Raw genomic sequence first — 54,527 nt, 5'->3', positions numbered from 1 at the left:
TGCCCACCTCGCCGCCGCCCTGGGCCTGCCGTACGCCTTCGCCAGCCACTTCGCCCCGCAGGCGCTGGAGGCCGCCGTCGCCACCTACCGGCGGGAGTTCAAGCCGTCGGAGCAGCTGGCCGAGCCTTACGTGATCGCCGGCGTGAACGTCGTCGCCGCCGACACGGAGGAGGTCGCGCAGCAGAACCTGACCGCGGTGCGGCGCAACCTCGCGATCGGGCTGTTCGGCCGCGGCCGGCCGCTCTCCGACGAGGAGGCGGACGTGCTGCTCGAGGAGGGCGCTGGCCACCACGTGAGCTCGATGCTCACCCACACCGCCGTCGGCACCCCGGCCCAGGTCGGGGACTTCCTCGACCGGTTCGTGAAGCAGGCCGACGCCGACGAGCTGATCGTCGCCCACCAGTCGCCCACCACCGAGGGCCGGCTGCGGTCGGTCGAGCTGACTGCCGAGGCCGTCGCGGACTGATGCTCAGGCGCTGGGGCGGACGCCGCCGATGAAGCCGCCCCAGCGCATCGAGGTGACCCGGATGACCGAGCCGCTCTGCGGGGCCTCGAGGATCTGGCCGCCGCCCAGGTAGATCGCCACGTGGTGGATGGTCGCCGGGTTGCCGGTGTCGGTCGCCCAGAAGACCAGGTCGCCGCGCTGCAGGTCCTCGCGCGAGACCTTGGGCAGCGCCGAGTACTGGGCCCGGCTGTTGCGCGGGATGCTGACGCCGGCCCGGGCGTAGGCGTAGCGGGTGAGCCCGGAGCAGTCGAAGCCGACGACGCCGGCGTCCACGCCCCAGCCGACGCTCGGGCCGGACAGCGAACCGCCGCCCCAGGAGTAGATGGTGCCCAAGTAGCGCTCCGCGGCGTCGATCGCGGTCTCCACGGCCGAGGTCGACCCGGCGCCGGCCGGGGGGCCGGACGACGCCCCAGCGGCCGGGCCGGAGGTGAGCTGCTGGCGCACCGGCGAGCTCTGCGCCCGGCTCTGGGCGGCCGCTGCCTGCTCGCGCTGTGCCTGCTCCGCGGCGGCCCGTGCGCCCTGCAGCCCGGACAGGGCCTGCTGGGCGGCGTCCAGCTGTGCCTGCAACCGGCTCTGCTGCGTCGCGAAGTCGGCGGCCTGCTGGCGGGCGCCGGCCTCGATCCGCTCGGCCCGGGCGAGCGCGTCGGCCGCTTCCTGCCGCAGCGCCTCCGCCTGAGCCAGAGCCTGGCGCGCGGCGGCGTCGGCGGCGGTGGCCTGCTGCTCGGCCACCGTGACGTCGGCGAGCACGTCGGTGCGGTGCACCCCCACCGCGTCCAGCAGCGCGGCGCGCTCCAGCACCTCCGCCGGGCCGCCGGCGTCCAGCAGCGCGGCCAGGCCGGGGGAGGTGCTGCCCTGCTGGTAGCTGCTGCGGGCGAAGGCGGCCACTGCCGCGCGGGCGGCGGCGAGCTCCTCGGCGGCCTGCCGGGCCGCGGCGGCGGCTGCCTCGGCGGCGGCCTGCGCCGTCTCGTACTCGGCCTGCTTGCCCTGGAAGGTGTCCAGCGCGATCGCCGACTGCGCCTGCGCGGCGGCGAGCTCGGCCTGCGCACCGGCGAGCTGGGCGGCGACCGCACCGACCTGCCCGGCGGCGTCGGCCTTCGCCCGTTCGGCGTCCTGCAGCTGGGCGTCACTGGGGTCGACCGGCGTCGCGGCGGCGATCCCCGGCGCGACCACCAGGGCGACGGAGACGGCGACGACGACGCCCGCCGCGCGGTGCGCCAGCCGTGCTCCGACCCGACGTCCGGCCGACACCTGCGTGCTCACGATCGCGCTCCTCAGCTGGTCCGCTCACCCGTTCGGGTGACCTGACCACCTGATCGGCGCGGTGCCGGAGGTGCTTGAGGGGCGGGAGTGGACGGAGTTGCCGGAAGCAACCCTCGTCGGCTCAGCCCAGGTGTGCCTGCTTCGGCGCCAGGCCGCGGGCCGCCTCGGCGGCGACTGCCTCCCGGGCGCCACCGCCGGCCGCCACCACCGCCGCGCCGACGAGCCCCTCGACCAGCGGGCCGGGGGAGAGCACCACCCGTTCGCGCAGCTCGTCGTCGACCAGCTCCAGCGCCGTCTCCGCCGAGAGCACCGCGCTGCCCAGGTCCATCAGCACCACGACGCCGTCACCGCGGTCCGCCGCGGTCAGCGCCTCGGAGATGGCGACCGCGTCGGTGCCCAGGCCGCCGTCGTCCAGCCCGGCCGCCACCTCGATCGGGACGTCCTGGGCGGTGAGCATCTGCCGGGCCAGCGTCACCGCCGCCTCGGCCAGCGGCCGGCTGTGCGAGACGACGACGAGCCCCACCTGCGCCATCGCCGGTCAGCCCAGCTCGGCGGCCGCGGCCTCGACCAGCAGCGTGGTCGAGGTGGCCCCGGGGTCCGGGTGGCCGGCGCTGCGCTCACCGAGGTAGCTGGCCCGGCCCTTGCGGGCGGTCATCGCAGTGGTCGAGTCGCGCCCCTCCCGGGCGGCGGCCGCGGCCGCCGCCAGCGCCTCGCGGAGCGGCCGGCCGCCGGCCAGCGCGGCGTCCAGCGCATCGCAGGCCGGGATGAGCGCGTCGAGCATCGTCTTGTCCCCGGCCTCCGCCTTGCCGCGCGCGACGACCCCGTCCAGCCCCGCGCGCATGGCCTTGGCGAAGGTCGCCGCGTCCCACGGCTCGGTCCCACCGGCACCGGCCAGGCGCAGGAAGAACGTGCCGTACAGCGGGCCGCTGGCGCCGCCGACCTTGCTCACCAGGGTGGCGCCCACCCGCTTGAACAACGCGGCGGCGTCGGCGGGCGGTCCGTCGTCCAACGCGGCCACCACCGCGGACATGCCGCGGTCCATGTTCGTGCCGTGGTCGCCGTCGCCGATCGCCTGGTCCAGCCGCGTCAGCTCGTCGCGGTGCTCGGCGACGGCGTCGGCAAAGGCCCGCACCCAGGCCTGGAGGGCGTCGAGGGAGAGCTCGTCGTCGGCCACTCTCACACCCCCCACCGCAGCGCCGGGGTGCGCACCGGGGCGTCCCACAGGCGGAGCAGGTCGTCGTCCATCCGCAGCAGGGTCACCGAGCACCCGGCCATCTCCAGGCTGGTCATGTAGGAGCCCACCAGCGAGCGGGCCACCGGCACGCCGGCCTTCTCCAGCACCTGCACCACCTCGCCGAACATCAGGTACAGCTCGATCAGCGGGGTGCCGCCCATGCCGTTGAGGAACACCAGGACGCCGTCCCCGCCGGTGAAGTCCAGGTCGCCGAGCACCGGCTCGAGCAGCATCTCGGCGACCTCCCGGGCCGGCGCGACCGGCACCCGCCGGCGTCCCGGCTCCCCGTGGATGCCGATGCCGACCTCCATCTCGCCCTCGGGCAGGTCGAAGGTGGGGGTGCCGGCGCTGGGCACCGTGCAGGAGGTCAGCGCCACGCCCATGCTCCGGCTGCGGGCGTTCACGGTGCGGGCGACCTCGGCCACCTCGGCCAGCGACCGGCCCTGCTCGGCGGCCGCTCCCGCGGTCTTCTCGGCCAGCACGGTGGCGCCCACGCCCCGCCGGCCGGCGGTGTAGAGGCTGTCCTGCACCGCGACGTCGTCGTCGACCACCACCGAGACCACCTCGGTGCCGGACTCCGCGGCGACCAGCTCGGCGGCCATCTCGAAGTTCATGACGTCACCGGTGTAGTTCTTCACCAGGTGCAGCACACCGGCCCCGCCGTCGACGCCGGTGGTGGCGGCGACCATCTGGTCAGGCACGGGGGAGGTGAACACCTCCCCGGCGCAGGCGGCGTCGAGCATCCCGGCCCCGACGAGACCGCCGTGCATCGGCTCGTGCCCGGAGCCGCCACCGGAGACGATGCCGACCTTGCCCCGCACGGGGGCGTCACCGCGGAAGACGACCCGGTTGGGGTGGTCGACCCGCAGCTCGGGATGGGCGATCGCCAGGCCGCGCAGCGACTCCGCGACGACGTCGGCGGGGGAGTTGATCAGCTTCTTCACGGCGCTCCTCGAGTGTCGGGCTCCGTCGGCGGTGGCGTTGCCGTCCTGGCCGCCCGGGCCGCCGCCCACCAGAGTGGTCGGTGAACAGCCTGGGGTGGTGCAGCCCACGGCGCAAGCGAGTGCCGTGCGGCGTCCGCGATCGGTGCCCGCGACCGGTCCGGCGCGACGCGAGCGGTGCCGCACCGGCCCAGGAGGAGCACGATCGGGCCGTGGCCCGCCGGTCCGGTGCACGGAACCGGCCGGCGGGTGGCACCGGAGCACGGTCCCCGAGCAGAAGGAGCCAGAAGATGGCCGGCAACAGAGGCGTTGCGTACATCGAACCGGGGAAGGTCGAGGTCCACGACATCGACTACCCCAAGCTGGAGCTGCAGGACGGTCCCGGGGTCAACCCGGCGAACGTCGGCCGCCAGCTGCAGCACGGCGTCATCCTGAAGGTGGTCACCACGAACATCTGCGGCAGCGACCAGCACATGGTCCGCGGCCGGACGACGGCGCCGCCGAACCTGGTGCTCGGCCACGAGATCCTCGGTGAGGTCGTGGAGAAGGGCCGCGACGTCGAGTTCATCGAGGTCGGGGACCTCTGCTCGGTGCCGTTCAACATCGCCTGCGGGCGGTGCCGCAACTGCAAGGAGGGCAAGACCGGGATCTGCCTGAACGTGAACCCGGCCCGCCCGGGTGCGGCCTACGGGTACGTGGACATGGGCGGCTGGGTCGGCGGGCAGGCCGAGTACGTGACGGTGCCCTACGCGGACTGGAACCTGCTGAAGTTCCCCGACCGGGACCGGGCCATGGAGAAGGTCCTGGACCTGACGATGCTCTCGGACATCTTCCCGACCGGGTACCACGGCGCCTACACCGCCGGGGTCACGACGGGGTCGACGGTCTACATCGCCGGAGCCGGGCCGGTCGGGCTGGCCGCCGCCGTCTCCGCGCAGCTGCTGGGCGCCTCGGTGGTGATCGTCGGGGACCTCAACGAGGACCGGCTCGCGCAGGCCCGTTCCTTCGGCTGCGAGACCGTCGACGTCAGCAAGGGCGACCCGAAGGACCAGGTCGAGCAGCTGCTCGGCGAACCGGAGGTCGACGCCGCGGTGGACGCCGTCGGCTTCGAGGCCCGCGGGCACGGCGAAGGGGCGCAGGAGGAGGCGCCGGCGACGGTGCTCAACTCGCTGATGGAGGTCACCGCCGCCGGTGGCGCCATCGGCATCCCGGGCCTCTACGTCACCGGCGACCCCGGCGGCGTCGACGAGGCGGCGAAGGTCGGGGCACTGTCGCTGAGCCTGGGCACCGGCTGAGCGAAGTCGCTGTCGTTCACCACCGGGCAGTGCCCGGTGATGCGCTACAACCGCGGGCTGATGAAGGCGATCCTCGCCGACGAGGTACAGATCGCGAAGGCCGTCAACGCCACGGTGATCAGCCTCGACGACGCCCCGCGCGGGTACCAGGAGTTCGACTCCGGTGCCTCCCGCAAGTACGTCATCGACCCGCACGGGATGACCGGCAAGGCCGCCTGACCCGGTCCGGCCGCGGCGGCCCGGCACCGCTGCCGGGCCGGCGTTGCCGGCCTGCGGGGACGGGGGAGGATGGGGTGGTGAACGTCTTCACCGACTACGCCGAGACCCACTGGGTCCCGATCAACGGCGACATGGTCACGGTGCAGACCGTGGACGCCGCCGGCACGCGGGAGACCCACGTCCTCTCCGTTCCCGAGGCGCTGGCGCAGTTCAAGGTCAAGTACCCGTTCATCGATGACGGGATGGCCGCCGAGCTCTTCGCCCGCGGCGGCTAGCCGGCATTCCCGGCGCGGGCGAGCGGCAGCTCACGCAACACCCGCCGGTGGTGGGCCGTTGCACCTGGTGTGACGCTCCGCTTCCTCGTCCTCGGTGACTCCCTGGCCTTCGGCACCGGCGCCGCCTCCCCGGAGGACACCCTCGGCGCCCGGCTCACCCGCGAGCTCGAGGCGGTGGGCCTCTCGGTGCGCGTCGACGTGGTCGCCGTCCCCGGGGCGACCTCGCTCGACCTCGACGCCCAGGTCCGCCGGGCGCCGCGGGACGCCGACGTCGCCCTGCTGGTGGTCGGGGCCAACGACCTGACCCGCCGGGTTCCCCCGGCACAGGGCGCGGCGGCCCTCGGTGCCGCGGTGGCCGAGCTGCGCCGGCGGGGCACCGCGGTGCTCGTCGTCCCCACCCCGGACCTGTCCGCGGTGGCCTGGGTGCCGCCGGCGTTCCGCGCCGTGGTGGCGGCCGTCTGCGACCAGGCGCGCACCCGGCAGACCGCTGCCGCCGAGGCGGCCGGCGGGGTCGTCGCACCGGTGGGCCCGGCGCTGGCCGCGCGGTTCGCCGCGGAGCCGGCGCTGTTCTCCGCCGACCGGTTCCACCCGTCCTCGGCCGGCTACGCGCTGGTCGCCGAGGCGCTGGCCCCGCACCTGCTGGCCCTGGTCGAGCGCCGCGCCGCGGCCTGAGCCGGCCACCGAGATCCGCGGTCTCGTGGTCTCCCGGCTCGGGTGACCACGAGACCGCAAATCTCGGCCGGCAGTGGAGCTGGGAGGACGACGACGGCGGCCGCCCCTCGAGGGACGGCCGCCTTCATCAGTGCCCCGGGTGGGGGGCGGTGTTCAGCTGGCCGGCACGGCGCCGGCGCGGAGCGCGCCGAGCAGGTCGTGGTTCAGCCGGGAGATGGTCTCCATCGAGATGCCCTTCGGGCAGACCGCCGAGCACTCACCGATGTTGCTGCAGCCGCCGAAGTCCTCGGCGTCCTGCTGGGCCACCATCTTGAGCACCCGGGTGTCCCGCTCCGGCTGCCCCTGGGGGAGGAGGCCGAGGTGGGCCACCTTGGCGGCGGTGAACAGCATCGCCGAGCCGTTGGGGCAGGCCGCCACGCAGGCGCCGCAGCCGATGCAGGTCGCGGCGTCGAAGGCGGCGTCGGAGTCCTTCTTCGGCACCGGGACGGCGTGCGCGTCGGGAGCGGTACCGGTGGGGACGCTGATGAACCCGCCGGCGGAGATGATCCGGTCGAACGCGGAGCGGTCGACCGCGAGGTCCTTGACCACCGGGAACCCACCGGAGCGCCACGGCTCGATGTCCAGCACGTCGCCGTCGTTGAACGAGCGCATGTGCAACTGGCAGACGGTCGCCTGCTCCGGGCCGTGCGCGATGCCGTTGATCATCAGACCGCAGGAGCCGCAGATGCCCTCGCGGCAGTCGTGGTCGAAGGCCACCGGGTCGTCGCCGTCGAGGATCAGCTTCTCGTTGAGCACGTCGAGCATCTCGAGGAAGGACATGTCGGGCGAGACGTCGGTGACGTGGTAGGTCACCATCTTGCCCTTCTGCGTCCGGTCGCGCTGGCGCCAGATGCGCAGGGTCAGGCTCATCATCCGTTGCTCTGTGCTGGTCACTTGTAGCTCCGCTGTGCGAGGTGGACGACTTCGTACTCGAGGGCCTCGCGGTGCAGCACCGGCGGGACGCCCTCCGGGGTGTACTCCCACGCGGCGACGTAGGCGAAGTTCTCGTCGTCGCGCAGCGCCTCACCCTCAGGCGTCTGGCTCTCGGCCCGGAAGTGCCCGCCGCAGCTCTCGTTGCGGTGCAGCGCGTCGACGCACATGAGCTCGGCGAGCTCGATGAAGTCGGCGACCCGGCCGGCGTGCTCGAGGTTCTGGTTGAAGATGCCCTGCTCGCCGGAGACCTTGACGTTGGTCCAGAACTCCTGGCGGATCTCCGGGATCCGGTCGAGCGCCTTGCGCAGGCTCTCCTCCGACCGCTCCATGCCGCACAGGTCCCACATGAGCTTGCCCAGCTCCCGGTGGAACGAGGCGACCGTGCGGGTGCCGTTGATCGACAGCAGCTTCTCGGTCTGGGCGCGGACGCCCTGCTCGGCCTCGACGACCGCCGGGTGGGTGGTGTCGACCTTCGGGAAGGGGCCGTCGGCCAGGTAGTCGTTGATCGTGTTCGGCAGCACGAAGTAGCCGTCGGCCAGACCCTGCATGAGGGCGCTGGCACCCAGCCGGTTCGCGCCGTGGTCGGAGAAGTTGGCCTCACCGATCACGAACAGGCCCGGGATCGTGGACTGCAGGTCGTAGTCGACCCACAGCCCGCCCATCGTGTAGTGGACCGCCGGGTAGATGCGCATGCCGGTCTCGTACGCGTCCTCCCCGGTGATCCGGTTGTACATGTCGAAGAGGTTGCCGTACTTGGCCTCGATCGCCTTGCGGCCGACCCGCTGGATGGCGTCGGAGAAGTCCAGGTAGACGCCCAGCCCGTTCGGGCCCACGCCGCGGCCCTCGTCGCAGACGTTCTTCGCCTGGCGCGAGGCGATGTCGCGGGGCACCAGGTTGCCGAACGCCGGGTAGATGCGCTCGAGGTAGTAGTCGCGCTCGTCCTCGGGGATCTCCCGCGGGTCGCGGGTGTCGCCCCGCTCCTTGGGCACCCACACGCGCCCGTCGTTGCGCAGCGACTCGCTCATCAGCGTCAGCTTCGACTGGTAGTCGCCGCTGACCGGGATGCAGGTCGGGTGGATCTGGGTGTAGCAGGGGTTGGCGAACAGCGCGCCCCGCTTGTGCGCCCGCCAGGCCGCCGTGACGTTGGAGCCCTTGGCGTTCGTGGACAGGTAGAAGACGTTGCTGTAGCCGCCGGAGGCCAGCACGACGACGTCGGCCATGTGCGAGGTGATCTCGCCGGTGATCAGGTGCCGGACGACGATGCCCCGGGCGCGACCGTCGACGACGATCAGGTCGAGCATCTCGGTGCGCGGGTGCTGCTCGACGTTGCCCAGCCCGATCTGCCGCTCCAGCGCCTGGTAGGCGCCGTACAGCAACTGCTGGCCCGTCTGGCCGCGGGCGTAGAAGGTGCGCGACACCTGTGCGCCACCGAAGGAGCGGTTGTCCAGCAGGCCGCCGTACTCGCGGGCGAAGGGCACGCCCTGGGCGACGCACTGGTCGATGATGTTGGTGCTCACCTCGGCGAGGCGGTGCACGTTGTCCTCGCGGGAGCGGAAGTCGCCGCCCTTGACCGTGTCGTAGAACAGCCGGTGCACGCTGTCACCGTCGTTGCGGTAGTTCTTCGCGGCGTTGATCCCGCCCTGCGCGGCCACGGAGTGGGCGCGGCGGGGGCTGTCCTGGAACCAGAAGTTCTTGACCCGGTACCCGGCCTCGGCGAGCGTCGCCGCCGCCGAGCCACCGGCCAGGCCGGTGCCGACCACGATGACCGACAGGCGCCGGCGGTTGGCCGGGTTGACCAGCCGGGCACGGAACTTGCGCTCCTCCCACCGCTGGGCGATGGGGACGTCGCGGGGGGCCTTGGTGTCGGCGATCGGCTCGCCGACGGTGAAGAGCTCGAGAGGCATGGCTGGGGTTCCCGTCAGTCGATCAGGCCGAAGGCGATGGACAGCGGCACGAGCAGGAAGCCCACGGTGAGCACGGTGGCGACGACGTAGGCCAGCGCGTTCACGGCGCGCTCGCGCTTCTTGTTGGTCTGCCCGAGGGTCTGCGTGGCGGCGAAGATGCCGTGCCGCAGGTGCAGGCCCAGCAGCAGCATCGAGACGACGTAGAAGGCCGTGATCGGGATGTTCGAGAAGCTCGCGACCAGGCGCTCGTACGGCGTGGTGTCGTGCCCGGCCGGGTTCACGGCGCCCAGCGTCAGGTCGAGGATGTGCCAGATGATGAACAGCGCGAGGATGACGCCGCCCCAGCGGACGGTGCGCGAGGCGAAGCTCTGCTGCACCCGCTTCTTCGTCGCGTAGGGCACCGGACGGGCGCGCTTGGCCTGGCGCCACAGCGAGACGGCGGCCCAGAAGTGCGCCACCACCGACACCAGCAGCACGATCCGGATGATCCAGAGCACCGTCTGGGTCGGGACGGCCGGCTCGCCGATGCTGCGGATCCACCCCGAGTAGTGGTTGAAGGACTCGGCACCCTCGAAGGCGTGCAGGTTGCCGATCATGTGGGCGATCAAGTACAGGATCATGATGATCCCGCTGACGGCCATGACCGTCTTCTTGACGACCGAGTTGCTGAACCGGCCGGTCTTCGGGGCTCTCCGTGGAGCCTGCTGCGTCGTCATCGTCGCCACGACGCCCAAGGTATTCCCTGTGCCCACGTGACACCCAGGTGAACCCGCCGTGACACGGCTCATGTAAGGCGACCCTCACCTGCGGGTCCGCCCGTCGCGGCCGGTACCCGGGGGAGGCGCTGGCCCCCGGGAAGGAGGATGATCTCCGTCGTTCGGCCCCGCACCCGCCCGTCAGGGCCGGTCAGAGAGGAACTTCGGACGTGCCCGGACCCACTCGCGGCTTCCTCGGCCGCCGTCGCGGCCCCAGCGACCCGCGGCTCCCACCCGGCCAGTACGACGTCGGCGGCGACTGGCCGGTGCTCACCGCCGAGCCCACGCCCCGGATCGCCCCCGAGACGTGGACGATCACCGTCGACGGCGAGGTCGAGAACCCGACGACCTGGACCTGGGACGAGGCGCACGCGCTGCCGGCGTCGGCCTACAGCGGCGACATCCACTGCGTCACCACCTGGTCGAAGTTCGACACCCACTTCGCCGGCATCAGCGTCGACTCGCTGCTGGAGGTCGCCAGGCCGACCGCCGAGGGGCGGTTCGTGATGGCGACGTCGAAGACCGGTTACACCACCAACCTGCCGATCGAGGACGTCACCGGCGGCAAGGCGTGGCTGGTGTGGGAGTACGAGGGGCAGCCGCTGCCGATCGAGCACGGTGGCCCGGTGCGCATGCTGGTGCCGCACCTCTACTTCTGGAAGAGCGCCAAGTGGATCAGCAAGATCACTCTGCTCAAGCGCGACCAGCAGGGCTTCTGGGAGCAGAACGGCTACCACGACCGTGGCGACCCGTGGAAGCAGCAGCGGTACCAGGGCGATTGAGGTGGCAGGGTGACTGACGCGCTCCCGGACCCCGCCACCGCGCCCGGCGCCGAGCCGCAGCCGGTCGAGCCGCCGGCCCTGGCCACGACGTCCGCGCCGGCGGGCGGGTGGGCCACCGCGACCGTCGCCGGGCTGCGCCGGCCGATCGCCCGTTCGGTCGAGCTGCGGCTCGACGTCCACGACCGGGTCGACCACCTGCCCGGCCAGCACTACGTCGTCCGGCTGACGGCCGAGGACGGCTACACCGCGCAGCGGTCCTACTCCGTCGCCTCCGCGCCGGGCGACCCGCTGGTCGAGCTGTTCGTCGAGCGGCTGGATGACGGTGAGGTGAGCACCTACCTGGCCGACGTCGTCGAACCCGGCGACGAGCTGGAGGTGCGCGGGCCGATCGGTGGCTGGTTCGTCTGGGACGGGCGGACCCCGGCGCTGCTGGTGGGCGGCGGGACCGGTGTCGTCCCGCTGGTGGCGATGGTGCGGCACGCCCGGGACATCGGCCGGCTGGACCTGCTCCGGGTGGCGGTGTCGGCGCGGACGGTGGCCGAGCTGCCGTACGCCGAGGAGCTCGCCGCGGCCGGCGCGCTGATCGCGACCACCCGGGAGGCGCACGGCATCCGCCCGGCCGCCCGGATGACCGCGATGGACCTGCTGCCCCTCTGGGAGGAGGGGCAGACCGCGTACGTGTGCGGGTCGGCGGCGTTCGCCGAGGCCGCCAGCCAGCTGCTGGTCGGGCTGGGCCTGGCGCCGTCGGCGATCCGGGTCGAGCGGTTCGGCCCCTCGGCGCTGGAGCAGCCGGAGCGCTGAGAGGGGGTGACTTCCCAGGCTGACCAAGGCAAGGCTAACCTCTGCTCGCCTGCCGTTGATCTTGAGGAGCCCGCCGTGCCCCGCCGTCCCGTCCGCCGCGCCGCCGTCCTGGTCGCCGGCCTCACCGCCGTCCTCGGGCTGGCCGCCTGCGCCGGCTCCGAGGAGGCGGACACCGCGGCCACCACCGGGTCGTCGGCGTCGTCGTCGGGGGCCTTCCCGGTCACCATCGAGCACAAGTTCGGCACGGCCGAGATCCCCGAGGAGCCCGAGCGGGTGGTCACGGTCGGCTTCAACGACCAGGACTTCGTGCTCGCCCTGGGTGTGACGCCGGTCGGCGTCCGGGAGAACCTCGGCGACTACGACGCCACGCAGCGTCCCTGGGCCCAGGAGCAGCTCGACGGGGCGGAGCTGCCGACCGTCGGCGGCGCGGAGATCGACGTCGAGGCCGTCGCCGCGCTGGACCCGGACCTGATCGTCGGCGTGTACTCCTACCTGGACCAGGCGGTCTACGACCAGCTGTCCGGCATCGCCCCGACCCTCGCGCAGACCGACGAGTACCCCGACGGTGCCACCCCCTGGCAGCAGCAGACCCTGCTCACCGGCCAGGCGCTCGGCCGCGAGGAGCAGGCGCAGGAGCTGGTCGAGGAGGTCGAGGGCCGGTTCGAGCAGGCGATCAGCGACAACCCCGGTTTCGCCGGCACGTCGATCGCGGTCGACCTGACCGGCGTCGGATCAGGCCACTACCTGCTCGGCCAGGACGACCTGCGCACCCAGTTCTTCAGCGACCTCGGCTTCGCCGTCCCCGAGACGAGCACCGACGTCAGCCAGGAGCGCCTGGACCTGCTCGACGCCGAGGTCCTGGTGCTCAACGGGTACACGCCGGAGGACACCGCTGCCGAGCCGCTGCTGGCCGCGCTGAGCGTGGTGACCGAGGACCGCGCCGTCCACCTGGGCCCCTACAGCGGCGAGCTGAGCGCGGCGCTCGGCTACGGCAGCCCGCTGTCGCTGCCCTGGCTGCTGGAGCGGGTCGAGCCGGCGCTCGCCGCCGCCGCCGACGGCGACCCGGCCACCGAGGTGCCCGCCCTGAACTGAGCCGCGTGTCCGCACGGGGGGACGGGGCCGGGGTGCCTCGCCGGGCGCGGTGGCTGGCGGGCAGGACCCTCGTCGTCCCGGCGCCGTCGGGGGTGCTGTCGCTGTTCGGTGACGTCGCCACGTCGCTGGCGCAGGCGCTGCCGGTGCTGCGGGTCGCCGGGGTGCCCTTCCTGGCCGACGGTCCCGGCTGGGCGGTGGGCCTGGCCGTCACCGCCGCCTGGGCCGGCGGCAGCTGGCTGCTCGCCGCGGTGCTGCTGGTCCGCCGCGACGTCTAGCGGGTGTGCGCGGTGCCCCAGCGGGTAGTGCGCGGCCGGACCGTGGCGCACCTCGCCCGGCCATCAGGGCAGGAGGGGAACGCCGTGGACATCCGCGAGGAGGACGCCCGGGAGGAGCTCGGCGAGACGCCGGGGCCGACCGAGGACGAACTGCAGCAGGCGTTCGACGCGATCGTCAGCGACGGCGCGCAGCGCCTGCACCGCAGTTGGCGGGAGGTCCTCACCACCGGCTTCGCCGGCGGCCTGGAGGTGGCGACCGGAATCCTGCTGCTGCTCGCGGTCTACGCCGAGACCGGCAGCCACCTGCTGGCCGGTCTCGCCTTCTCCGTGGGGTTCATCGCCCTCCTGCTGGCCCGCAGCGAGCTGTTCACCGAGGGCTTCCTGGTCCCGGTCACCGCGGTCGCGGCCGGCCGGGCCGGCTTCGCGCAGCTGGGCAAGCTGTGGAGCGGGACCCTGCTGATGAACCTGCTGGGCGGCTGGCTGGTGGCCTGGCTGGTCGCCCACGCCTTCCCCGAGCTGGGCGCCACGGCCATCGAGAGCGCCGCGCACTTCGTGGAGGCACCGCTGGACCTGCAGTCGGCCTCGCTGGCGATCCTGGCGGGGATCGCCATCACGCTGATGACCCGGATGCAGCACGGCACCGAGTCCGACGGGGTCAAGGTCGTCGCCGCCGTCGCGGGCGGCTTCCTGCTCGCCGGGCTGCAGCTGTTCCACTCGATCCTGGACTCGCTGCTCATCTTCGTCGCGCTGCACGCCGGTGCGCCGTTCGGCTACGGCGACTGGCTGGCCTGGTTCTGGTACGCCACGCTGCTCAACATGGTCGGTGGTCTGTTCGTGGTCACCCTGCTGCGGCTGGTCCGCAGCAAGGACATGATCAAGGACGAGCGGGCCGCGGCCGAGGGCTGAACGGTCAGCCCCGGGCCGAGCGGCGCATCGCCGTCACGTAGCGGTCCAGGGCCAGGGACTGCACCCGGCTGCTGACCGGGGCGCCCAGGCGGGCGAGCGGGGTGGCCAGCCGGGAGAAGGCGCGCAGCTCGTAGTGCACCTCGCCGTCGGGCGCCCGCGTGACGACGAAGCTCTCCTCGCCGCTCTCCGGGTGGCCGGGGAGCGTGCCGTAGCCGAACCCGCGGCGGTCCGGCTCGTCGACCACCCAGACGACCCGGCACGGGATGTCCAGGCCCAGTCGGCGCAGCCCGGCGGTCATCAGGACGACGGTGCCGACCGTGCTGGCCGGGCCGCTGGCCTGGATCCGCAGGCCGGCGGCGCGCTGGGCCGCCCAGCGGAACACCGCGGCGGCGGCGCGGTCGAACTCCGTCGCGCCCGAGCCGATCCGCTCGCGGCGGTCCACGTGGTCGTAGCCGGCCGGCAGCTCGGCGTCCCGGGTGGCGCCCACCTCGGGGTAGGTGAACGGTGCGTCGGCCAGCTGGGTGAGCGTCGTACGGCGGAGGAATCCCACCCGGCCAGTGTGCCCGGCCGGTCAGGACCGGGCGCTGTGCGCCCTCAGGCGGTGCTCCAGCTGCGTGACCAGCGCCGGCACCTCGGCCGCGGGGACCGCCCCACCCAGCCAGAAGCCCTGGATCTCGTCGCAGCCCAGGGCGCGGAGGTCCCGCGAGGTCGCGGCGCTCTCCACGCCCTCGGCAACCACCCGCAGCCCGAGGTCGTGCGCCAGTCCGATGAGCGCCCGCACGATCGTCCGCGAGCCGGCATCGGTCAGCATGCCCATCACGAACGACCGGTCGATCTTCAGCGTCTGCACCGGCAGCTGGGTGAGGTAGGCCAGCGAGGCGTGCCCGGTGCCGAAGTCGTCCACCGACAGACCGACGCCGAGCACCCGCAGCTGGCGCAGCACCTCCAGCGCCCGCGTCGGGTCGTCCATCACGGCGGTCTCGGTGATCTCCAGCTCCAGCGCCCCCGGGGTCACACCGGCATCGCGCAGCAGCGCGGCGATGCGCCCGGGCAGCGCCAGGTCGCCGAGGCTGCGCGCGGAGAGGTTGACGGCGACCCGCAGTGGGCGGCCGGCGTCGGTCCAGCTGCGGCTGTCGGCGAGCGCCTGCACCAGGACGGCGTCGGTGAGCTCGCGGATCAACCCGGTGTGCTCGGCCAGGTCGATGAACGACCCGGGCAGCAGGAGGCCCCGGCGCGGGTGCTCCCAGCGCAGCAGGCCCTCCACCCCGATCACCCGGCCCGTGCGCAGGCACGCCTGCGGTTGGTAGTGCAGCCGCAGCTCCCCGGCGGCGACGGCCCCGCGCAGCTCGCCGTGCAGCACCAGCCGGTCGGCGTCGAAGGTGTCGATCGCGGGGGAGTAGACGACCAGCCCCGTCCGGTGGGCCCGGGCGTCGGAGAAGGCGACGTCGGCCCGGCGCAACAGCTCGGTCGGCTCGGTCGCGGGGCCGGCCGCCAGCCCCGCGGACGCCGAGACGTCCAGCACCAGGCTGCCCAGCCGCACCGGTTGCTGCAGCGCGGCGAGCAGGCGCGCGGACGAGGTGTGCGGGTCTGCGGCGGACGGTCCGCGGAGCAGCACGCCGAACTCGTCGCCACCCAGGCGCGCCACCAGGGCGCCGGGCGGTGCGTCGTCGGTCAGCCGGGCCGCGACCGCGCACAGGAGGTCGTTGGCGGTGTCGTGGCCGAGGGTGGCGTTCACGTCGCCGAAGCCGTCGAGGTCGATGAGGAGCAGGGCGGGCGGAGGACCGGCGTCGCCGGCGAGCGCGGTGGCCAGACCGGAGAAGAAGGACTCGCGGTTGGCCAGCCCGGTGAGCAGGTCGTGGCTGGCCCGGTAGGAGAGGTCGGACTCGGCGCACGCCCGGCGGCGGTGCTCGCGCTTGAGCTGGGCGCCGCGCCGGGCGCCGAAGCCGATCATGAACAGGTGGCTGCCGGCCAGCAGCACGACCAGGTGGTCGACCGGCACCGGCCCCCGGGACCAGCGGCCCAGGACGGCCGGCAGGTCCCAGGCCGCGCTGGCCACGCCGAGGGCGACGGTGAGGAGCACGACCACGCCGAACTCCGCCAGCACCGTGCGGCGCAGCTCGGTCGTGTTCTGCCCCGTGCCCTCCATGTCGCCTCCTGGCGCTGGTGGCGCCGGCCGTCCGTGACCGAGTGCCCGATCCGGACATGGTGGTGCACAACCGACCGGCGGGGGAGGCTGCGGCGGGCCGGTCATCCGTTCGGGGGGCCGGACCCCGGACCAGGGGCGGTACGTTGTGACCACTGTGCTGCCCGCCGTCACCGCCACCCGCTACGTCACCCCGTTGCGCGAGGGCGGCTCGCTGCCCGGCCTCATGGAGGCCGACGACCTGGGCACCTACGTGGTCAAGTGGCGGGCGGCCGGGCAGGGCGTGAAGGTGCTCGCCGCCGAGGTGGTCTGCGGTGAGCTGGCCCGCCGGCTGTCGCTGCCGGTGCCGGCGCTGGTCACCGTCGACGTCGCGCCCGAGCTCGCGGTGGGGGAGCCGGACTTCGAGGTGCAGGAGCTGCTGCGCAACTCGGCCGGGGTGAACCTGGGCATGGACTACCTGCCCGGCGCGCTGGACTTCGAGGCCGGCGCCGCCCAGGTGTCGCCGGAGCTGGCCGGGCGGGTGCTCTGGTTCGACGCGCTGATCGGCAACGTCGACCGGTCCTGGCGCAACCCGAACATGCTGTTCTGGCACGGCCGGCTGCACCTGATCGACCACGGTGCCTCGCTCACCTTCCACCACAACTGGGCCGGGGCCGCCGCCGCAGTCACCCGCCCCTACGACGCCGCCCAGCACGCGCTGGTCGAGTGCGAGCCCGACGTGCCGGGCGCCGACGCGGCGCTGGCCTCCCGGGTCACCCGGGAGCTGCTGACCGAGGTGCTCGCGCTGGTGCCCGACGCGTGGCTGGAAGGGCCCACGCCCGACGAGGGGCCGGCGACGGTGCGCGCCCGCTACGTCGACCAGCTGCTGGCCCGCCTCGCCGCCCGCGACGCCTGGCTGCCCGGCCTGGTCGCCAGCGCCCGGGCCGGCGGTGCCGGACGGCGGTCGGCGCCCCGCGGGCAGAACCGGCCGTCCTGGCTGGGGCCGCCGCCGCCCGAGGGGATGACGCAGCGGTGAGGCAGACCTTCGAGTACGCCGTGCTGCGGGTGGTGCCGCGGGTGGAGCGGGGGGAGTGCCTCAACGCGGGGGTGCTGGTCTACTGCCGGCAGCTGGACTACCTGGGCGCCCGGCTGCACCTGGACGTCGACCGGCTGCGCGCTCTCGATCCGACCGCCGACCCAGCCGCCATCGGCGCCGCGCTGCAGGCGGCCGGCGACGTCTGTGCGGCCGAGCCCGCCGCGGGGGCGGCCGGCCGGGAGGTGCTGGGCTCGCGGTTCCGCTGGCTCACCGCGCCGCGGAGCACCGTCGTCCAGCCGGGCCCGGTGCACACCGGCCTGACCGCCGACCCGGACGCCGAGGCCGACCGCCTGCTGAGGTTGCTGGTCCTCCCCGTCGAGGGCTGAGGGGGACGGCGCCGGCTGGTCACGGCAGCCGGGAGCCGGGGAACTGTCGAGCGATGAGGTCGTAGGCCGCCCGAAGCCCAGGGCTGGCGGCCGGACTCCAGGTCGAGCTCGCTGCCCCCGTGGCGCACGCCGACGCGGAGGCGGGAGGCCCGCCACTGGAACTCCACATCGGGTCGGTCGCCCGTCTCCTCCTCGAGTTCCGCTGCCAGGGCGGCCAGGTCGTCGACGACGTCTCCGACGGACAGCAGCCCGACCCGGCGAACGGTCCGCCAGCTGCCGGTCGTGTCGCCTGACCACGCCGGCAGGCCGGGGAGCGCTGCGGTCAGCTGACCGGGGGAGAGGACGGTTCGGGTGGCCATGCCGGCAGCCTGCCGGTGAGCACCGACAGGACCGTTCTGTCCGACCCGGCCGGTAGACCCCCGGCATGGAGATCACCGCGGTGGGCGTCGCCGCCACCGACCTGCGCCGGGCCGTCGCCTTCTACGAGCTGCTCGGGTTCCGCTTCCCGCCGTTCGACGACGGCGAGGAGCACGTGGAGGCCACGCCGGGCACCGGGGCGCGGCTCATGATCGACACGATCGCGATGCTGACCGAGCTGCTCGGGGAGGCGCCCCGGCCGGGCACCGGCGCGGCGTTCGCGAGCCGCCTCGGCAGCCCGGCAGAGGTCGACGAGGTGGTCGCCCGGGTGGCCGCGGCCGGGCACACGGTGGTGCTGGCGCCGTGGGACGCCCCGTGGGGGCAGCGCTACGCCACGGTCGCCGACCCCGACGGGTACCGGGTCGACCTCTACGCGTCCCTGCCCGGCTGACGATCCGGTGCCAGCAGGCTGTCGACCTGCGCGGCGAGCTCCGGGTCGGTGTCGGTGAACGGGGTGAGGGCGTCGTCGGTGCGGCGGGCGTACTCGACGTCCAGCTCCGTCACGCCGCCGGCGGAGTGCGTCGTCAGGAAGACCCGCAGCGTGCGCCAGCGGACGTCTACGTCGGGGTGGTGGTCCAACTCGTCGGCGGCGAGGGCCAGGTCGGCCATCACCTCGGCCGCGTCGGCGAAGTCGATCCCCTGCACCGTCCGCTCGATGCCGGAGGTGTCCCCCGACCACTCGGGCAGCTCGGCGAGCGCGGCGGTGAGCTGGTCGGGCGTCAGCAGGGTGCGGTGGGCCATGCCCCGATCCTGCCGCTCAGACGTGCAGGCCGCACTCGACCTTGTTCTTGCCGGCCCAGCGGCCGGCGCGCGGGTCCTCGCCCGGGGCGACGGGGCGGGTGCACGGCGCGCAGCCGATGGAGGCGTAGCCGATCTCCTGCAGCGGGTTCACCGGCACCTGGTGCTCGGCGATGTAGGCGTCGACGTGCTCCTGCGTCCAGGCCGCCAGCGGGTTCACCTTCACCATGCCCCGCTTGGCGTCCCAGTCGACGACCTTGGTGCCCGCCCGGGTGACCGCCTCGTCGCGGCGCACGCCCGAGCCCCAGGCGACGAACCCGGCCAGCGCCTGCGCCAGCGGCTGCACCTTGCGCAACGAGCAGCACAGGTCCGGGTCGCGCTCGTACAGCTTGGCGCCGTGCGCCGCGTCCTGCTCGGCCACCGACAGCGGCGGCTGGACGTTGTGCAGCGTGATCGGCAGCACGCCGGTGATCCAGTCGCGGGTGCCGATGGTCTCGGCGAAGTGGTACCCGGTGTCGAGGAACACGACGTTCACCCCGGGGACGGCGCGGCTGGCCAGGTGCGCCAGCAGCCCGTCGGCCATGCTCGAGGTGATCGCGAACCCGTCGCCGAAGGTCTCCCCGGCCCAGGTCAGCACGGCGAGGGCCTGCTCGACCGGGTCGGCGATGCCCGCGAAGCGTGCGTCGGCCTCGGCGGCCAGCTCCGGTGTCGGCTGGACGACGGCGGTGGTCACGATCGGTTCACCCCAGTTCCGGTCAGGTGCACGGTGAAGGTCCGCAGGCAGGCGGTGCAGTGCCAGCCCTCGCCTTCGGGGACGAGGTCCTCGTCGCCGCAGTACGGGCAGTGGAACACCGGGAGCTCCCGGGTCCTTCCCGGCCGCGCCGGCTCGGTCGGCTCGGTCACGTCAGACCAGCCACTCCATCGGCGCACAGCGGTGCCAGGTCCGCCGAGGCGTGCGACGCGGCCATCAGACCAGCCACTCTTCCTCCGCGCGGGAGACGTACGCGGCGAACCGCTCGCCGGGCTCGCGGCGCTCGAGGTAGCCGCGGAGCACCCGCTCGCAGTAGTCCGCGGTCTCCTCCTTGGTGATCTTGTGGCCGCGGAACTTGCGACCGAAGGAGGCCTCGACCCCGAGGTGCCCGCCCAGGTGCACCTGGAAGCCCTCGACGCTCTCGCCGGCGGCGTTGCGGACGATCATGCCCTTGAAGCCGATGTCGGCCGTCTGGAAGCGGGCGCAGCTGTTCGGGCAGCCGTTGACGTTGATCCCGATGGGCTCGTCGAACTCCGGCAGCCGCCGCTCCAGCTCGGCGTACAGCTCCTGGGCGTGGTGCTTGGTCTCGACGATCGCCAGCTTGCAGAACTCCAGGCCGGTGCAGGCCATGGTGCCGCGGCGGAAGGCGCTGGGCCGCACCAGCAGATCGTGCTCGGCCAGAGCGTCGACCAGGTCCTCGACCCGCTCGTCCGGGACGTCGAGGATGACCAGCTTCTGCTGGGTCGTGGTCCGGATGCGCCCGCCCTGGGTGCCGTACTCCTCGGCGAGGTCGGCGATCCGGGTCAGCAGCGTGCCGCTGAGCCGGCCGGTGCGCAGCGCGAAGCCGAGCGCGTTGAGGCCGTCCTTCTGCTTGCTGACGCCGACGTGGTCGCGCTGGTCGTGCTTGGCCGGCGCCGGGGCGGGGCCGTCGGGGAGCTGCTCGTGCAGGTACTCGTCCTGCAGCACCTGGCGGAACTTCTCCGGGCCCCAGTCGGCCATCAGGAACTTGATCCGGGCGTGGTTGCGCGACCGGCGGTAGCCGTAGTCGCGGAAGATCGCGGTGCACGCCGCCCAGACGTCGGTCACCTGGTCGGGGCGGACGAACACCCCGATCCGCTTGGCGAACATCGGGTTGGTCGACAGGCCGCCACCGACCCACAGGTCGTAGCCGGCCTCGCCGTCGGCGTTCACCACGCCCACGAAGGAGACGTCGTCGATCTCGGGCTCGGTGCAGTGGTCGACGCACCCGGACATCGACGTCTTCCACTTGCGCGGCAGGTTGCTGAACTGCGGGTCGCCCAGGTACTTCTCGACGGTCTGGGCCAGCACCTCGGAGGCGTCGATGACCTCGTCCTCGAGCACACCGGCCAGCGGGCAGTTCAGCATCACCCGGGGGACGTCACCGCACGCCTCGGTGGTGGAGAGCCCGATGGACTCCAGCCGCCGCCAGATCTCCGGCACGTCCTCGATCCGGATCCAGTGCAGCTGCACGTTCTGCCGGTCGGTCACGTCGGCGACGTCCCGGCCGAACTCCGTGCTGATGCCGCCGATGACCCGCAGCTGCTCGGTGCTCAGCTGCCCGCCGTCGATGCGCACCCGCAGCATGAAGTACTCGTCCTCGAGCTCCTCGGGCTCCAGCACGGCGGTCTTGCCGCCGGGGATGCCCTGGGCCCGCTGGGTGTAGAGCCCCATCCAGCGCATCCGGCCGCGCAGGTCGCCGGGGTCGATGCCGCCGAACCCGGTGTGCGCGTAGATGTCGAGGATCCGCTGGCGGACGTCCAGCCCGTCGGAGTCCTTCTTCATCCGCTCGTTCGGGTTCAGCGGCTCGCGGTAGCCCAGCGCCCACTGCCCCTGTCCGCGGACGGGGCGGTTGCTGCTGCGAGTGGGGGTCGACACGTCAGTCGTTCTCCTCTGCGCCGGCACGGGAGCGTGCGCGACGCGGCCGGGTGTGGGTGCAGCAGGGAGGCTGCGGGGGAGCGGGGCCGGGGTCAGCGCTCGGCGCGACAGGCGGCGCTGGAGACCCGCGCCAGGTCGACGTGCAGGCGCGCCACGAGCAGGGCGCCGCAGTCCGTCACGCTTCGATGGTGCCACACCGGCTCGACGGTGGCGCTCGGTCGTGGCGCTCAGTCGGCCGCGGGGACGCCGAAGGAGCGCCAGGCACTCTCGAGCTCGATGAGCTCGGCGACCTGCGGCGGCATCGTGCCGGTGACGACGTCGGCCAGGGTCACGTTCTCCAGCACCCGCCGGTAGCCCTCCCGGGCGGCCACCCACACGTTGGCCAGCGATGCGGCGGGCCCCGGGTACTCGACGTCCTCGGGCCGCTGGCCGTGCACCTCGGCGAGGAACCCCTGCTCCACCCGCATGACCCGGGCGATGGAGACCTCCGACGGGGGCAGGGCGAGGCGGTAGCCGCCCTCCCGGCCGCGCTGGCTGGTGACCAGCCGGGCGTGCTGCAGGTCGCCGAGGATCGCCTGCAGGAACCGGGCCGGGATGCCCTGGGCCTGGGCGATCCGCTCCGACGTCAGCGACTCGGGCGCCACGGAGGCCAGCTCGACGGCCGCCCGCACCGCGTAGTCGACCCGGGCTGAGATGCGCACGGCGCTCATCCTGCCGTGTCTGGTTGGCTGACCCGCGTGTTCCAGCTGAGGTTCACCACGTTGGTGGAGGCGCCGCTCACCGTGGCCTTCGACGTGGCGCGGTCCCTCGGCCGGCCGTGGTCGCAGCCGCTGCGGGAGGTCGTCTCCGACCGGCCGTGGTCCGACGTCTACGCGGCGGAGCCCCGCCGGGGCCTGCGCCGGCTGGTGCACACGCGGCACTTCTCGGCCACCGCCGCCGGCACCCTGGTCGAGGAGCAGGTCGACTGGGAGACGTCGCTGCCCGGCGTGCTCGGCGGGCTGGTCGACCAGACGCTGCTGCGCGGCCGCGTCGTCCGCGCGATGCAGGCCCACCTGGACGCCTTCGCCGCGGCGGCCGCCGAGCGGGCCCTGGCGGTGACCCAGGTGGTCGGTGCCGCGCTGGTCGACGACCGGCGGCGGGTGCTCGTCGCGCAGCGCGGGTCGGGGCCGCTGGCCGGGCTGTGGGAGTTCCCCGGGGGCAAGGTCGAGCCAGGGGAGGCCGACCTCGACGCGCTGGTCCGGGAGTGCCGCGAGGAACTCGGCGTCGTGATCGCCCCGCAGTCGTTCCTGGGGGAGGTGCCGCTGGATGGCGTCGTCGCCGGGGGCGCGCCCGGGGCGTCGACCCTGCGGGTGTGGTGGGGGCGGGTGACCGGCGGCGAGCTGGTGGCCCACGAGCACACCGAACTGCGCTGGGTGGCCGACGAGGAGCTCGAGGAGCTCGACTGGATCTCCGCCGACCGCCCGCTGCTCCCCGCCGTCCGCGCCCTCCTCGCCCGTCTCTGACCGCTTTCGCGCGGGGAAGCACGCGCACTTTCGCGCGGGGAAGCACGCGCACTTTCGCGCGGGGAAGCACGCGCGCTTTCGCGCGGGGAAGCACGCGCGCTTTCGCGCGGGGAAGCACGCGCGCTTTCGCGCGGGGAAGCACGCGCACTTTCGCGCGGAGAAGCACGCGCACTTTCGCGCGGAGAAGCGCGCGAACTTTCGCGCGGGGAAACGCGGCCTGTGGATGGCGGGAGCGCGGCCGGGGCTGGGTGCGCGACCCTGCTGCGGTGATGACGTCCCGCCGCCTCCTGGGCGGGCTCTTCGTCGGTTCCCATGCCGTGGCCGAAGGCGTACTCACCAGGCGTCAACTGCAGTCCGGGCTGTACCGCCGAGTGCTCCAGAACGTCTATGCCGATGCCGGACTCGTCCACGACCACCGATTGAAGGCTCGTGCTGCGGCACTGCTCATGCCTGCAGCGGCGGCGATCGGCGGACGATCGGCGGCGACGTGGTTCGGTGCACCGTTCAGCGCGGCCGCCGATCCGGTGCTGGTCGTCGTCCCCGCTGAGTGCCGGTGGACCGGGCCACGTGGTGTCCGGGTGCACCGGACCGACGTGCGGCCGCACGAGATGTGGGTCGACGACGACGGCGTCCGCCTCACGAGTGCTGCCCGGACGGCGTGGGAGGTGGGGACCCTGGAGGCGAGGGCGACTGCGGTCGCCCTGCTCGACGGGATGCTCCGGGACGGGAGGGGGCGGACGGACGGTCTCACCGAGTCGGTGCTCGCTGCGCAGTTCCTCCGGCGGCAGGGTCGGTGGGGCAGTCGCCGGGCGAGCGCGCTGCTGCCGCTCGTCGACGGCCGGGCCATGAGCCCACCGGAGTCCAAGGTGCGAGTTGCCTGTCACCTCGCGGGCCTCCCGCACCCTGTTCCGCAGTTCGAGGTGTTCGAGCACGGCGTCTTCCTGGGACAGGTCGATCTCGCATGGCCGGAGGCCAGAGTGGTGGTCGAGTACGAGGGCGCACACCACTTCGACGGCGTCCAGATCGACAGGGACGACGCCAGGTACGAGCGGCTCATCGCCGCCGGCTGGCGGGTCATCCGGCTCAGTTCGATCGACCTGCAGGACCTCGACGCGGTCGTCGCCCGGATCCGGACCGCACTGTCCTCAGCCGCCGCGGGCTGACCGTCCCGGGCTTCCCCACGGAAGTACGTGCCCTCTCCCAGGGGAGCGCGTGCTTTCCCGCGCGAAAGCACCCGCACTTTCCCGCGCGGAAGCACCCGCACTTTCCCGCGCGGAAGCACCCGCGCTCTCCCGCGCTCTCGGACCAGCGGCTCACGTGACGGTGTCCTCGACCGTCACATCCGGCCTGCTCGAGGTTGCCGGAGGCCTGGTCGGTCCGGCCTCCGGCCAGCAGGTCCCAGTGGTCGGTCGCCTCGCTGACGACCTCCTTGCCGCGGCCGCCGAGCTCCTGGGCCTCGTGGTTCACTTCGTCCATCGCGCTCACGGGCTCTTCCTCCGTCGGTCGTCCCTGGCACGGAGCACCCGGCGTCGATGGCGCGAACACAGGCGGTGGCATCGGCGTGTCCGGGTGTGTCCCGCCCCACACGCAAGATCGTTCGTCGCACCGCGCTCCCACCCGGAAATCCCGAGGCGGGCGGCGCCGGTGTTGCACTGATGTTTCGGGTCGTGGGCAGCGGTCCTGAGCAGAGGTCACAAGTTGGTGACGGTCGTGGACGGCCCCTCCGGGGCTGCTTACTGTCCTCCCCGTCCGCTCTGCACGACCGGGTGTCTGTCAGATGCGTACGAACTCGTCACCGACCGGCCACCTCGCCGTCACCGGCAGGTCCCGGTTCCCGACCGCCTCCCGTGCCAGTCGCGGGTCGAGGAGGAAATCGAACGTGAAGTTGAGCAAGCGCAGCGCGATGCTCATCGCTGCCGGGGTCTCCGGCACGATGGTGCTGTCCGCGTGCGGCGGCAGCAGTGACAGCGGTGGCGGCGGGAGCGAGTCCGGCGGCGGGCGTGTCGTGTACGGGGAGTCCACCGACTTCCCGGAGAACCTCTTCCCGAACATCGCCGCCGGGAACGCGGTGTCGACCGCCAACATCATCCACGGGGTCCTGCCCGGCGCCTTCAACGCGCTGCCGGACTTCAGCGTCGTCTACAACGAGGACCTGCTGACCGAGGAGCCGACCCTCGAAGAGGTCGACGGGCAGCAGGTGAACACCTACGAGATCAGCCCCGACGCGGTGTGGAGCGACGGCACTCCGATCACCGCCGACGACTTCGAGTTCACCTGGCGGAGCAGCCGCTCCGGTGACCCGGCGGACGGCGGCTGCCCGGCGAACCTGTCGACCACCGGCTACGAGCAGATCTCTTCGGTCGAGGGCTCGGGGGACGACAACAAGACCGTCACGGTCACCTACGAGACCCCGTTCTCCGACTGGCAGTCGCTGTTCAGCGGTGACTTCGGTGGGGGAATCCTGCCCGCGCACCTGATGGACAACGACGACCCGGTGGCGCTCTGCGAGACCCTGACCGCCGGCTGGCCGATCGCCCAGGGCCTGCCCGAGGACATCTCCGGCGGTCCGTGGCAGGTCAAGGCGGAGAACATCGACGTCGGCAACCAGGTCGTCGTCCTGACGCCGAACCCCGAGTGGTGGGGCGACGGGCCGAACCTCGACCAGCTGGTCATCCAGAACATCGGCAACGACCCGACGACCGCCGTCCAGGGTCTGCAGTCCGGTGAGCTGGGCGTCATCTACCCCCAGCCGCAACTGGACCTGGTCGACCAGATCGAGGGGCTGGCGCCGAACGTCGAGAGCGACATCACCTTCGGTCTGTCCTTCGAGCACCTGGACTTCAACGCCACCGGCCCGATCCTGAGCTCGCTGGCCGTTCGCCAGGCCTTCACCATGGCCCTGGACCGCCAGGAGATCGTCGACCAGACCGTGGGCCAGTTCTCCAGCGACGCCGAGGTGCTGCAGAACCGGATCTACTTCAACAACCAGCCGCAGTACGAGGACACCGCTCCCGAGCAGTACAAGGAGCAGAACGTCGAGCAGGCCCGCGCCCTGCTGGAGAGTGACGGCTGGGTCGCCGGCTCCGACGGCATCTACGTCAAGGACGGGCAGCGCCTGTCGGTCCAGATCGACACCACGACCAACAACCCGCTGCGGCAGACCACCATCGAGGTCATGATCCCGCAGCTGGCCGAGGCGGGCATCGAGGCGACGTTCAATGCGAACCCGGACATCTTCGAGAGCGCCGAGTCGCCCACCTCGCTCGAGGGTGGCGGCTTCCAGGCGGCCGTCTTCGCCTGGGTGGGGTCGCCGTTCCGCGGCGCGACGCAGTCGATCTACACCCAGCCGCAGGGTGACAACATCCAGCAGAACTACTCGCGGCAGGGCACCCCGGAGATCGACGCCCTGTTCGCCGAGTTCGTGAGCGAGCCCGACCCCGAGGCGCAGGCCGAGCTGGGCAACCAGATCGACGCCCTGCTCTGGGAGCAGGTCGCCACGGTTCCGCTGTACCAGAAGCCGACCTTCATCGCGTACCAGAGCTCGATCAACGGCGTCGAGGACAACTCGACCCAGGCTGGTCCGCTGTGGAACTCGGCGACCTGGACCGTCGACAACTGACCTCAGGCCCGAGCACGCACCAGCGGCTCCGAGCGTCACCAGCACTGAGCACCACCAGCACTGAGCACCACCCGAGCCCGGCGCCGCCGTCCTGACGGCGCCGGGCGCTGGATCCGCGGCCCCCTGGGACCTCCCTCCTGGGGGGCCGTGGCTCGTCCGGGGGCCGGGGCGCGGCCATCGCGTCCACCGCCCCCGGAGTGGCCAGCGGTGGTCCCCCTCACCGTCGGCCGGCGGGTACCGAGAGCCGGCCGAGGGTGAGGCACCCGGACGCTCCGCACACCTCGTCGTCCCGCACCGGACGGCTTTCGCTCCCGGCGTAAGGTCACCGCATGTTCTTCTTCACGATCCGGCGTCTGCTCGCGTCGGTCCTCGTGTTGCTGGTCAGTTCGTTCCTGGTCTTCGCGCTGTGTGCGGCCAGCTTCGATCCACTGGCGAGGTACTACGGCCAGAACCCCCGGCCGCCTGAGTCGTTCTTCATCAACCTCCGCGAGACCCTGGGCCTGAACGACAACTTCTTCGTCCGCTACTGGCGATGGCTCTCCGGGGTGCTCACCGGCGACTTCGGCGAGACCATCAACGGCACCCCGGTCGCCGACCAGCTCTGGCCGCGGCTGATGGTGACCGGCCGGATGATCGTGGGCGCGGTCGTGATCGCCATCCTGCTGGCGATCATCGTGGGCGTCATCGGTGCTGTGCGGCAGTACAAGGCGTCCGACTACACCCTCACGTTCATCGCCTACATCCTCATCGCGCTGCCGACCTTCTGGTTCGCCGCGCTGCTGAAGGAGTACGTCGCCGGCGGGGTGAACGACCTGTTCGGGCAGCAACTGCTCTACACGATCGGTGAGGAGACCCCGGGGCTCGCGCTCTACGCCTCCGGCTGGGAACTCTGGTCCGACCGGCTCGGGCACCTCGTGCTGCCCACGATCAGCCTGGCCGCGCTGTCCTTCGCCGCCTGGAGCCGGTTCCAGCGCGCAGCGATGCTCGACGTGCTCGGATCCGACTACATCCGGCTGGCCCGGGCCAAGGGGCTCACCTACCGCCGCACCGTGCTCCGGCACGGGCTGCGCAACGCGCTGATCCCGCTGACCACGGTGGTCGCGCTCGGCGTGGGCACGCTGCTCGGCGGCGCGGTCATCACCGAGACGGTCTTCGTCTGGCACGGCATGGGCGAGTACCTGCTGCGCAACGGCATCCAGCAGGACGACATCAACGTCGTGCTGGGGTGGCTGCTGGTCAGCGCCGTGTTCGTCGTCATCTTCAACCTGGTCGCCGACATCCTCTACGCGGTCCTCGACCCGCGCATCCGGCTGTCCTGACCCGGCATCGCGAGAAGGAACGAGCTCATGGCCTCCACCCAGACCACGACCGGCCCCACCGGGCCGGTGGTGCCCGCGACTCCGGGCGCTCCCGAGGGCACCGGAATCGACCGGGAGTTCGGCGTCAAGGCGCGCAGTCAGCGTCAGCAGATCCTCGGCCGCTTCCTGCGCAGCAGGATCGGGATGACCGGAGCGGTCATCTTCGTCCTGCTGCTGGCCTTCGGCTTCCTCGGCCCGCTGGTGACCGGCGTCGACTACGCCCAGCAGAACAGCAACTTCCAGTCCGTGCCGCCGGGCACCTCCGGCTACGTCATGGGCAGCGACGCGATCGGCCGTGACCTCATGGCCGGGATCATGACCGGCGTCCAGCGCTCGCTGTTCATCGTGCTGCTCTTCGTCGTCATCGCGTTCCCGCTCGGATTGCTGGTCGGCGCGCTGGCCGGCTACTTCGGCCGGTGGGTCGACAGCGTGCTCATGCGGCTGGTCGACCTGATCCTCACCGTGCCGCTGCTGGTCGTGCTGATCGTCGTCGCCAGCAACTTCCCCGGCTCCCGGACGCCGCTGGGCGTCGGCGTCATCCTCGGCCTGTTCGGCTGGCTGGACCTGGCCCGGATCGTGCGCAGCCAGTTCCTCTCCCTGCGGGAGAAGGAGTACGTCGAGGCCGCGCACGCGATGGGCGCCTCCAACCGGCGGATCATCTTCCGGCACCTGATCCCCAACGCCCTGGGCTCGCTGATCGTCTGGACGACGCTGGCCGCGGCCACCGCGATCACCCTCGAGGCCGCGCTGACCTACCTGGGCTTCGGCGTCAACGGCGCCAACGAGACCTCGCTCGGCCGCCTGGTCTCCGACGGCGTCCAGGCGGCGAGCACCCGCCCCTGGCTCTTCTACTTCCCCGGCCTCGCACTGCTGATCATCGTGCTGTCGATCAACCTGATCGGCGACGGCATTCGCGACGCCTTCGACCCGAGCAACCGCCGCGTGCGGGCCTGACAGTCCTGATGACGGAGAGCTCCTTGTCCACTTCTCCCGGGTCCACCGCTGCCGGGTCCACCCTCGCCGGCGCGACCTCGCTGGGCAGCCTCAGCGACGCCCGCGCCACCGGCGGCCGCGACGGCGCCGACCCGAACGCCCCCCTGCTGGAGGTCACCGACCTCAACGTCCGGTTCCCCACCGAGGACGGTCTGGTGCACGCCGTCCGCGGCGTCGACTACACGCTGCGCTCCGGCGAGGTGCTCGGCATCGTCGGCGAGTCCGGCTCGGGCAAGTCGGTCACCTCGCTGGCGGTGATGGGCCTGCTGCCGGGATCCGCGCGGGTGACCGGCTCGGTGAAGTACCGCGGTCAGGAGCTGCTGGGGCAGAGCGACCGCAGCATGTCGCGCGTGCGCGGCAAGGGCGTGTCGATGATCTTCCAGGACCCGATGACGTCGCTGGACCCGGTCTACAAGGTCGGGGCGCAGATCGAGGAGACGCTGCGCATCCACGACAAGTCGCTGTCGTCGAAGGCCTCCGAGGCCCGCGCCGTCGAGCTGCTGGAGCTCGTCGGCATCCCCAACGCCCAGGAGCGGGTGCGCTCCTACCCGCACGAGTTCTCCGGCGGCATGCGGCAGCGCGTGGTCATCGCCATCGCGATGGCCAACCAGCCCGAGGTGATCATCGCCGACGAGCCCACGACGGCGCTGGACGTCACCGTGCAGGCGCAGATCCTCGAGGTGCTGCAGACGGCGCTGCAGGAGACCGGCGCCGCGATGGTGATGATCACCCACGACCTGGGCGTCGTCGCCGGGATCGCCGACCGCGTGCTGGTCATGTACGCCGGCCGGCCGGTGGAGGTCGGCAGCGTCGAGGAGATCTACTACGAGCCGCGGATGCCCTACACCCTGGGGCTGCTCGGCTCCCTGCCCAGGCTGGACTCCAGCACCCGCGAGCGGCTGACCCCGATCGTCGGGGCCCCGCCGTCCCTGGTGAGCCTGCCCCCGGGGTGCCCGTTCGCGCCGCGCTGCCCGCTGCACGTCGCCGAGTGCGACGAGGCCGAGCCGCCCCTGCTGCAGGTGTCCCCGGGGCACAACGCGGCGTGCATCCGCACCGAGCAGGTCGCCGCGGCCCACGGTCACGCCGCCGACGTGTTCAGTGCTACTGCCCAGGACCGCACGCTGGCCGCCGGGGCACTGCCGGCCGACGTGGCCGGCACCGAGGTCGACCGGGACGCGGCCACCCCGGCGACCCCGCCGGACGACCAGACCGAGCCCGGTGCCGCGCGCACCGGCAGCGACACCGGCAGCGTGGTCAGCGACCGCGGTGCCAGCAACGGAGGACGGGCATGAGCGCCCCCACGACCGAGCGTCCCGGCGGTGGCGCAGCCACCCGGGAGCCGATCCTGACGGTCCGCGGGCTGGAGAAGCACTTCCCGATCAAGGGCGGCGGGCTGATCAAGCGCACCGTCGGCGCGGTCCGCGCCGTCGACGGCGTCGACCTCGACCTCTACCCGGGCGAGGTGCTCGGGCTGGTCGGCGAGTCCGGCTGCGGCAAGTCGACCACCGGGCGGGCCATCCTCAACCTCCAGCCGGCCACCGCCGGCTCGGTGGTGTTCCAGGGCCGGGAGCTCGTCGGCCTGGGCCGCAAGGAGATGCGGCCGCTGCGCCGGGACATCCAGCTGGTGTTCCAGGACCCCTACGCGTCGCTGAACCCGCGGCTGCCGGTGTTCGACATCGTCGCCGAGCCGCTGATCATCCACGGGCTCACCCAGGACGACTCCGAGCTGCGCGCCCGGGTGCGCGAGCTGGTGGAGACCGTCGGGCTCAACCCCGAGCACACCAACCGGTACCCGGCGGAGTTCTCCGGCGGGCAGCGGCAGCGCATCGGGATCGCCCGGGCCCTGGCGCTGCAGCCCAAGGTGCTCGTGCTCGACGAGCCGGTGTCCGCGCTGGACGTCTCCATCCAGGCCGGCGTCATCAACCTGCTCGAGGACCTGAAGGACGAGCTGGGCCTGAGCTACCTGTTCATCGCCCACGACCTGTCCGTGGTGCGGCACATCTCCGACCGGGTCGCCGTCATGTACCTCGGGCGGATCATCGAGGTCGCCGACCAGGAGGAGCTGTTCACCCGGCCGGCGCACCCCTACACCCAGGCGCTGCTGTCGGCGATCCCGCTGCCCGACCCCCGCCGTGAGCGGCAGCGCCAGCGGATCATCATCAGCGGCGACGTGCCCAGCCCCGCGAACCCGCCGTCGGGCTGCCGGTTCCGCACCCGCTGCTGGAAGTTCGCCAACGTCCTCACCGACACCCAGCGTCAGCAGTGCATCGACGTCGACCCGCCCCTGGAGGAGCGCGGCACCGGGCACCTCAACGCCTGCCACTACGCCGAGGTCAAGTCGGTGCTGTGACATTGCGACGCTTCCGCGTCGCACCGCGGCCAATGGCCGTACCCGGCCTGCGTTGAGCCGTTGCGTCGGGGTCAGGCGGGAGTCCTCCGGACCCCGCGCCTGACCCCGACAGCTCGCTCCGCTCGCGTTGTCCCTCCGCGCCGCGCCCTCGCGCGGGGTGCTTTCTCGGGCGCCACGCGCGCCCGGGAAGATGTCCCGGTGACCGCTGATCGTCGCCTGCTGCTCGTGCACGCCCACCCCGACGACGAGACGATCAACAACGGGGCCACCATGGCCCGCTACGCCGCAGCGGGCGTGCAGGTCACGCTGCTCACCTGCACGCTCGGCGAGGAGGGTGAGGTGCTGGTCCCCGAGTTGGCCCAGCTCGCCCCCGACCAGGCCGACCAGCTGGGCGGCTACCGGATCGGTGAGCTGGCCGCCGCGATGCGCGCCCTGGGGGTCACCGACCGGCGCTTCCTCGGCGGCGCGGGCCGCTACCGAGACTCCGGGATGATGGGCACCCCTGCCAACGAGGCGCCGCGGGCCTTCTGGCGGGCCGACCGCGCCGAGGCCGTGGACGCCGCCGTCGCCGTCGTCCGCGAGGTCCGCCCGCAGGTGCTGGTCACCTACGACGAGAACGGCGGCTACGGCCACCCCGACCACATCCAGGCCCACCGCGTCGCGATGGCGGCCGTCGACGCCGCCGCTGACGCCGCCCACCGGCCCGACCTCGGCCCGGCCTGGGCGGTGCCGAAGGTCTACTGGAACGCGATGCCCCGCTCGGTGGTGCAGCAGGGCATCGAGGCGCTGGCCGCGCTGGGCGAGGCCGCACCGTTCCAGACGCTCGGCGACCTGGACGAGGTGCCGTTCGCGGTGCCGGACGACGTCGTCACCACCGTCGTCGACGCCCCCGAGCAGGCGGCGCGCAAGGAGGCCGCGATGCGTGCCCACCGCACCCAGATCACCGTGGACGGGCCGTTCTTCGCGCTGTCGAACGGCCTGGGGCAGCAGCTGCTGGCCACCGAGCACTACCGCCTGGTCCGCGGCGTCCGGGGCCCGGCCGGCCCCGGCCCGCAGGGCTGGGAGGACGACCTGTTCGCCGGGCTGCCCGGGTGACCGCGCTCCGGCTGCTGGGCTGGGCGGTGGCCGCCGTCGTCGTCTCCGGCTGGCTGGCGGTGGTCGAGGTCTTCTGGCTGCCCTGGCGGCCGGCCGGCATCCCGGTGCCCATCGCGATCGTCGCCGCGGTGGTCGGCAACGTGCTGCTGGCGTGGGCGGCCCGGGAGCTGTCCGGCTCCCGTCTGGTGGGCGTGCTGCCGCCGCTGGTCTGGCTGGTCGTCGCGGTGGCCGCGATGAACCCCCGCCCGGAGGGCGACCTGCTGCTGCCCGGTGGTGACGCGGTCACCACCACGGTCAACCTGGCCTTCCTGCTGCTCGGGGTGGTCTCCGCCGCCTTCGCCGTGGGGCAGACCCTCGGAGGCCCGCGCCGTCCGGCGCTCAGCCCGGGAGCCGCCGGTAGTGGTAGCGGTGGTGCTCGATGAAGCCCGCCCGGCGGTAGAGCGCCCGCGCCGGGGCGTTACTGGTCGCGACCTGCAGGTAGACCAAGTGGCCGCCCCGTTCGGCGGCCCAGCGCTGCAGCGCGCCCATCACCGCGGTGGCCAGGCCCTGCCGCCGGTGCTCCTCGGCCACGGTCACCGCGCTGACACCGAGCCACCCGTCGGTGAGCACGCCGCGGCCCACCGCCGCCAGCGGGGCTGGCTCGGGGTCCAGCCGCACCGAGGCGAAGGCGACCTGCTCGGCGTTGACCAGCACCTCCCGCGCGGTCGGCGGCAGGGCCCGCCCGCGGTGCCGGTAGCCGGCCAGCCAGGCGTCGTCCGGGGTGGGGGAGAGGTCGACCGGCACGTCCGGCGCCGCCGGTGCGGTCAGCGGGGCGGTCAGCACGTGCACGTCCTCGTCGCGGGACCAGCCCGCGGCGGCGAACGCCGCGTCCGCGGCCCGCGCCTGCACCCCGGGCAGCTGCGCGCACGGCGTGATGCCCCGCTCGGCGTACCAGCGGCCGACGGCGCCGACCGCCTCCGGCAGCGGCAGGCCCGGGTCGCCGGCGACGAGCACGGAGTTGGCGCGGCCGGTGAACCCGCCGCCGGCGCGCAGCAGCCAGTCGCCCAGCGGCTCCTCCTCCAGGGCCCGCCAACCGCGGGCGGCGACCCGCTCCAGGTCGACGACGCCGAGCGGTGAGCGTCTCTGTCCCATGCCCCGATCCTGCGTGGTGGCCCTCCCGCGCACGTCGCCGGGTCACCCGCGAGAGGGCGGGTCGACCACCCGTCGCGCTGACCGCGGGGGTGCCGGGTGATACTTGACGGCGTACCGCTGCGGCCCTGGTCAGTCCCGGGGTCGTCGCCCCTGCACGTCCCGGAGGAGACCCGTGACCTACGTCATCACCCAGGCCTGTGTCGACGTCCTCGACAAGGCGTGCATCGACGAGTGTCCGGTGGACTGCATCTACGAGGGCGAGCGGATGCTCTACATCCACCCCGACGAGTGCGTCGACTGCGGCGCCTGCGAGCCGGTCTGCCCGGTGGAGGCCATCTACTACGAGGACGACGTCCCGGACAAGTGGAAGGACTTCTACAACGCCAACGTGGAGTTCTTCTCCGACCTGGGCAGCCCCGGTGGCGCCGCCAAGACCGGCAAGATCGCCAAGGACCACCCGCTGGTCGCCGCCCTGCCGCCGCAGGGTGAGGGTTCCTGAGCACCACCGGGCCCGCCGGCCGCCCGCAGCTGCCGGACTTCCCGTGGGACTCGCTGGCCGCGGCCCGCGCCCGCGCCGCTGAGCACGCCGGGGGCGTCGTCGACCTGTCCATCGGGACGCCGGTCGACGACACCCCCGCCGTCCTCACGCAGGTGCTGGCCGCGGCCGGCAACGCGCCCGGCTACCCGACGGCGCTGGGCACGGCCGAGCTGCGCCGCGCCGCGGCCGGCTGGCTCGCCCGCCGGCTGGGCGTGGAGCTGGCCGACCCGCTGGGCGCCGACCCGTCGGTGATCCCGACCATCGGCTCGAAGGAGCTGGTGGCGCTGCTGCCGACGATGCTCGGCCTGCACGCCGGCACGGTGCTGGTCCCGGAGGTCGCCTATCCGACCTACGAGGTGGGCGGGGTGGTGGCCGGGCTGGACGTCGTCCGCACCGACGCCCCGCCGGCCCAGCCGGGGGACGCGGTGCTGGTCTGGCTGAACTCGCCGGGCAACCCGCACGGCCGGGTGCTCGGCGACGACGAGCTGCGCGCCTGGGTCGCGTGGGGCCGCGAGCACGGCGTGCCCGTGGTGGCCGACGAGTGCTACATCGAGCTGGGCTGGGACGTCGCCCCGCGGTCGGTGCTGCACCCGGCGGTGTCCGGTGGCGACCACTCCGGCCTGCTGGCGGTGCACTCGCTGTCCAAGCAGTCGACCGCGGCCGGCTACCGGGGCGGGCTGCTCTCCGGTGACCCGGCGCTGGTCCGCCGGGTGTGGGAGGTCCGCCGCCACCTCGGCCTGCTGGTGCCCGCTCCCGTGCAGGCGGCGATGGCCGCCGCGCTGGCCGACGACGCGCACGTGGAGGCCCAGCGGGAGCGCTACCGGTCACGGCGGGAGCGGCTCGTGGCCGCGGTCCGGGCGATCGGTGCCCGGATCGACCACTCCGAGGCCGGCCTCTACCTGTGGGTCACCCGCGACGAGGACTGCTGGACGACGATCGACTGGCTGGCCGGCCTCGGCATCGTCGCCGCACCCGGCTCGTTCTACGGCCCCGCCGGTGCCCGCCACGTGCGGATGGCGCTCACCGCCACCGACGAGCGCATCGACGCAGCCGCCTCACGCCTGGCCGGCTGACCGCGCGCGGAGTCGGACCGTGGAGCTGCTGCCCGGGGTGACCGCGCTCGGCGCCGGTCTGGTCGGCGGCGCCTTCGTGGTCTTCAGCCTCATGGTGATGCCGGCGCTGGCGGCGCTGCCGCCGGACCAGGGCGTTGCGGCGATGCAATCGGTGAACCGGCGGGCACTGCGCCCGGCCTTCCTCACGCTGCTGTTCGGCACCGCCGCGCTGTGCCTGGTCACCGCGGTGCGCGAGCTGGCCGGCGACGGTCGGCCGGCGGTGCTCGCCGGCACGGCGGTCTACCTGGTCGGCGTCGTCGGGGTGACTGTCGCCGGCAACGTCCCGCTCAACGAGGCGCTGGCCCGGCTGGACGCCGGGTCACCCGCGGCGGGGGAGCGGTGGCCGGGCTGGGTGCGCCGGTGGACCGGCTGGAACACCGTCCGGGCGCTGGCCGCGACGGCCGCCGCGGCGCTGCTGGCGGTCGGGGCGGCCGGCTGACGTCAGGTCGCCAGCTTCAGGCGCAGCGGCCGCCCGCCGGTCCCCGGCGCCTCGGCCCAGCCGCCGTCCAGCGTCCACCGCCAGCCGTCCAGCGACACCCGGGCCAGCTGCAACCGGTCGGCCGAGGCCACCGCCCAGTGCGCCGCGGGCCAGCCCTCCCCGGGCACGGTCAGGCCGCCGCCGACGCCGATCTCGGCCGGACCCGCCTCCCGGCGGACGGCGTCGGCCACGGCAGCGACGCGCTGGTCGACCGGGGTGTCGGTGGCGGTCGGGGCGTAGCTGCACGACAGCGTCCCCGGCCCGTCGGCGAGGAGCGCACCACCCAGCGCCTGCCCCAGTGGCTCCCACTGCTGGTAGGCCTCCGGGAAGCCGCTGCGCTGCACCGCCTGGGCCACCTCGGTGAGCCGGCCGGCCTCCCAGCCGGGCACCTCGACCAGGCCGTCGAAGAACTTCCCGGCGGCGTACACCGGGTCCTGCACCTGCTCGGGGCTGCCCCAGCCCTGGGACGGGCGTTGCTGGAAGAGGCCGAGGGAGTCACGGTCGCCGTGGTCGAGGTTGCGCAGCCGCGACTCCTGCTGCGCGGTGGCCAGGGCGATCACCGTGGCCCGCACCGGCAGCCCGCGGGACCGGGCGACGGCGGCGATCGTGGCGGCGTTGGCCGCCTGCTCGGTGGTCACGGTGACGTCGGACCCGGTCACCGTGCACGTACCGCTGGCCACCGGCGCAGCCTCGTCGCCGGTCCGCCAGACCGCCAGCCCACCGAGCAGCAGCAACGCCAGGACCAGCAGCACCGGTCCGGCAGGCCGTCGCTGGCGACGCTTCCGCGCCCCCGGCCGGCGGGAACCGCGCGGCACCGGCCGGGTCGGGGGACGCCCCGACCGGGCCGGGGGCCGCCGCGTCGACGCCGGGGAGCTCGCCATCGTCGCCGATGCTAGGCAGCCAGGCTGTGCCTTCCCTGGCAGGACGACGCGGCGAGCCCCCGGTCAGCGCGAGACGTGCGGCTCAGTCGTCGGCGTGCTCAGTCGTTCGCGTGCAGGGCGGCGTTCAGCGAGCCCCAGTCGCCGTCCCGCGGCGTGGCCTCCAGCGCCCCGGTGACCGAGTTGCGGCGGAACAGCAGCCCGTCGCGGCCGGAGAGCTCCGCGGCCTTCACCGTCGAGCCGTCGGGCAGGGTGATCTTGGCGCCGGCGGTGACGTAGCAGCCGGCCTCGACCACGCAGCGGTCGCCGAGGGAGATGCCGATGCCGGCGTTGGCGCCCAGCAGACAGCCTTCGCCGATCGAGATGACCTGCTTCCCGCCGCCGGACAGCGTGCCCATGATCGAGGCGCCGCCGCCGACGTCGGAGTCGCGGCCCACGACGACGCCCGCGCTGATCCGGCCCTCGACCATCGAGGGCCCCAGAGTGCCGGCGTTGAAGTTGACGAAGCCCTCGTGCATCACCGTGGTGCCCTCGGCCAGGTGGGCGCCCAGCCGCACCCGGTCGGCGTCGGCGATCCGCACCCCGGAGGGGACGACGTAGTCGACCATCCGGGGGAACTTGTCGACCCCGAAGACGGTCAGCTGGCCGTGCGCGGAGCGCATCCGGGCCCGCACGGTGTCCAGGTCGGTGGCGAGCACCGGCCCGGCGCTGGTCCAGGCCACGTTGGCCAGCAGGCCGAAGACGCCGTCCAGGTTCGCGCCGTGCGGCCGCACGAGCCGGTGGGAGAGCAGGTGCAGCCGGAGCCACGCGTCGTAGGCGTCGGCCGGGGGCTCGGTGAGGTCGGCGATGGTGGTCGCGACGGCGACCGACGTGACCCCGCGCACCTCGTCGGAGTGGACCAGGCCGGAGTAGTCGGGGCCGAGCAGGCCCTCCAGCTCCAGGACGCCCAGCTGCTGGGTGCCGCTCCCGCCCTGGTCGGCGGAGCTCAGCGAGGGGGCCGGGAACCAGACGTCGAGGACGGTGCCGTCGGCGCTGAGGGTGGCGATGCCGACGCCGTTCGCGCCGGTGGTCTCTGCAGGGGTCGTCACGGTCGACCACGCTACCCAGCCCCGTGATCGACGCCGCAGCCGATCGGAGCCGGCGGCCCCGGGCTGTTGGTGATCACGACGCCCGCCGTTGGCCGGGTCGGCACCTGTCTCGGCCAGGGTCCTCCCGCGGCGGACGGTCCGCCCGGAACTCCCAGGAGGCGAGCGGTGCAGGTACAGGACGGCCGGTCGGCGGTCGGTCAGGGCGTCAACAGGCGGAACTTCCTCAAGGTCGGCGCGGCGGGCTCGGCCCTGCTGCTGGCGCCGGCGGCGCTGTTCCGCCCGGCGGCGGCGCTGGCGGCCCCGGTCGCGGCGACGCCGGGCGGGGGCACGGGCACGCTGGCCGCCTTCGTCGACTCGTACACGACCAACGTCACGGCGAACTCCACGCCGGAGACCAACGCCGCGGTGCGGATCTTGTCCGGGATGCAGGAGCTGTGGCGGACCGGCCCGGCCTGGGACACCGGGCTGGCGGTCGACCCGCTGCTGCGGCAGAACATGGCCTACGTCGTCGCGACGACCCGGGCGCGCACCGACGCCGAAGGTCGGGCGGCGTTCGTGTACGACCGGCAGCACCAGAGCTACGCGGTCATCGGTGGCTCGGTCCGCTGGCCGATCTCTACCGCACCGGAGCCCAGGCGGTCACCAGCATCACCGCCGCGCCCGACGGCGTCCCCCCGACCAAGATCAGTGACGCCGTCCCGGCCGGTGCCCCCGCCGGGTCGGCCGTCGGCGCGGGCTCCACCAGCTCCGAGCTCGGCGCCGTCGCCACCCTGGTCAACACGGTGCGCGGGCCGTTCGCCTCGAGCAACCCGTCCAAGTACACGTACCAGTACCCGCGGCCGTGGCGGATGACGACCGCCAACACCGTGGTGGACACCGGCGCCACCGACGAGCTGGGCTATCCCGTCTACCGGACGGACGTCGTCGTGGTGCCGCAGCTGCTGCGCCAGCGCAGCACCGACCCCGAGGAGGACGGCGGCTACCCCAGCGGCCACGCCAACGCCTTCTGGCTGGCCGCCCTGGCGCTGGCGTACGCCGTTCCGGAGCGGTTCCAGGAGCTGGTCGTCCGGGCCAGCGAGCTCAGCCACACCCGGATCGTCGCCGGCATGCACTCCCCGGTCGACGTCATCGGCGGCCGCGTCCTGGCCACCGCGCTCGCCGCGGCCGCGCTGCACGACCCGGCGAACGCCGCGGTCAAGGTGGCCGCCCGCGAGCAGGCGCTGGCCTGGTTCACCGCCCGGACCGGCACGACGCCGGACACGTTGTTCGACGCCGCGCACACCGGGGCCGACCCCTACGCCGACCGGGCGGCCAACCGCCGCACCGTGCTGCACCAGCTGACCTACGACCTGCCCCGCCGGGGCGCGCAGACGCCGATGGTCGTGCCCAAGGGCGCGGAGGTGCTGCTGGAGACCCGGCTGCCCTACCTGACCGCCGAGCAGCGGCGGGAGGTGCTGCGCACGACGGCGCTGCCCGGCGGCTACCCGCTGCTGGACGGGCCCGAGCTCTGGGGCCGGCTGGACCTCTTCGCGGCCGCGGACGGCTACGGCCGCCTGGACGGCGAGGTGCGGGTCGCCATGGACGCGACGGCCGGCGGGTTCTCCGCCCGCGACACGTGGCGCAACGACGTCGCCGGCGCCGGCCGGCTGGTGAAGGCCGGCTCGGGCAGCCTCGAACTGGCCGGTGCCAACAGCTGGACCGGCGGCACCCGGGTGCTGGACGGGACCCTGGTGGCCCGGTCCAACGGCGCGCTGGGCAACGGCCCCGTCCAGGTCGACGGCGGGGCCCTGCGCCTGGGCGCCGGCGCGACCGTGGTCGCGGCGCGCGGGGACGTGAGCCTGACCGGTGGTGCGCTGCAGCTGACCTTCGGCGCCGGCGCCCAGCCCCCGCTGTCGGTGATCGGCACGGCGATCCTGGGGGCCGGCAGCCGGCTGGAGGTCACCGTCACCGACCCGCGCCGCTGGGCGCACGGCGGTGAGGTGCCAGTGCTGCTGGCCCGGTCGGTGCGCGGCGCCTTCGGCTCCGTGGTCGAGACGACCGGCAGCTGCCGGGCCGAGGTCGTGCACCGCGCCGGCGGCGTCTTCGTGCGGCTGACCCCGGCGCGCTGACCGCGGCCGGCCGACCCGCGCGTGCGGGCCGGTCACGGGCCGGGCCTGATTAGGCTCGGCCCGTGACCGCTCCCGCCCCGCTGGACCTGACCGCCGACGTGCTGACCCTGACCCGCGCGCTGGTCGACACCCCGTCGGTCTCGGGTGAGGAGCAGCCGCTGGCCGACGCGGTCGAGGCCGCGCTGCGCGGCCTGGGCGGGCTGGAGGTCGAGCGGGTCGGCAACACGGTGCTGGCCCGCACCAACCTCGACCTGCCCACCCGGATCGTGCTCGCCGGCCACCTGGACACCGTGCCGGTCGCCGGCAACCTGCCCAGCCGGGTCGAGACCGTCGACGGCGAGGAGCGGCTCTACGGCTGCGGCACCAGCGACATGAAGGCCGGTGACGCGGTGATGCTGCGGCTGGCCGCCCGCTTCGGCGTGCCCGGCGCGCAACCGGCCCGCGACCTCACCTTCGTCTTCTACGACAACGAGGAGGTCCAGGCCACGCGCAACGGGCTGGGCCGGGTGGCCCGCGAGCGGCGCGGCTGGCTCTACGGAGACCTCGCGATCCTGCTCGAGCCCACCGACGGCGTCGTCGAGGGCGGCTGCCAGGGCACGCTGCGCGTCGTCCTCACCGTCCCCGGCAAGCGCGCGCACAGCGCCCGGTCCTGGCTGGGGGTCAACGCCGTGCACGGCGCCGCGGGCATCCTCACCACCCTCGCCGGGTACGACGCGCGCCAGGTCGAGATCGACGGCCTGCAGTACCGGGAGGGGCTCAACGCGGTGCGGATCGAGGGCGGCGTGGCCGGGAACGTCGTCCCCGACGAGTGCCGGGTGACGGTGAACTTCCGCTACGCCCCCGACCGCGACGAGGACGCCGCCGAGGCGCACGTGCGCGAGGTGTTCGCCGACGCGCTGGCCGCCGGGGTGACGCTCGAGGTCACCGACTCCTCCGGCGGCGCGCTGCCCGGCCTGGGCGAGCCGGCCGCGGCGGACTTCGTCGCGGCCGTCGGGCAGCCGCCGCGCGCCAAGCTCGGCTGGACCGACGTGGCCCGGTTCGCCGCCTTCGGCATCCCCGCGGTCAACTACGGCCCGGGAGACCCCAACCTCGCCCACCAGGTCGGGGAGTACACGCGCATCGACCGGCTCCAGCCGGCCGAGGACGCCCTGATCGCCTACCTCAGCGGGAGCGACGCATGAGCTCGACCGAGAACGGCCGCAGGCCGCGCCCCACCCGGCACCGGGGCCCGATCACCCTGCGCGGCGGTGAGCCCGACCCGCAGACCGAGGGGTCGACCACCGACCAGCGGCTGCTGGACCTGCGCGGCGCCAGCGACTGGGTGCACACCGACCCGTGGCGGGTGCTGCGCATCCAGAGCGAGTTCGTCGAGGGCTTCGGCCTGCTCGCCGAGCTGCCCCGTGCGGTCAGCGTCTTCGGCAGCGCCCGCACCCCGCGCGACTCCCCGTTCTACGAGACCGGGGTGCAGCTGGGCGCCGCGCTGGCCGAGGCCGGCTACGCGGTGATCACCGGCGGCGGGCCGGGGGCGATGGAGGCGGCCAACAAGGGCGCCTGCGACGCCGGCGGCATGTCGATCGGCCTGGGCATCGAGCTGCCGTTCGAGCAGGAGCTCAACGAGTGGGTCGACGTCGGCATCAGCTTCCGCTACTTCTTCGTGCGCAAGACGATGTTCGTGAAGTACGCCCAGGCCTTCGTGATCCTCCCCGGCGGCTTCGGCACGCTCGACGAGCTGTTCGAGGCGCTCACCCTGGTGCAGACCCGCAAGGTCACCCGCTTCCCGGTGATCCTCTTCGGCTCGGAGTACTGGTCCGGGCTGCTCGACTGGATCCGCACCACGATGACCGAGGCCGGCACGGTGGGCCCGCGGGACCTCGACCTGCTGCACGTCACCGACGACGTCGCCGAGGCGGTGGCGATCATCTCGGCCGCCGAGGCCGAGCGGGAGCGGGACCCGGCCGCGGACGCCCCGTCGCCGGCGCCGGTCGACGACTGACCGTGTCCGCCGTCGTCTTCGTCCTCGGCCTGCTGGTCGTCGGCGGGCTGCTGTTCCTCGGCGGCTCGTTGCTGCTGGGCCGGGGGGAGACCCAGCCGCCGGCCGACCCGGCGCGCTCCCCGGTCGAGCTGCCCGACGACCGGCCGGTGGTCGCCGACGACGTGCGCGCGCTGCGGATGTCGGTCACGGTGCGGGGTTACCGGATGAGCGAGGTCGACTGGCTGCTGGAGCAGCTCGCGCAGGCGCTGGACGAACGCGACGCGGAGATCGCCGCGCTGCGCGCGGGCACCGACGCCGACACCGACACCGAGCCGGGGGGCGCCGCCCCCGTCCAACCCGAGGAGCGCACCGATGCCTGAACTGGTCGAGCAGGTCGACGTCGACGCACCCCCGGAGCAGGTCTTCGCCGCACTGGTCGACTGGGAGCGGCAGGGCGAGTGGATGCTGCTCACCGACGTCGAACCCGACGAGGACTCCGGCGCGCAGGGCGTGGGCGGGCGGATCGCCGCGGTCACCGGCGTCCGGCTGCCGTTCGGGCTGCTCGGTGGCCGCCGCATCGGCGTGCTGGACACCATGCTGGTCACCCGCTGGGAGGCGCCGCGGCGGGTCGACGTCCGGCACACCGGCAAGGTCGTGCGCGGCACCGGCACCTTCGAGGTGCTGCCCCGCGGCGAGGGCGGGTCGACGTTCGTGTGGACCGAGGAGGTCGACCTGCCGCTGGGCGCGCTCGGCCGGGCCGGCTGGCCGCTGGTGCGCCCGGTGATCGCCGCGGCCTACCGGGTCTCGCTGCGCCGGTTCGCCGCCTACGCCCGCGCCCACGGGCGCTGACCAGCGGCCTGCTCGGCATCCCGCTCCGCGTCCCGGACGGCCGCCCGGCTGCGGTACCACCCCGACCACAGCAGCGCGGCGACGACCACGTGCACCACGGTGCCGCCGTCGTAGAGCAGCCGCGCGCCGGCCTCGGCGTGCGTGACCCCGGCCGGCGGGTGGGCGTAGAGCCACTTCGCCAGGACGTCGTGCCCGGCCATCCCCGCGCCCAGCGCCACCGCCCGGGCGACGACGCCCCGCCGGTGCGGCGCGGGGTCGACGGCGAGGACGGCGGCGGTGGCCAGCCAGCCGGTCAGCAGCACGTGCACCGACACCAGCAGGTGCCCGCCGGGGGAGTGCGCGACCGCGCCGAGCAGTCCGCTGCCGTGCAGCACCCACAGCCCGCCCACGTTCAGCGCGACCGCGACGAACGGGTCGCCGAGCACCCGGGCCGGGGCCGAGCGCAGCAGCCGGCTCACCGCCCGCGCCCGGGCGACCGGCAGCGTGCGCAGCAGCAGGGTGACCGGGGCGGCCAGCACCAGCAGCACCGGCGCGACCATCCCGGTCAGCAGGTGGGCGGCGAGGTGCGCCCGGAGGTCCCCGTGCGCCTGCGCCAGCGGGCCGGTCAGCCCGGCCGCCGCCACGGCCAGCCCGGCCAGCCAGCTCGCCGTCCGCCGCGGTGACCAGCGCAGGTCGACCGCGGCGAGCAGGTAGCCGAACGCCAGCAGCGCCAGGACGGCGAGGACGACGCCGGTCACGGGTCCGCGGCAGCGCGCCGCCGTCCGAGCACCAGCAGCCCGGCGGCCAGCAGGACGAGGCCGGCGCCGATCCACACCACGTCGTAGAGGAGCAGGTCGACGCCGTAGCGGACCTGGTGCACCTGCAGCACCTTGTGGTCGACGACGCCGTCGAAGGTCTGGAACGCGCCGGCCCCGGTGAGCACCGCGCCCCACCAGGTACGCGGTGCGAAGGAGCGCCGCCGGCGGACGTCGGCCAGCAGCGCCAGCCCGGCGACGGTGGCCGACCAGGTGGCGGCGTGCAGCAGGCCGTCGGAGACCAGCGCCAGATCGCCGCCGGCACGGTCGTAGAAGTGGTGCCAGTGCAGCAGCTGGTGGAAGACGATCTCGTCGACCGCACCCATCGCGCCGGCGCCGAACAGCAGGCCGGCCCACAGCAGCCGGCGGCGGTCGCGGGGCGCGGGCTCGGTCACGGTGCTCCCTCGGCGGGCGGCGGCGGTCGCCTCTCGCTGCCCGGCCGCCGCGGCGAGGAAACGCCCGGCCGCGCGCTGGGGATGATCACCACGGGTCCAGCGCTGCCTCCCCGCCGTGGTGACCGCGCTCAGCACGGGTTGAGCGCGGCAGCAAGCCGTCCCCGCCGCCGCTTCGCGCTGTGTCGCGGCGCACCTCCTCTGGCTACTCGGAGGATGTGCCTGGCTGGACGTCGATGGACGAGGCAGCGAACCGCACTCCGGGGACGGCCGGGTATGGCTGGGCGCCCAGGACGAAGGCGATGCTGGCCTCTGGCTCAGGTGCCACAGCTGCCACCTCCTCGCTCGTGGCTTCCATGGCACCACCGTCATCGTCAATGCCGACCGTCCAGCCCTCGGCTGACGCATCCCACGCGGCTGCGCCAGCTCGGCGCAGCGCCTCCTGGTCCACCACATCGACCGTGTAGGTCACCGCTACCCGATAGGTCGTCACCGGGCGATCCTGGCATCCGCACGGCTACGGTCCCTCGGACTGGGCGGACCGGTTGGGTGCGCGGGTGGCCGGGACAGCCGAGGGCCGCCAGCCGGCCCTGCTCGGGTGGTCGCGGCGCGCTATCCGCCATCACACCCAGCAGAACTGTCGCCGCCGAACCCGGCTCGGGGTGATCAGGGCGAGGTTGCCACTGGTCGTACGACCGGCGGTGGACCCGGCGCGGGCAGGATCCGCCTCCGGGGCGACGCGGTCGGACCCCCGCCCGCCCGACGATCGGGGCATGACAGCAGTGCTCTCCGCCCGCGACGTGCGGATGACGTACGGCGCCGGCCCCACCGCGGCGCACGCCCTCGCCGGCGTCCACCTCGACGTCGGCCCCGGCTCGCTGGCGGTGATGGGCCCGTCGGGCTCGGGCAAGACCACGCTGCTGCACGTGCTGGCCGGCATCGTGCGGCCCACCTCGGGGTCGGTGACCTGGCGTGGGCAGGACCTCGCCCGGCTCTCCGACGCCCGGCGCACCGCGCTGCGCCGCACCGACTTCGGCTTCGTCTTCCAGTCCGGGCAGCTGCTGCCGGAGCTGCCGGCGGTGGAGAACGCGGCGCTGCCGTTGATGCTCGCCGGCGCCGGCCGCCGGATGGCGACCGCCCGGGCCGCGGAGTGGCTGGGCCGGCTCGGCCTGGCCGGGCTGGAGCAGCGCCGGCCCGGGGAGCTCTCCGGCGGTCAGGGGCAGCGGGTCGCGATCGCCCGCGCGCTGGTGGGCGAACCGGGCGTGGTGTTCGCCGACGAGCCGACCGGCGCCCTGGACGCCGCCACCGGTCAGGAGGTGCTGCGCCTGCTGGTCACGGCGACCTCGGCGGCGGGCGCCGCGCTCGTCGTCGTCACCCACGACGACCGGGTGGCCGCCGGCTGCGACCGGGTGGTGACCATGGCCGACGGCCGGCTGGTCGACGACCGGCGGACCGTCCCGGTCCCGGACGGGGTGCGGCGGTGATCGCCGCACTGCGGCTGTGGGCGGGGCTGGCCCGCCGGCAGGGCGGCGACCGGCTGACCACCGGGCTGGCGGTGCTGGCGTTCACCGCGGTGACCTGGGCGCTGCTGACCACCCTCGGTGGCGTGCGGGCCTTCCTGGAACGCGCCGGTGGGGAGCGGGAGGACCTCGCTGAGGTCTACGTCGTGCTGTCGCTGACCGCGGCCGCGCTGATCCTGGTGCCGCTGGTCACCCTGGGCGGGGCGGCGGCCCGGCTGGCCGTCGCCCGGCGCAACGCGCGGATGGCCGCGCTGCGGCTGGCCGGGGCGACCACCGGGCAGGTGTCGGCGATGGCGGTGGCCGAGGCGCTGACCCAGGCGGTGGCCGGGGCGCTGCTCGGCGCGGTGCTCTACGGCGCGACCCTGCCGCTGGTCGCATTGCTGCCCTTCCAGGGGCGCACCTTCGACGTCGCCGAGCTGTGGGTCGGCAGCTGGGCGGCGCTCGCGCTGCCCGCCGTCCCCGTGGTGGCGCTGGTCTCGGCGCTGACCGCGCTGCGCCGGGTGGCGATCACCCCGCTCGGGGTGGCCCGCCGGCTGCCGCCGAAGGGGCTGTCCTGGACCCGCCTCGTACCGCTGGTCGTGCTCGGCGGCGCTTTCGTGGCCACCGCCAACGGGCAGCTCCAGGCCGACGCGGTGGTGGTCTTCGGCGTGCTGATCGGCACCCTCGCCGGCGCCATGTGGGTGTTCACCCTGGTCGGGCCCTGGCTGGTCACCCTGCTCGGCCGGGTCGTCGTCCACCGGGCGCAGAGCGTGCCCACCCTGCTGGCCGGCCGGCGGCTGCTCGACGACCCGAAGGCCGCCTGGCGCAGCGTCGGCGGGGTCGCGCTGATCGCCTTCGTGGCCGGGGTGCTGAGCGTCAGCCCGGCGATCGCGGCCGAGGGGGCGGACGTCGACCACCTGGGGACGGACATCGCCACCGGGACGGCGGTCACCCTGGTGGTCGCCGCGCTGCTGGCCGCGGTCTCCACCGGGGTCACCCAGGCCGGCCGGGCGCTGGACTCCGCCGCCGAGTACCGGGCGCTGCACCTGGCCGGCACCGAGGTGGGCACGCTGCACGCCGCGCGGATGCGGGAGACCGGGCTGCCGCTGGCGGTGTGCGTGGGCGGAGCGTCGGTCACCGCGCTGCTGCTGGTCACCCCGTACTTCGACTCACTCGTCCAGGAGCCGGTCGGGCTGCTGCTGTTCGCGGCCTCCGTCGTCGTCGGCTGTGCCCTGGTGCTGGCCGGCACCGCGGCCAGCCGCCGGATGGTCGACCGCGCGGCCCGCTCCCTCGGCTGAGCGCGCCTGGGTGATCACCTCGCGCCCAGCGGTGCTTCCCCGTCGAGATGACCCCGTTCAGCGCGGGGTGATCGAGGTCGTCGTCCGCACCGAGTGGTGACCGCGCTGACGACGGCGCCGGGTCGTGGGCGAGGATGGCCGGCGTGCGGACGTCGGGGGTGGCTCGGTGAGCCGGCGGGGCTGGGCGCTGTTCGTCGCGATGTCGCTGATCTGGGGCGTGCCCTACCTGCTGATCAAGGTCGCCGTCGGCGAGTTCTCCCCGGTGCTGGTGGTCTTCGCCCGCTGCGTCATCGGCGCCGCGGTGCTGCTGCCGTGGACGATCGCCCGCGGTCAGCTGCGCCCGGCGCTGCGGCACTGGCGGGCGCTGCTGCTGTTCACCGTGCTGGAGATGACCGGCCCGTGGCTGCTGCTGTCCTGGGCCGAGCAGTCGCTGTCCAGCTCGCTGACCGGGCTGCTGGTGGCCGCCGTCCCGTTCGTGGCCGCGCTCACCGCCCGGATCGCCGGCGACGAGGACCGGCTCTCCCCGGTGCGGGTGCTGGGCATGCTCATCGGCGTCGTCGGCATCGCCGCGCTGCTCGGGCTGGACGTCGCCGGTGCCCAGCTGTCCGCGATCGGCGCCGTCGGGCTGGTGGTGATCGGCTACGCCACCGCGCCGATGGTGGTCACCCGCGCGCTGCCCGACGTCCCCGGCGTCGCGGCCGCCTCCATCGCCCTCGCGGTCACCGCGGTGGTCTACGCCCCGTTCGCGCTGCCCCAGCTCAGGCAGCTGCCCGGTGCCCCGGCCGACGCGCTGGTGTCGCTGGCCACGCTCGGCCTGGTGTGCACCGCGCTCGCCATGGCGCTGTTCTTCGCGCTCATCCGCGAGGCCGGCCCCCAGCGGGCGCTGGTGATCACCTTCGTGAACCCGGCGGTCGCCGTCCTGCTGGGGGTGCTGCTGCTCGACGAGCCGTTCACCCTGGGCCTCGCCGTCGGGCTGCCGCTGGTGCTGCTCGGCTGCGTCCTGGCCACCCGCCGCAGCCCCGACCTCCCGCGGCGCTCCGAGCTGACCGAGGTCGACAGCGCCGTCCCCTGACCCCTTCTCGAGGAGCATTCGATGACCGAGCCGATGACGTCTCCGTTGGTCCGCACCCGTGCCGGCGCCCTGCGCGGGCGGCGCGAGGACGGCGTGGCCGTCTTTCGCGGCATCCCGTTCGCCGCGCCGCCGGTGGGCCCGCTGCGCTTCCAGGCGCCCCGGCCCGCCCAGCCGTGGGACGGGATCCGGGAGGCCGACGTCTTCGGCCCTCCGCCACCGCAGGCACCGATGGGCCCGCCGCCCCCGGAGCCGCCGTCCGCCGGGCCGCTGCGCCACGACCCGACCGACTGGCTGACCCTCAACGTCTGGACGCCGGACCCGGGCGCCACCGGGCTGCCGGTGCTGGTGTGGGTCTACGGCGGCGCCTACCGGATGGGCACCGCCGGCGTGCCCGAGTACGACGGCGCTGCGCTCGCCCGCAGCGGCGTCGTGGTGGTCACCGCCAACCACCGGGTGGGGGTCGAGGGCTGGGCGGAGTTCGACGGCGCCCCGGCGAACCGGGCGCTGCTCGACGTCGAGGCGACGCTGCGCTGGGTGCAGGAGGAGATCGCCGCCTTCGGCGGGGACCCGGCGCGGGTCACGGTCTTCGGGGAGTCCGCCGGCGCGGGGATCATCGCCGGCCTGCTGGTGATGCCGACGGCCGGTGGCTTGTTCTCCCAGGCGGTGCTGCAGAGCGTGCCGGGCACCTGGTTCACCCCGGAGCTGGCGCGCGACGTGAGCGCCGAGCTGCTCGCGCCGCTGGGTCTGCCCGCGTCGGCCGCCGCGCTCGCCGACGTCCCGCCGCAGCGGCTGCTGGACGCCCTGGGCGAGCTCGACCGGCGCCTGCCCGGGCTGGACCGCTGGGGGCTGGTGGCGCACACCCCGACGCCGTTCTCCCCGGTCGTCGACGGGCAGGTGCTGCCCACCGACCCGTGGACCGGCCTCACCGCCGGTGCGGCCCGCGACGTGCCGCTGGTGGTCGGGCACAACCGTGACGAGTGGCGGCTGTTCCTCGCGCTGGCCGGTCAGGTCGGCGCGGTCACCGACGAGATGGCGGCCACCGCGATGGCGGTCTTCGGACCGGGGGCGACGCCGGAGACCCGGATGCGGGCGGCCTATCCGGAGGCCGGGGCCGAGGAGCTGTTCGTCCTGGCGCACTCCGACCGGATGTTCCGGGTGCCCAGCCTGGACGTCGCCCGGGCGCAGACCGCCGGCGGTGGCCGGGCGCACCTGTACGAGCTGACCTGGCCCGCGCCGGGCGGTGGTGGGGTGCTGGGCGCGTGCCACGCCCTGGACGTCCCGCTGGTGTTCGGCCGCCTCGACGTCGGGCTGGGCGCGCAGCTGCTGGGCAGCCCACCGCCGGCCGAGGCCGCCGAGGTCTCCGCCCAGCTGCAGGCGGCGTGGACCACCTTCGCCCGGGACGGCGATCCCGGTTGGCCAGCGTTCGACGAGCGGCAGGCACCCACCCGGGTGTTCGACACCGGCGAGCGGGGCGGGGTGCGGAGCTACCCCGAGCAGGCCCTCCGCGACCTCTGGCGGGGCGCGCCGATCGGAGTGCTCGACCTGCGCGGCTGACACCCTGCCCGCCGACATGGCCATGTCGGCGGGCAGGGGGTCAGGGGCGGGGGGCATCCACTCCGGCGAGTGCGCGGTCGACGGCCGCGGCCTCCCGGACGTCGCCGTGCAGCAGCTCCACGCCGTCCAGCCCGGGCACGCCGTGGGGGTAGCCGGGGTGCACCGCGGGGAGCAGGGCGTCGAGCACCCGCACCTCGTGGCCGGCCGCGCGGCAGGCGGCGACGACGTGCGAGCCGACGAAGCCAGCCCCTCCGGCGATGAGAATGCGCGCGTCGGGGAACGCTAACGTCGGCAGTCGTGGACCGTCCGAGATGCGGCTGGGCGACCAGCGCACCCGAGTACGTGACGTACCACGACGAGGAGTGGGGGACACCCCTGCACGGGGACGACGCCCTCTACGAGCGGCTCACCCTGGAGGCGTTCCAGTCGGGGCTGTCCTGGATCACGATCCTGCGCAAGCGGCCGGCCTTCCGGGCCGCGTTCGCCGGGTTCCGGATCGCGGCGGTCGCGGAGTTCACCGACGAGGACGTGGCGCGGCTGATGGCCGACGCCGGCATCGTCCGCAACCGCGCGAAGATCACCGCCGCGATCGCCAACGCCCGCGCGGCGCTGGAGGTGCCCGAGGGCCTCTCGGCGCTGCTGTGGTCGTTCGCGCCGGCCGGGCCGCGTCCCCGGCCGCGGACCCTCGCCGACGTGCCGGCCACCTCGGTGGAGTCGGTGGCGATGGCGAAGGACCTCAAGCGCCGGGGCTTCCGCTTCGTCGGGCCGACCACCGGCTATGCGCTGATGCAGGCCACCGGGATGGTCGACGACCACGTCGCGGGGTGTTTCCGCGCCGTTTCCGCCGGCCCGGTCTGACCCGCGCCGGGGGGTCCGGGTTGGTCGATCCGCCCCCATACGGGATCATGGGCGCAGGTTCTCTGCACAACTGGTGCCACACCGCGGCCGTCCGGCCACGGGTGGCGGGCGAAGGAGGCACGCATGGCGGCCATGAAGCCGCGCACGGGTGAGGGTCCCCTCGAGGTCACCAAGGAGGGCCGCGGCCTGGTCATGCGCGTTCCGCTGGAGGGGGGCGGCCGGCTGGTCGTCGAGCTGACCCCCGACGAGGCGAGCGCCCTCTCCGAGGCCCTGAAGGGCGCGATCAGCTGAACACCGCCGCGAGCCTGCCCGCGGGCAGCCCCGCGGGCGACGACACGGCCCCGGCCGCCGGCAGCACGCCGGTGGCCGGGGCCGTGTCGTCGCTCCAGGGGGCTCCGTCGTCCCTGCCGGGGGCGCTGCCGTCCCCTCAGGTCACCGTGCTGCCCGCGCTGCCCGTGCTCGGGCCGGACGACGTGCTGGCGGTGCCGGTCGGCGCCCGGGGCGCGCTGCCGTCCTGGCTGAGCGGCCCGGACGCCGTTCCGCAGGTGCCGGTCGACCCGGAGTTCCTCGCCGGCGCGCTGGCCGACACCGGCAACGGCGGGAAGCCCGGCGGGATCACCAACCTGCCGGTTCCGGGCCGGCGCCCGCGCAGCGTGGTGGCGGTGGGCGTCGGCGACGGCACCGTCCCCGACCTGCGCAGCTACGTGGGGGTCGCGGTCCGCCGTGCGCAGACCCTGGCCGAGCACGGCGCCCGTCGGCTGGTGCTGCCGCTGGACTCCGCCGCCGGCCCGGCCGGCGCCGAGGAGGTGCGCGCCGCCGTGGAGGCCGTCGTGCTGGCCGGGTACCGCTTCCGCACCCCGTCGACGCCGCACCCGCCCCGGCTGGCCGAGGTGGCCGTGGTCGCCGCCGACGCCGACGACCCGGCCGTGGCCGCCGGTGAGCTCGCCGGCTCGGTCGCCGCCGAGGCCGTCGTCTGGGCCCGCGACCTGGTGAACACGCCCAGCGACACCAAGACCCCTGCCTGGCTCGCCGACCAGGTCCTCGCCCGGCTGGCCGGCCTCGCGCACGTCGACGCCACGGTGCTCGGCCCCGACCAGCTGCGCGCCGGCGGCTTCGGTGGGGTGCTCGCCGTCGGCGGGGGCTCGGCGTCGCCGCCGCGGGTCGTCGTCGTCCGGTACGCACCGCCCGGGGCGGGGGAGGGGCACCCGGTGCTGGTCGGCAAGGGCATCACCTTCGACACCGGGGGCCTGTCGATCAAGACCACCGCCGGCATGCGCGAGATGAAGACCGACATGGCCGGTGCCGCGGCGGTGCTCGCGGCGGTCGACGCCGCCGCCCGGCTGGAGCTGCCGGTGGCGGTCACCGCCGTGGTCGCGCTCGCCGAGAACGCCGTCTCCGGTTCGGCCTACCGCCCCGCCGACGTCGTCCGGCACGTCGGCGGGCGCACCACCGAGGTGCGCAACACCGACGCCGAGGGCCGGCTGGTGCTCGCCGATGCCCTGGCCTACGCGCGCACCGAGCTCGGCGCCACCGCCCTGGTCGACGTCGCCACCCTGACCGGTGCGGTCAAGACCGCGCTCGGTGCCCGCACCGCGGGCCTCTGGGCCACTGGAGACGGGCTGGCCGACGCGCTGCGCACCGCCGCCGGGCACGCCGGTGAGTCGTTCTGGCGGATGCCGCTGACCGAGGAGCACGTGGGTCACCTGCGCGCGCAGCTGGACTCCGACGTCGCCGACGCCCACAACGCGCCGGGCAACCCGGGGTCGACGACGGCGGCGCTCTTCCTGCAGCCGTTCACCGGCGGCCTGCCCTGGGCGCACCTGGACGTCGCCGGCCCGGCCCGCGCCGGCAGCGACGCCGCCGAGGTGGTCAAGGGGGGCACCGGGTTCGCCGTCCGCACCCTGCTGCGCTGGCTGGAGGCCGGTGCGCCGGTGGCGGAGCAGATGGTCCGGGACTGAGCAGATCGTCCGGGACCGAGCAGATCGTCCGGGACCGACGGGTGTTCCCGGGGCGTGCCGCGGGCATGGCAGTCCTGACGTCGCGCGCCCGGCGCGGCCGGACCCCAGGGGGACATCGTGGGCATGATGGACAAGGCCAAGAGCGCGCTGAACAGCGACAAGGGTGAGCAGGTCAGCGACAAGGGCCTGGACAAGGGCGAGCAGTTCGCCGACCAGAAGACCGGTGGCAACCACGACGCCCAGATCGACAAGGGCCGCGACTTCGCCGACGACCGGATCGGCCGCCCGGGCGACGGCAGCTGATCGCCGGGCCGGCGCCTCCACCGGGCGCCGGCCGCAGCCCCTCCGGCAGGATCGGCGGATGACCTCCTCGGACGAGCGGCACCAGCGCGGCGTCGTGTTCCCGGCCGGACCGGACGGGCGGCGCAGCACGGCCGCCGTCGGCCGGGCGGTGGTCGCCGACGCACTGCGCCCGGTCGACCCGACCGGGGCGCGGGCCGCCGAGCACGAGACGAACTGGCGGGCCGGCTACCTGGCGCACGTCCGGCGCACGGTGGAGGCCGGGCTCGCCTCACCCGCCGCGGCCCGCACCGTCGCCGCGGCCGGCCTGGACTCCCTGCACTCCCGGATGCGGGTCGCCGGCCCCGACGGCGAGGCCGAGCTGGACGCGCTGCGCACCGCGGCTCCCCGCCGGTCGCCGGCCACCGTCGAGGTGCGCGGCGAGGCGCAGCCGGAGCGCGAGCTCACCCTGCCGTGGCGCGGGCAACGGCTGCGTGGCGACGACGTCCGCCGGCGGCTGGACGCCTGGGTGGCCGGCGGCGCGGTGGAGCCCAGCTGTGCCGACGCGGTGCGCACCGTGCTGGAGCACCCGGAGTGGCTGGCGCTGCACGGGCGCACGGTCGCCGTGCTGGGAGCGGGCGCCGAGATGGGCCCGCTCGCCGCGCTGCTGCGGTGGGGCGCCCGGGTGGCCGCCGTCGACCTGCCGCGGGTGGAGCTGTGGCACCGGGTGCTGGACACCGCCCGGCGCGGCGCGGGCACGCTGCTCCTGCCGGCCCGGCGGGACCACGCCGACCCGGCCGCCGAGGCCGGGGCCGACCTCGTGGCCGAGGTGCCCGAGGTCGCCGAGTGGCTGCACGGCCTCCCCGGCAGCCTGGTGCTCGGCAACTACGTCTACGCCGACGGCGCCACCAACGTGCGGGTCTCCACCGCGGTCGACGCGCTCACCGTGCGCCTGCAGCACCGCCGTCCCGATCTCGCGCTGGCGTTCCTCGCCACCCCCACCGACGTCTTCGTGGTGCCGCGCGACGCGGTGGCGGCGTCGGTGGCGGCGTACGCCGACCGGTCGCGGACGGCGAAGCTGCTGGGCCGGCCGCTGCGCACGCTGTCGGCCGGCCGCCTGCTGCAGCGGAACTACGTGCCCGGCGCCGACCCGGGGATCAACGACAGCCTGGTCCCCCAGCAGGGCCCCAACTACGCGCTGGCCAAGCGGGTGCAGCGCTGGCGGGCGACCGTCGCCCGCGCCGGCGGGGCCACCGTCTCGCTCAACGTCGCGCCCCCGACCCGCACCCGCTCGGTGGTGAAGAACCGGGCGCTGGCCGCCGCCTACGCCGGTGCGCACCGCTTCGGGGTCGAGGTGTTCGACCCCGCGACGTCGAACGTGCTGATGGCCGCGCTGCTCGTGCACGACCTGCACACCGGTGGGGGCCCGGCGCACGCGCACCCGTGGCAGGACGAGGCGCACGCCGCCGCGCACGGCGGGCTGTGGCGCGGGCCGTACGCCCCGCGCAGCGCGCTCGGGCTGGCCGCCGTGCTCGGGGTCGCCGGCGCCCGCGGCTGAACCCCGGCCGGGCTCCCGGCGCGGCCGGGCGTGTTCCGCTCCCGGCGGGAGGCCGCCACGCCTACGGTCCTGCCATGGAGCCGGCGCCCGCCCCGATCGCTCCCGCACGCCCTCGCGCCCGATGGCGCGATCCGTGGACGGCGTTGCGGGTGGTGCTGGCGGTCGGCTGGCTGGCCGTCGCGCTCGTCGTCGTCCTCACCGGACAGCGGGCCGCATCCCTGGACGACCTGCACCTCGCGATCGCGGACGGGCGGGTGGACGAGGTCGCGGTGACCGAGGGGCTGGAACCGGGAACGACCGGCGTCGCCGTGCAGACCGCGGTGTGGCGTGCGGGTGTGCTCCGGCACAGCACCGAGGTGTGGGAGGTCAGCCCGGGGCAGCAGGCGCCGGACGGCACCCGCCCGGTCGTTCCCGGCGGTCTGGCCGACGAGCTGCGCACCCAGCACCCGGAGCTGAGGATCGTCCCGGCGGGCGAGCGGTGGTCCTGGTCGGAGGTGCTGGGCTGGCGGGTGTCCACCTGGGTCGGGCTGGTCCTCTTCCTCGGCGCCGTCGCGGTCGTGTTCCTGCTGGTCGCCGGGCCGCGGCCGGCACGCGCCACCCGCTGGGCCTGGTTCTGGCTGAGCTGGAACCCGGTGGGGTCGCTGGCGTTCCTGCTGCTGGCCGGGCCGTTCCCCGGTCTGCCGGCGCCCCGGCCCGGGACCCGCCGGCTGACCGGAGGGTGGGCGTTCCTGCTCAGCCTCCTCCTCCTCGGCTCCGCACTCGATCCCACGGGCAGCTGAGCCGGGTCCGCCCGGCGGCCGTGCAACCTCGCGTGCCCGGGTTCCGTCTCGAGGGCATGAACCGAACGGACACCACGTGAGATCGGACCGGGACGAGCGGCGTCGGCTGCCCCCCCAGCCCAGATCAGGTCAGCTGATCGTGCGTGCTCCTGGCTCACCGCCTGGGCTGAGCCAGGAGCAC

The 54,527-nt window shown here is 74.3% G+C and carries 63 protein-coding genes (1 of these 63 running past the window's edge); 40 read left to right on the top strand and 23 right to left on the bottom strand.

Going from position 1 to position 54,527, the window contains the following annotated elements:
• Positions 1-466: the end of an LLM class flavin-dependent oxidoreductase gene (locus ACI79Y_RS05765; RefSeq protein ID WP_457157551.1), read on the top strand. The gene continues 548 nt to the left of window position 1, outside the view; the window shows 466 of its 1,014 coding nt (coding positions 549-1,014); the start codon falls outside the window, past its left edge; it ends in the stop codon at positions 464-466.
• Between the two features lie 3 nt (positions 467-469).
• Here the strand turns inward: ACI79Y_RS05765 and ACI79Y_RS05760 are convergent, their stop codons facing one another.
• The 4 genes from ACI79Y_RS05760 to dhaK form a co-directional block, all read right to left on the bottom strand.
• Positions 470-1,765, bottom strand: a complete 1,296-nt coding sequence (locus tag ACI79Y_RS05760) for a C40 family peptidase (RefSeq protein WP_457157550.1) — start codon at positions 1,763-1,765, stop codon at positions 470-472.
• Between the two features lie 121 nt (positions 1,766-1,886).
• Positions 1,887-2,297, bottom strand: coding sequence for a dihydroxyacetone kinase phosphoryl donor subunit DhaM (gene dhaM, locus ACI79Y_RS05755; protein WP_457083071.1), 411 nt, complete (start codon positions 2,295-2,297; stop codon positions 1,887-1,889).
• A gap of 6 nt (positions 2,298-2,303) precedes the next feature.
• Entirely contained in the window at positions 2,304-2,939 is a 636-nt protein-coding gene (gene dhaL, locus ACI79Y_RS05750) for a dihydroxyacetone kinase subunit DhaL (protein WP_457157549.1), read from the bottom strand.
• A gap of 2 nt (positions 2,940-2,941) precedes the next feature.
• Positions 2,942-3,943, bottom strand: coding sequence for a dihydroxyacetone kinase subunit DhaK (dhaK, locus tag ACI79Y_RS05745; RefSeq protein WP_457157548.1), 1,002 nt, complete (start codon positions 3,941-3,943; stop codon positions 2,942-2,944).
• A gap of 287 nt (positions 3,944-4,230) precedes the next feature.
• Here dhaK and ACI79Y_RS05740 point away from each other — a divergent pair, with 287 nt between their 5' ends.
• From ACI79Y_RS05740 to ACI79Y_RS05725, 4 genes are all read left to right on the top strand, one after another.
• Positions 4,231-5,235 (top strand): alcohol dehydrogenase catalytic domain-containing protein, encoded by a 1,005-nt coding sequence (locus ACI79Y_RS05740; RefSeq protein ID WP_457157547.1) that lies wholly within the window; start codon positions 4,231-4,233, stop codon positions 5,233-5,235.
• A gap of 36 nt (positions 5,236-5,271) precedes the next feature.
• Positions 5,272-5,454 carry a hypothetical protein gene (locus ACI79Y_RS05735; RefSeq protein ID WP_457157546.1) on the top strand — a complete coding sequence of 61 codons (183 nt, stop codon included), beginning with the start codon at positions 5,272-5,274 and terminating at the stop codon, positions 5,452-5,454.
• Between the two features lie 77 nt (positions 5,455-5,531).
• A complete protein-coding gene (locus ACI79Y_RS05730) occupies positions 5,532-5,729 on the top strand; it encodes a hypothetical protein (RefSeq protein WP_457157545.1) in 198 nt (65 codons plus the stop codon).
• Between the two features lie 69 nt (positions 5,730-5,798).
• Positions 5,799-6,401: a GDSL-type esterase/lipase family protein gene (locus ACI79Y_RS05725; RefSeq protein ID WP_457157544.1), complete on the top strand. Its 603-nt coding sequence runs from the start codon at positions 5,799-5,801 to the stop codon at positions 6,399-6,401.
• Positions 6,402-6,554: 153 nt separating this feature from the next.
• On the opposite strand, the gene ACI79Y_RS05720 is transcribed toward ACI79Y_RS05725, so the two are convergent.
• Genes ACI79Y_RS05720 through ACI79Y_RS05710 form a run of 3 tightly spaced genes read right to left on the bottom strand, consistent with a single transcriptional unit; the run spans position 6,555 to position 9,993 of the window.
• Positions 6,555-7,334 (bottom strand): succinate dehydrogenase/fumarate reductase iron-sulfur subunit, encoded by a 780-nt coding sequence (locus ACI79Y_RS05720; protein WP_457157543.1) that lies wholly within the window; start codon positions 7,332-7,334, stop codon positions 6,555-6,557.
• Positions 7,331-9,277 carry a fumarate reductase/succinate dehydrogenase flavoprotein subunit gene (locus ACI79Y_RS05715; RefSeq protein ID WP_457157542.1) on the bottom strand — a complete coding sequence of 649 codons (1,947 nt, stop codon included), beginning with the start codon at positions 9,275-9,277 and terminating at the stop codon, positions 7,331-7,333. The genes ACI79Y_RS05720 and ACI79Y_RS05715 overlap by 4 nt, the downstream gene beginning before the upstream one ends.
• Before the next feature lie 14 nt (positions 9,278-9,291).
• A complete protein-coding gene (locus tag ACI79Y_RS05710; protein WP_457139334.1) occupies positions 9,292-9,993 on the bottom strand; it encodes a succinate dehydrogenase cytochrome b subunit in 702 nt (233 codons plus the stop codon).
• 209 nt (positions 9,994-10,202) lie between these two features.
• On the opposite strand from ACI79Y_RS05710, the gene ACI79Y_RS05705 reads away from it, so the two are divergent.
• From ACI79Y_RS05705 to ACI79Y_RS05685, 5 genes are all read left to right on the top strand, one after another.
• Complete coding sequence (locus ACI79Y_RS05705) at positions 10,203-10,814, top strand: sulfite oxidase-like oxidoreductase (RefSeq protein ID WP_457157541.1); 612 nt, start codon at positions 10,203-10,205, stop codon at positions 10,812-10,814.
• A 9-nt stretch (positions 10,815-10,823) separates the two neighbouring features.
• The gene (locus ACI79Y_RS05700) at positions 10,824-11,615 is read left to right on the top strand and encodes an FAD-binding oxidoreductase (RefSeq protein WP_457157540.1); all 792 of its coding nucleotides are present in this window, start codon (positions 10,824-10,826) and stop codon (positions 11,613-11,615) included.
• 75 nt (positions 11,616-11,690) lie between these two features.
• Entirely contained in the window at positions 11,691-12,707 is a 1,017-nt protein-coding gene (locus tag ACI79Y_RS05695; RefSeq protein WP_457157539.1) for an iron-siderophore ABC transporter substrate-binding protein, read from the top strand.
• A gap of 5 nt (positions 12,708-12,712) precedes the next feature.
• A complete protein-coding gene (locus ACI79Y_RS05690) occupies positions 12,713-12,982 on the top strand; it encodes a hypothetical protein (protein WP_457157538.1) in 270 nt (89 codons plus the stop codon).
• Positions 12,983-13,066: 84 nt separating this feature from the next.
• Entirely contained in the window at positions 13,067-13,888 is an 822-nt protein-coding gene (locus ACI79Y_RS05685) for a formate/nitrite transporter family protein (RefSeq protein ID WP_457157537.1), read from the top strand.
• A 4-nt stretch (positions 13,889-13,892) separates the two neighbouring features.
• On the opposite strand, the gene ACI79Y_RS05680 is transcribed toward ACI79Y_RS05685, so the two are convergent.
• Both ACI79Y_RS05680 and ACI79Y_RS05675 read right to left on the bottom strand, forming a co-directional pair.
• Positions 13,893-14,438, bottom strand: coding sequence for a DUF1990 family protein (locus ACI79Y_RS05680; protein WP_457157536.1), 546 nt, complete (start codon positions 14,436-14,438; stop codon positions 13,893-13,895).
• Positions 14,439-14,459: 21 nt separating this feature from the next.
• Complete coding sequence (locus ACI79Y_RS05675) at positions 14,460-16,034, bottom strand: putative bifunctional diguanylate cyclase/phosphodiesterase (protein ID WP_457157535.1); 1,575 nt, start codon at positions 16,032-16,034, stop codon at positions 14,460-14,462.
• A 145-nt stretch (positions 16,035-16,179) separates the two neighbouring features.
• Here ACI79Y_RS05675 and ACI79Y_RS05670 point away from each other — a divergent pair, with 145 nt between their 5' ends.
• From ACI79Y_RS05670 to ACI79Y_RS05660, 3 genes are all read left to right on the top strand, one after another.
• Positions 16,180-17,046 carry a HipA family kinase gene (locus ACI79Y_RS05670; RefSeq protein WP_457157534.1) on the top strand — a complete coding sequence of 289 codons (867 nt, stop codon included), beginning with the start codon at positions 16,180-16,182 and terminating at the stop codon, positions 17,044-17,046.
• A complete protein-coding gene (locus ACI79Y_RS05665; protein WP_153356525.1) occupies positions 17,043-17,432 on the top strand; it encodes a DUF3037 domain-containing protein in 390 nt (129 codons plus the stop codon). The genes ACI79Y_RS05670 and ACI79Y_RS05665 overlap by 4 nt, the downstream gene beginning before the upstream one ends.
• 424 nt (positions 17,433-17,856) lie before the next feature.
• Positions 17,857-18,240 (top strand): VOC family protein, encoded by a 384-nt coding sequence (locus ACI79Y_RS05660; protein WP_457157533.1) that lies wholly within the window; start codon positions 17,857-17,859, stop codon positions 18,238-18,240.
• Here ACI79Y_RS05660 and ACI79Y_RS05655 read toward each other — a convergent pair.
• From ACI79Y_RS05655 to ACI79Y_RS05630, 6 genes are all read right to left on the bottom strand, one after another.
• The gene (locus ACI79Y_RS05655) at positions 18,219-18,590 is read right to left on the bottom strand and encodes a 4a-hydroxytetrahydrobiopterin dehydratase (RefSeq protein WP_457157532.1); all 372 of its coding nucleotides are present in this window, start codon (positions 18,588-18,590) and stop codon (positions 18,219-18,221) included. The genes ACI79Y_RS05660 and ACI79Y_RS05655 overlap by 22 nt on opposite strands.
• A 16-nt stretch (positions 18,591-18,606) precedes the next feature.
• Positions 18,607-19,320 (bottom strand): phosphoadenylyl-sulfate reductase, encoded by a 714-nt coding sequence (locus tag ACI79Y_RS05650; RefSeq protein ID WP_457157531.1) that lies wholly within the window; start codon positions 19,318-19,320, stop codon positions 18,607-18,609.
• Entirely contained in the window at positions 19,317-19,490 is a 174-nt protein-coding gene (locus tag ACI79Y_RS05645; RefSeq protein WP_457157530.1) for a hypothetical protein, read from the bottom strand. The genes ACI79Y_RS05650 and ACI79Y_RS05645 overlap by 4 nt, the downstream gene beginning before the upstream one ends.
• 64 nt (positions 19,491-19,554) lie before the next feature.
• Complete coding sequence (locus tag ACI79Y_RS05640; protein ID WP_457157529.1) at positions 19,555-21,234, bottom strand: nitrite/sulfite reductase; 1,680 nt, start codon at positions 21,232-21,234, stop codon at positions 19,555-19,557.
• A gap of 92 nt (positions 21,235-21,326) precedes the next feature.
• Entirely contained in the window at positions 21,327-21,413 is an 87-nt protein-coding gene (locus ACI79Y_RS05635) for a putative leader peptide (protein ID WP_457157646.1), read from the bottom strand.
• Between the two features lie 48 nt (positions 21,414-21,461).
• The gene (locus ACI79Y_RS05630; RefSeq protein WP_457157528.1) at positions 21,462-21,944 is read right to left on the bottom strand and encodes an RrF2 family transcriptional regulator; all 483 of its coding nucleotides are present in this window, start codon (positions 21,942-21,944) and stop codon (positions 21,462-21,464) included.
• 27 nt (positions 21,945-21,971) lie between these two features.
• On the opposite strand from ACI79Y_RS05630, the gene ACI79Y_RS05625 reads away from it, so the two are divergent.
• The 9 genes from ACI79Y_RS05625 (at position 21,972) to ACI79Y_RS05585 (ending at position 32,573) form a co-directional block, all read left to right on the top strand.
• Positions 21,972-22,736, top strand: a complete 765-nt coding sequence (locus tag ACI79Y_RS05625; RefSeq protein WP_457157527.1) for an NUDIX domain-containing protein — start codon at positions 21,972-21,974, stop codon at positions 22,734-22,736.
• A 269-nt stretch (positions 22,737-23,005) separates the two neighbouring features.
• Entirely contained in the window at positions 23,006-23,899 is an 894-nt protein-coding gene (locus tag ACI79Y_RS05620; protein ID WP_457157526.1) for an endonuclease domain-containing protein, read from the top strand.
• A 716-nt stretch (positions 23,900-24,615) separates the two neighbouring features.
• Positions 24,616-26,355 (top strand): ABC transporter family substrate-binding protein, encoded by a 1,740-nt coding sequence (locus tag ACI79Y_RS05615; RefSeq protein WP_457157525.1) that lies wholly within the window; start codon positions 24,616-24,618, stop codon positions 26,353-26,355.
• 329 nt (positions 26,356-26,684) lie between these two features.
• Positions 26,685-27,674 (top strand): ABC transporter permease, encoded by a 990-nt coding sequence (locus ACI79Y_RS05610; protein WP_457157524.1) that lies wholly within the window; start codon positions 26,685-26,687, stop codon positions 27,672-27,674.
• A 27-nt stretch (positions 27,675-27,701) separates the two neighbouring features.
• On the top strand, positions 27,702-28,667 hold the full coding sequence (locus tag ACI79Y_RS05605; protein WP_457157523.1) for an ABC transporter permease: 966 nt from the start codon (positions 27,702-27,704) through the stop codon (positions 28,665-28,667).
• A 23-nt stretch (positions 28,668-28,690) separates the two neighbouring features.
• Positions 28,691-29,998 carry an ABC transporter ATP-binding protein gene (locus ACI79Y_RS05600; RefSeq protein WP_457157522.1) on the top strand — a complete coding sequence of 436 codons (1,308 nt, stop codon included), beginning with the start codon at positions 28,691-28,693 and terminating at the stop codon, positions 29,996-29,998.
• Positions 29,995-31,056 (top strand): ABC transporter ATP-binding protein, encoded by a 1,062-nt coding sequence (locus tag ACI79Y_RS05595; RefSeq protein ID WP_457157521.1) that lies wholly within the window; start codon positions 29,995-29,997, stop codon positions 31,054-31,056. Before ACI79Y_RS05600 ends, ACI79Y_RS05595 begins: the two co-directional genes overlap by 4 nt.
• Before the next feature lie 198 nt (positions 31,057-31,254).
• Positions 31,255-32,151 carry an N-acetyl-1-D-myo-inositol-2-amino-2-deoxy-alpha-D-glucopyranoside deacetylase gene (gene mshB, locus ACI79Y_RS05590; RefSeq protein WP_457157520.1) on the top strand — a complete coding sequence of 299 codons (897 nt, stop codon included), beginning with the start codon at positions 31,255-31,257 and terminating at the stop codon, positions 32,149-32,151.
• Positions 32,148-32,573, top strand: a complete 426-nt coding sequence (locus ACI79Y_RS05585; protein WP_457157519.1) for a hypothetical protein — start codon at positions 32,148-32,150, stop codon at positions 32,571-32,573. The genes mshB and ACI79Y_RS05585 overlap by 4 nt, the downstream gene beginning before the upstream one ends.
• Here ACI79Y_RS05585 and ACI79Y_RS05580 read toward each other — a convergent pair.
• The gene (locus ACI79Y_RS05580) at positions 32,530-33,282 is read right to left on the bottom strand and encodes a GNAT family N-acetyltransferase (protein ID WP_457157518.1); all 753 of its coding nucleotides are present in this window, start codon (positions 33,280-33,282) and stop codon (positions 32,530-32,532) included. The two genes, ACI79Y_RS05585 and ACI79Y_RS05580, sit on opposite strands and share 44 nt — an antisense overlap.
• Before the next feature lie 172 nt (positions 33,283-33,454).
• Here ACI79Y_RS05580 and fdxA point away from each other — a divergent pair, with 172 nt between their 5' ends.
• From fdxA to ACI79Y_RS05565, 3 genes are read left to right on the top strand one after another with little or no spacing between them, the layout of a single operon-like run.
• Entirely contained in the window at positions 33,455-33,781 is a 327-nt protein-coding gene (gene fdxA, locus ACI79Y_RS05575; protein WP_457083143.1) for a ferredoxin, read from the top strand.
• Positions 33,778-34,893: a succinyldiaminopimelate transaminase gene (gene dapC / locus ACI79Y_RS05570; protein ID WP_457157645.1), complete on the top strand. Its 1,116-nt coding sequence runs from the start codon at positions 33,778-33,780 to the stop codon at positions 34,891-34,893. The genes fdxA and dapC overlap by 4 nt, the downstream gene beginning before the upstream one ends.
• A gap of 19 nt (positions 34,894-34,912) precedes the next feature.
• On the top strand, positions 34,913-35,371 hold the full coding sequence (locus tag ACI79Y_RS05565; protein WP_457157517.1) for an anthrone oxygenase family protein: 459 nt from the start codon (positions 34,913-34,915) through the stop codon (positions 35,369-35,371).
• Between the two features lie 2 nt (positions 35,372-35,373).
• Here the strand turns inward: ACI79Y_RS05565 and ACI79Y_RS05560 are convergent, their stop codons facing one another.
• The 3 genes from ACI79Y_RS05560 to ACI79Y_RS05550 all read right to left on the bottom strand — a co-directional run bounded on the left by ACI79Y_RS05560 (position 35,374) and on the right by ACI79Y_RS05550 (position 37,873).
• On the bottom strand, positions 35,374-36,162 hold the full coding sequence (locus ACI79Y_RS05560) for a hypothetical protein (RefSeq protein WP_457157516.1): 789 nt from the start codon (positions 36,160-36,162) through the stop codon (positions 35,374-35,376).
• A gap of 227 nt (positions 36,163-36,389) precedes the next feature.
• Positions 36,390-37,376: a 2,3,4,5-tetrahydropyridine-2,6-dicarboxylate N-succinyltransferase gene (gene dapD, locus ACI79Y_RS05555; protein WP_457157515.1), complete on the bottom strand. Its 987-nt coding sequence runs from the start codon at positions 37,374-37,376 to the stop codon at positions 36,390-36,392.
• A 197-nt stretch (positions 37,377-37,573) separates the two neighbouring features.
• Complete coding sequence (locus tag ACI79Y_RS05550; RefSeq protein WP_457157514.1) at positions 37,574-37,873, bottom strand: hypothetical protein; 300 nt, start codon at positions 37,871-37,873, stop codon at positions 37,574-37,576.
• Between the two features lie 285 nt (positions 37,874-38,158).
• Between ACI79Y_RS05550 and ACI79Y_RS05545 the strand changes: the two genes are divergently transcribed.
• The 5 genes from ACI79Y_RS05545 (at position 38,159) to ACI79Y_RS05525 (ending at position 42,305) form a co-directional block, all read left to right on the top strand.
• The gene (locus ACI79Y_RS05545) at positions 38,159-39,484 is read left to right on the top strand and encodes a phosphatase PAP2 family protein (protein ID WP_457157513.1); all 1,326 of its coding nucleotides are present in this window, start codon (positions 38,159-38,161) and stop codon (positions 39,482-39,484) included.
• 62 nt (positions 39,485-39,546) lie between these two features.
• Entirely contained in the window at positions 39,547-40,665 is a 1,119-nt protein-coding gene (gene dapE / locus ACI79Y_RS05540; protein ID WP_457157512.1) for a succinyl-diaminopimelate desuccinylase, read from the top strand.
• Positions 40,662-41,477, top strand: coding sequence for an LOG family protein (locus tag ACI79Y_RS05535; protein WP_457157511.1), 816 nt, complete (start codon positions 40,662-40,664; stop codon positions 41,475-41,477). The genes dapE and ACI79Y_RS05535 overlap by 4 nt, the downstream gene beginning before the upstream one ends.
• Before the next feature lie 2 nt (positions 41,478-41,479).
• A complete protein-coding gene (locus tag ACI79Y_RS05530; protein WP_457157510.1) occupies positions 41,480-41,836 on the top strand; it encodes a DivIVA domain-containing protein in 357 nt (118 codons plus the stop codon).
• Positions 41,829-42,305: an SRPBCC family protein gene (locus ACI79Y_RS05525; RefSeq protein WP_457157509.1), complete on the top strand. Its 477-nt coding sequence runs from the start codon at positions 41,829-41,831 to the stop codon at positions 42,303-42,305. Before ACI79Y_RS05530 ends, ACI79Y_RS05525 begins: the two co-directional genes overlap by 8 nt.
• Here the strand turns inward: ACI79Y_RS05525 and ACI79Y_RS05520 are convergent.
• From ACI79Y_RS05520 to ACI79Y_RS05510, 3 genes are all read right to left on the bottom strand, one after another.
• On the bottom strand, positions 42,281-43,042 hold the full coding sequence (locus tag ACI79Y_RS05520) for a cytochrome c oxidase assembly protein (RefSeq protein WP_457157508.1): 762 nt from the start codon (positions 43,040-43,042) through the stop codon (positions 42,281-42,283). The two genes, ACI79Y_RS05525 and ACI79Y_RS05520, sit on opposite strands and share 25 nt — an antisense overlap.
• Positions 43,039-43,494, bottom strand: a complete 456-nt coding sequence (locus ACI79Y_RS05515) for a DUF2243 domain-containing protein (RefSeq protein ID WP_457157507.1) — start codon at positions 43,492-43,494, stop codon at positions 43,039-43,041. Before ACI79Y_RS05515 ends, ACI79Y_RS05520 begins: the two co-directional genes overlap by 4 nt.
• A gap of 202 nt (positions 43,495-43,696) precedes the next feature.
• A complete protein-coding gene (locus tag ACI79Y_RS05510; protein WP_457157506.1) occupies positions 43,697-43,984 on the bottom strand; it encodes a hypothetical protein in 288 nt (95 codons plus the stop codon).
• A 280-nt stretch (positions 43,985-44,264) separates the two neighbouring features.
• Between ACI79Y_RS05510 and ACI79Y_RS05505 the strand changes: the two genes are divergently transcribed.
• The 4 genes from ACI79Y_RS05505 (at position 44,265) to ACI79Y_RS05490 (ending at position 48,914) form a co-directional block, all read left to right on the top strand.
• The gene (locus tag ACI79Y_RS05505; protein WP_457157505.1) at positions 44,265-44,975 is read left to right on the top strand and encodes an ABC transporter ATP-binding protein; all 711 of its coding nucleotides are present in this window, start codon (positions 44,265-44,267) and stop codon (positions 44,973-44,975) included.
• Positions 44,972-46,288, top strand: a complete 1,317-nt coding sequence (locus tag ACI79Y_RS05500) for a hypothetical protein (RefSeq protein ID WP_457157504.1) — start codon at positions 44,972-44,974, stop codon at positions 46,286-46,288. Before ACI79Y_RS05505 ends, ACI79Y_RS05500 begins: the two co-directional genes overlap by 4 nt.
• A 166-nt stretch (positions 46,289-46,454) precedes the next feature.
• Positions 46,455-47,360, top strand: a complete 906-nt coding sequence (locus ACI79Y_RS05495) for a DMT family transporter (protein WP_457157503.1) — start codon at positions 46,455-46,457, stop codon at positions 47,358-47,360.
• A 21-nt stretch (positions 47,361-47,381) separates the two neighbouring features.
• Complete coding sequence (locus tag ACI79Y_RS05490; protein WP_457157502.1) at positions 47,382-48,914, top strand: carboxylesterase/lipase family protein; 1,533 nt, start codon at positions 47,382-47,384, stop codon at positions 48,912-48,914.
• A gap of 40 nt (positions 48,915-48,954) precedes the next feature.
• On the opposite strand, the gene ACI79Y_RS05485 is transcribed toward ACI79Y_RS05490, so the two are convergent.
• Positions 48,955-49,248: an NAD-dependent epimerase/dehydratase family protein gene (locus ACI79Y_RS05485; RefSeq protein ID WP_457157501.1), complete on the bottom strand. Its 294-nt coding sequence runs from the start codon at positions 49,246-49,248 to the stop codon at positions 48,955-48,957.
• On the opposite strand from ACI79Y_RS05485, the gene ACI79Y_RS05480 reads away from it, so the two are divergent.
• From ACI79Y_RS05480 to ACI79Y_RS05455, 6 genes are all read left to right on the top strand, one after another.
• Positions 49,212-49,772, top strand: coding sequence for a DNA-3-methyladenine glycosylase I (locus ACI79Y_RS05480; protein ID WP_457157500.1), 561 nt, complete (start codon positions 49,212-49,214; stop codon positions 49,770-49,772). The two genes, ACI79Y_RS05485 and ACI79Y_RS05480, sit on opposite strands and share 37 nt — an antisense overlap.
• Positions 49,773-49,895: 123 nt before the next feature.
• Entirely contained in the window at positions 49,896-50,063 is a 168-nt protein-coding gene (locus ACI79Y_RS05475; RefSeq protein WP_457066014.1) for a DUF3117 domain-containing protein, read from the top strand.
• Positions 50,064-50,146: 83 nt separating this feature from the next.
• Entirely contained in the window at positions 50,147-51,730 is a 1,584-nt protein-coding gene (locus ACI79Y_RS05470) for a leucyl aminopeptidase family protein (RefSeq protein WP_457157499.1), read from the top strand.
• A 126-nt stretch (positions 51,731-51,856) separates the two neighbouring features.
• Positions 51,857-52,033: an antitoxin gene (locus ACI79Y_RS05465; RefSeq protein WP_457157498.1), complete on the top strand. Its 177-nt coding sequence runs from the start codon at positions 51,857-51,859 to the stop codon at positions 52,031-52,033.
• A gap of 58 nt (positions 52,034-52,091) precedes the next feature.
• Positions 52,092-53,567: a hypothetical protein gene (locus ACI79Y_RS05460; protein ID WP_457157497.1), complete on the top strand. Its 1,476-nt coding sequence runs from the start codon at positions 52,092-52,094 to the stop codon at positions 53,565-53,567.
• 74 nt (positions 53,568-53,641) lie between these two features.
• Positions 53,642-54,346, top strand: a complete 705-nt coding sequence (locus tag ACI79Y_RS05455; RefSeq protein WP_457157496.1) for a hypothetical protein — start codon at positions 53,642-53,644, stop codon at positions 54,344-54,346.
• Positions 54,347-54,527: the final 181 nt, after the last annotated feature.

It is taken from the genome of Modestobacter sp. SYSU DS0875, assembly GCF_054050915.1.
Note: the sequence above shows the minus strand (reverse complement) of the source record. Positions and strands in the feature narration are given on the sequence as shown.

Excerpts from the sequence above, each read along its gene's own strand:
- dhaM (WP_457083071.1), bottom strand. The coding sequence starts at position 2,297 with ATGGCGCAGGTGGGGCTCGTCGTCGTCTCGCACAGCCGGCCGCTGGCC.
- ACI79Y_RS05740 (WP_457157547.1), top strand. The coding sequence starts at position 4,231 with ATGGCCGGCAACAGAGGCGTTGCGTACATCGAACCGGGGAAGGTCGAG.
- ACI79Y_RS05715 (WP_457157542.1), bottom strand. The coding sequence starts at position 9,277 with ATGCCTCTCGAGCTCTTCACCGTCGGCGAGCCGATCGCCGACACCAAG.
- ACI79Y_RS05710 (WP_457139334.1), bottom strand. The coding sequence starts at position 9,993 with ATGACGACGCAGCAGGCTCCACGGAGAGCCCCGAAGACCGGCCGGTTC.
- ACI79Y_RS05675 (WP_457157535.1), bottom strand. The coding sequence starts at position 16,034 with ATGGAGGGCACGGGGCAGAACACGACCGAGCTGCGCCGCACGGTGCTG.
- ACI79Y_RS05660 (WP_457157533.1), top strand. The coding sequence starts at position 17,857 with ATGGAGATCACCGCGGTGGGCGTCGCCGCCACCGACCTGCGCCGGGCC.
- ACI79Y_RS05655 (WP_457157532.1), bottom strand. The coding sequence starts at position 18,590 with ATGGCCCACCGCACCCTGCTGACGCCCGACCAGCTCACCGCCGCGCTC.
- ACI79Y_RS05630 (WP_457157528.1), bottom strand. The coding sequence starts at position 21,944 with ATGAGCGCCGTGCGCATCTCAGCCCGGGTCGACTACGCGGTGCGGGCG.
- ACI79Y_RS05620 (WP_457157526.1), top strand. The coding sequence starts at position 23,006 with ATGACGTCCCGCCGCCTCCTGGGCGGGCTCTTCGTCGGTTCCCATGCC.
- ACI79Y_RS05610 (WP_457157524.1), top strand. The coding sequence starts at position 26,685 with ATGTTCTTCTTCACGATCCGGCGTCTGCTCGCGTCGGTCCTCGTGTTG.
- ACI79Y_RS05605 (WP_457157523.1), top strand. The coding sequence starts at position 27,702 with ATGGCCTCCACCCAGACCACGACCGGCCCCACCGGGCCGGTGGTGCCC.
- ACI79Y_RS05595 (WP_457157521.1), top strand. The coding sequence starts at position 29,995 with ATGAGCGCCCCCACGACCGAGCGTCCCGGCGGTGGCGCAGCCACCCGG.
- ACI79Y_RS05580 (WP_457157518.1), bottom strand. The coding sequence starts at position 33,282 with ATGGGACAGAGACGCTCACCGCTCGGCGTCGTCGACCTGGAGCGGGTC.
- ACI79Y_RS05550 (WP_457157514.1), bottom strand. The coding sequence starts at position 37,873 with ATGTTCTGCCGCAGCAGCGGGTCGACCGCCAGCCCGGTGTCCCAGGCC.
- ACI79Y_RS05535 (WP_457157511.1), top strand. The coding sequence starts at position 40,662 with ATGAGCTCGACCGAGAACGGCCGCAGGCCGCGCCCCACCCGGCACCGG.
- ACI79Y_RS05525 (WP_457157509.1), top strand. The coding sequence starts at position 41,829 with ATGCCTGAACTGGTCGAGCAGGTCGACGTCGACGCACCCCCGGAGCAG.
- ACI79Y_RS05505 (WP_457157505.1), top strand. The coding sequence starts at position 44,265 with ATGACAGCAGTGCTCTCCGCCCGCGACGTGCGGATGACGTACGGCGCC.
- ACI79Y_RS05490 (WP_457157502.1), top strand. The coding sequence starts at position 47,382 with ATGACCGAGCCGATGACGTCTCCGTTGGTCCGCACCCGTGCCGGCGCC.
- ACI79Y_RS05475 (WP_457066014.1), top strand. The coding sequence starts at position 49,896 with ATGGCGGCCATGAAGCCGCGCACGGGTGAGGGTCCCCTCGAGGTCACC.
- ACI79Y_RS05465 (WP_457157498.1), top strand. The coding sequence starts at position 51,857 with ATGGACAAGGCCAAGAGCGCGCTGAACAGCGACAAGGGTGAGCAGGTC.
- ACI79Y_RS05460 (WP_457157497.1), top strand. The coding sequence starts at position 52,092 with ATGACCTCCTCGGACGAGCGGCACCAGCGCGGCGTCGTGTTCCCGGCC.
- ACI79Y_RS05455 (WP_457157496.1), top strand. The coding sequence starts at position 53,642 with ATGGAGCCGGCGCCCGCCCCGATCGCTCCCGCACGCCCTCGCGCCCGA.